Source organism: Citroniella saccharovorans (genome assembly GCF_035481615.1).
GTDB lineage: Bacteria > Bacillota > Clostridia > Tissierellales > Peptoniphilaceae > Citroniella > Citroniella saccharovorans.
The window spans coordinates 807,398-865,068 of the sequence record NZ_JAYKOT010000003.1; the positions used below are offsets into that span (position 1 = coordinate 807,398).

The 57,671-nt window shown below is 26.9% G+C and carries 55 protein-coding genes and 1 riboswitch (2 of these 56 running past the window's edge); of the genes, 5 read left to right on the top strand and 50 right to left on the bottom strand.

Annotation, left to right across the window (positions count from 1 at the left end):
• From truB to VLK81_RS06475, 32 genes are all read right to left on the bottom strand, one after another.
• Positions 1–59 carry the 5' end (the start) of a tRNA pseudouridine(55) synthase TruB gene (gene truB, locus VLK81_RS06320; RefSeq protein ID WP_324619807.1) on the bottom strand. Its footprint begins 817 nt before the window's first position, so 59 of the gene's 876 nt are visible here — the first part of the coding sequence; the start codon lies at positions 57–59; its stop codon lies beyond the left edge, outside the window.
• Entirely contained in the window at positions 46–1,023 is a 978-nt protein-coding gene (locus VLK81_RS06325; RefSeq protein ID WP_324619808.1) for a DHH family phosphoesterase, read from the bottom strand. Before VLK81_RS06325 ends, truB begins: the two co-directional genes overlap by 14 nt.
• Entirely contained in the window at positions 1,016–1,372 is a 357-nt protein-coding gene (gene rbfA, locus VLK81_RS06330; protein WP_324619809.1) for a 30S ribosome-binding factor RbfA, read from the bottom strand. The genes VLK81_RS06325 and rbfA overlap by 8 nt, the downstream gene beginning before the upstream one ends.
• Positions 1,365–3,557, bottom strand: a complete 2,193-nt coding sequence (gene infB / locus VLK81_RS06335; RefSeq protein WP_324619810.1) for a translation initiation factor IF-2 — start codon at positions 3,555–3,557, stop codon at positions 1,365–1,367. Before infB ends, rbfA begins: the two co-directional genes overlap by 8 nt.
• A 13-nt stretch (positions 3,558–3,570) precedes the next feature.
• Positions 3,571–3,843: an RNase P modulator RnpM gene (gene rnpM, locus VLK81_RS06340; protein ID WP_324619811.1), complete on the bottom strand. Its 273-nt coding sequence runs from the start codon at positions 3,841–3,843 to the stop codon at positions 3,571–3,573.
• A gap of 12 nt (positions 3,844–3,855) precedes the next feature.
• Complete coding sequence (gene nusA / locus VLK81_RS06345) at positions 3,856–5,103, bottom strand: transcription termination factor NusA (protein WP_324619812.1); 1,248 nt, start codon at positions 5,101–5,103, stop codon at positions 3,856–3,858.
• Positions 5,096–5,572, bottom strand: coding sequence for a ribosome maturation factor RimP (locus tag VLK81_RS06350; RefSeq protein WP_324619813.1), 477 nt, complete (start codon positions 5,570–5,572; stop codon positions 5,096–5,098). Before VLK81_RS06350 ends, nusA begins: the two co-directional genes overlap by 8 nt.
• Before the next feature lie 91 nt (positions 5,573–5,663).
• On the bottom strand, positions 5,664–5,957 hold the full coding sequence (locus VLK81_RS06355) for a helix-hairpin-helix domain-containing protein (RefSeq protein WP_324619814.1): 294 nt from the start codon (positions 5,955–5,957) through the stop codon (positions 5,664–5,666).
• A 184-nt stretch (positions 5,958–6,141) separates the two neighbouring features.
• A complete protein-coding gene (locus VLK81_RS06360) occupies positions 6,142–6,363 on the bottom strand; it encodes a hypothetical protein (protein ID WP_324619815.1) in 222 nt (73 codons plus the stop codon).
• 25 nt (positions 6,364–6,388) lie between these two features.
• Positions 6,389–9,901 carry a PolC-type DNA polymerase III gene (locus VLK81_RS06365; protein ID WP_324619816.1) on the bottom strand — a complete coding sequence of 1,171 codons (3,513 nt, stop codon included), beginning with the start codon at positions 9,899–9,901 and terminating at the stop codon, positions 6,389–6,391.
• A 13-nt stretch (positions 9,902–9,914) separates the two neighbouring features.
• On the bottom strand, positions 9,915–10,964 hold the full coding sequence (gene ispG / locus VLK81_RS06370) for a flavodoxin-dependent (E)-4-hydroxy-3-methylbut-2-enyl-diphosphate synthase (protein WP_378142962.1): 1,050 nt from the start codon (positions 10,962–10,964) through the stop codon (positions 9,915–9,917).
• Between the two features lie 6 nt (positions 10,965–10,970).
• On the bottom strand, positions 10,971–11,924 hold the full coding sequence (gene rseP, locus VLK81_RS06375; protein WP_324619818.1) for an RIP metalloprotease RseP: 954 nt from the start codon (positions 11,922–11,924) through the stop codon (positions 10,971–10,973).
• 29 nt (positions 11,925–11,953) lie between these two features.
• Positions 11,954–12,727, bottom strand: coding sequence for a phosphatidate cytidylyltransferase (locus tag VLK81_RS06380; protein WP_324619819.1), 774 nt, complete (start codon positions 12,725–12,727; stop codon positions 11,954–11,956).
• Positions 12,727–13,440: an isoprenyl transferase gene (locus VLK81_RS06385; RefSeq protein WP_324619820.1), complete on the bottom strand. Its 714-nt coding sequence runs from the start codon at positions 13,438–13,440 to the stop codon at positions 12,727–12,729. The genes VLK81_RS06380 and VLK81_RS06385 overlap by 1 nt, the downstream gene beginning before the upstream one ends.
• Positions 13,441–13,493: 53 nt before the next feature.
• Entirely contained in the window at positions 13,494–14,051 is a 558-nt protein-coding gene (frr, locus tag VLK81_RS06390; protein WP_324619821.1) for a ribosome recycling factor, read from the bottom strand.
• A gap of 8 nt (positions 14,052–14,059) precedes the next feature.
• A complete protein-coding gene (gene pyrH, locus VLK81_RS06395; RefSeq protein ID WP_324619822.1) occupies positions 14,060–14,767 on the bottom strand; it encodes a UMP kinase in 708 nt (235 codons plus the stop codon).
• Positions 14,768–14,814: 47 nt separating this feature from the next.
• On the bottom strand, positions 14,815–15,489 hold the full coding sequence (tsf, locus tag VLK81_RS06400; RefSeq protein WP_324619823.1) for a translation elongation factor Ts: 675 nt from the start codon (positions 15,487–15,489) through the stop codon (positions 14,815–14,817).
• Positions 15,490–15,586: 97 nt separating this feature from the next.
• Positions 15,587–16,390 (bottom strand): 30S ribosomal protein S2, encoded by an 804-nt coding sequence (gene rpsB / locus VLK81_RS06405; protein ID WP_324619824.1) that lies wholly within the window; start codon positions 16,388–16,390, stop codon positions 15,587–15,589.
• A 117-nt stretch (positions 16,391–16,507) separates the two neighbouring features.
• Complete coding sequence (gene trmD / locus VLK81_RS06410) at positions 16,508–17,176, bottom strand: tRNA (guanosine(37)-N1)-methyltransferase TrmD (protein WP_324619825.1); 669 nt, start codon at positions 17,174–17,176, stop codon at positions 16,508–16,510.
• Entirely contained in the window at positions 17,166–17,666 is a 501-nt protein-coding gene (rimM, locus tag VLK81_RS06415) for a ribosome maturation factor RimM (RefSeq protein WP_324619826.1), read from the bottom strand. Before rimM ends, trmD begins: the two co-directional genes overlap by 11 nt.
• Positions 17,666–17,896 carry a KH domain-containing protein gene (locus tag VLK81_RS06420; RefSeq protein WP_324619827.1) on the bottom strand — a complete coding sequence of 77 codons (231 nt, stop codon included), beginning with the start codon at positions 17,894–17,896 and terminating at the stop codon, positions 17,666–17,668. Before VLK81_RS06420 ends, rimM begins: the two co-directional genes overlap by 1 nt.
• Positions 17,897–17,948: 52 nt before the next feature.
• Positions 17,949–18,239: a 30S ribosomal protein S16 gene (gene rpsP / locus VLK81_RS06425; protein WP_324619828.1), complete on the bottom strand. Its 291-nt coding sequence runs from the start codon at positions 18,237–18,239 to the stop codon at positions 17,949–17,951.
• Positions 18,240–18,251: 12 nt separating this feature from the next.
• On the bottom strand, positions 18,252–19,592 hold the full coding sequence (gene ffh, locus VLK81_RS06430) for a signal recognition particle protein (RefSeq protein ID WP_324619829.1): 1,341 nt from the start codon (positions 19,590–19,592) through the stop codon (positions 18,252–18,254).
• Positions 19,593–19,603: 11 nt separating this feature from the next.
• The gene (gene ylxM, locus VLK81_RS06435; RefSeq protein ID WP_324619830.1) at positions 19,604–19,951 is read right to left on the bottom strand and encodes a YlxM family DNA-binding protein; all 348 of its coding nucleotides are present in this window, start codon (positions 19,949–19,951) and stop codon (positions 19,604–19,606) included.
• Positions 19,952–20,036: 85 nt separating this feature from the next.
• Positions 20,037–21,320 carry a signal recognition particle-docking protein FtsY gene (gene ftsY / locus VLK81_RS06440; RefSeq protein ID WP_324619831.1) on the bottom strand — a complete coding sequence of 428 codons (1,284 nt, stop codon included), beginning with the start codon at positions 21,318–21,320 and terminating at the stop codon, positions 20,037–20,039.
• Positions 21,321–24,851 carry a chromosome segregation protein SMC gene (smc, locus tag VLK81_RS06445; protein WP_324619832.1) on the bottom strand — a complete coding sequence of 1,177 codons (3,531 nt, stop codon included), beginning with the start codon at positions 24,849–24,851 and terminating at the stop codon, positions 21,321–21,323. It abuts the gene before it with no gap.
• 11 nt (positions 24,852–24,862) lie between these two features.
• Complete coding sequence (locus tag VLK81_RS06450) at positions 24,863–25,903, bottom strand: elongator complex protein 3 (protein WP_324619833.1); 1,041 nt, start codon at positions 25,901–25,903, stop codon at positions 24,863–24,865.
• Positions 25,896–26,609, bottom strand: coding sequence for a ribonuclease III (gene rnc, locus VLK81_RS06455; RefSeq protein ID WP_324619834.1), 714 nt, complete (start codon positions 26,607–26,609; stop codon positions 25,896–25,898). The genes VLK81_RS06450 and rnc overlap by 8 nt, the downstream gene beginning before the upstream one ends.
• Entirely contained in the window at positions 26,609–26,833 is a 225-nt protein-coding gene (locus VLK81_RS06460; protein WP_324619835.1) for an acyl carrier protein, read from the bottom strand. The genes rnc and VLK81_RS06460 overlap by 1 nt, the downstream gene beginning before the upstream one ends.
• On the bottom strand, positions 26,826–27,821 hold the full coding sequence (plsX, locus tag VLK81_RS06465; protein WP_324619836.1) for a phosphate acyltransferase PlsX: 996 nt from the start codon (positions 27,819–27,821) through the stop codon (positions 26,826–26,828). Before plsX ends, VLK81_RS06460 begins: the two co-directional genes overlap by 8 nt.
• 51 nt (positions 27,822–27,872) lie before the next feature.
• A complete protein-coding gene (gene rpmF / locus VLK81_RS06470) occupies positions 27,873–28,055 on the bottom strand; it encodes a 50S ribosomal protein L32 (protein WP_324619837.1) in 183 nt (60 codons plus the stop codon).
• Positions 28,056–28,147: 92 nt separating this feature from the next.
• Positions 28,148–29,344: an acetate/propionate family kinase gene (locus VLK81_RS06475; protein ID WP_324619838.1), complete on the bottom strand. Its 1,197-nt coding sequence runs from the start codon at positions 29,342–29,344 to the stop codon at positions 28,148–28,150.
• Positions 29,345–29,446: 102 nt separating this feature from the next.
• On the opposite strand from VLK81_RS06475, the gene VLK81_RS06480 reads away from it, so the two are divergent.
• Complete coding sequence (locus VLK81_RS06480) at positions 29,447–30,580, top strand: nucleotidyltransferase family protein (RefSeq protein WP_324619839.1); 1,134 nt, start codon at positions 29,447–29,449, stop codon at positions 30,578–30,580.
• 25 nt (positions 30,581–30,605) lie between these two features.
• Here VLK81_RS06480 and VLK81_RS06485 read toward each other — a convergent pair whose 3' ends face one another.
• From VLK81_RS06485 to VLK81_RS06510, 6 genes are read right to left on the bottom strand one after another with little or no spacing between them, the layout of a single operon-like run.
• Positions 30,606–31,082: an ATPase gene (locus VLK81_RS06485; protein ID WP_324619840.1), complete on the bottom strand. Its 477-nt coding sequence runs from the start codon at positions 31,080–31,082 to the stop codon at positions 30,606–30,608.
• Between the two features lie 9 nt (positions 31,083–31,091).
• Positions 31,092–31,568 carry a pantetheine-phosphate adenylyltransferase gene (gene coaD, locus VLK81_RS06490; protein WP_324619841.1) on the bottom strand — a complete coding sequence of 159 codons (477 nt, stop codon included), beginning with the start codon at positions 31,566–31,568 and terminating at the stop codon, positions 31,092–31,094.
• Positions 31,569–31,581: 13 nt separating this feature from the next.
• Positions 31,582–32,112 (bottom strand): 16S rRNA (guanine(966)-N(2))-methyltransferase RsmD, encoded by a 531-nt coding sequence (rsmD, locus tag VLK81_RS06495; protein WP_324620487.1) that lies wholly within the window; start codon positions 32,110–32,112, stop codon positions 31,582–31,584.
• Positions 32,113–32,135: 23 nt separating this feature from the next.
• Complete coding sequence (locus VLK81_RS06500; RefSeq protein ID WP_324619842.1) at positions 32,136–34,154, bottom strand: ATP-dependent DNA helicase RecG; 2,019 nt, start codon at positions 34,152–34,154, stop codon at positions 32,136–32,138.
• The gene (locus VLK81_RS06505; RefSeq protein ID WP_324619843.1) at positions 34,147–35,766 is read right to left on the bottom strand and encodes a DAK2 domain-containing protein; all 1,620 of its coding nucleotides are present in this window, start codon (positions 35,764–35,766) and stop codon (positions 34,147–34,149) included. The genes VLK81_RS06500 and VLK81_RS06505 overlap by 8 nt, the downstream gene beginning before the upstream one ends.
• A gap of 11 nt (positions 35,767–35,777) precedes the next feature.
• A complete protein-coding gene (locus VLK81_RS06510; RefSeq protein ID WP_324619844.1) occupies positions 35,778–36,128 on the bottom strand; it encodes an Asp23/Gls24 family envelope stress response protein in 351 nt (116 codons plus the stop codon).
• Positions 36,129–36,414: 286 nt separating this feature from the next.
• Between VLK81_RS06510 and VLK81_RS06515 the strand changes: the two genes are divergently transcribed.
• Entirely contained in the window at positions 36,415–36,768 is a 354-nt protein-coding gene (locus tag VLK81_RS06515; RefSeq protein ID WP_324619845.1) for a type II secretion system protein, read from the top strand.
• 133 nt (positions 36,769–36,901) lie between these two features.
• Here VLK81_RS06515 and VLK81_RS06520 read toward each other — a convergent pair whose 3' ends face one another.
• Complete coding sequence (locus VLK81_RS06520) at positions 36,902–38,113, bottom strand: DUF819 family protein (protein ID WP_324619846.1); 1,212 nt, start codon at positions 38,111–38,113, stop codon at positions 36,902–36,904.
• Positions 38,114–38,227: 114 nt separating this feature from the next.
• The gene (locus VLK81_RS06525; protein WP_324619847.1) at positions 38,228–39,220 is read right to left on the bottom strand and encodes a hypothetical protein; all 993 of its coding nucleotides are present in this window, start codon (positions 39,218–39,220) and stop codon (positions 38,228–38,230) included.
• 512 nt (positions 39,221–39,732) lie between these two features.
• Between VLK81_RS06525 and rpmB the strand changes: the two genes are divergently transcribed.
• Positions 39,733–39,924, top strand: a complete 192-nt coding sequence (gene rpmB, locus VLK81_RS06530; protein ID WP_324619848.1) for a 50S ribosomal protein L28 — start codon at positions 39,733–39,735, stop codon at positions 39,922–39,924.
• A gap of 36 nt (positions 39,925–39,960) precedes the next feature.
• Here rpmB and VLK81_RS06535 read toward each other — a convergent pair whose 3' ends face one another.
• Both VLK81_RS06535 and VLK81_RS06540 read right to left on the bottom strand, forming a co-directional pair.
• Positions 39,961–40,902: a DUF1002 domain-containing protein gene (locus tag VLK81_RS06535; RefSeq protein ID WP_324619849.1), complete on the bottom strand. Its 942-nt coding sequence runs from the start codon at positions 40,900–40,902 to the stop codon at positions 39,961–39,963.
• 111 nt (positions 40,903–41,013) lie between these two features.
• Positions 41,014–42,417 (bottom strand): cell wall-binding repeat-containing protein, encoded by a 1,404-nt coding sequence (locus tag VLK81_RS06540; RefSeq protein WP_324619850.1) that lies wholly within the window; start codon positions 42,415–42,417, stop codon positions 41,014–41,016.
• Positions 42,418–42,711: 294 nt separating this feature from the next.
• Here VLK81_RS06540 and VLK81_RS06545 point away from each other — a divergent pair, with 294 nt between their 5' ends.
• Positions 42,712–43,911 (top strand): FprA family A-type flavoprotein, encoded by a 1,200-nt coding sequence (locus VLK81_RS06545; RefSeq protein WP_324619851.1) that lies wholly within the window; start codon positions 42,712–42,714, stop codon positions 43,909–43,911.
• 94 nt (positions 43,912–44,005) lie between these two features.
• Here the strand turns inward: VLK81_RS06545 and VLK81_RS06550 are convergent, their stop codons facing one another.
• Together VLK81_RS06550 and VLK81_RS06555 are read right to left on the bottom strand one after the other, a co-directional pair.
• Positions 44,006–44,683 carry a L,D-transpeptidase family protein gene (locus VLK81_RS06550; protein ID WP_324619852.1) on the bottom strand — a complete coding sequence of 226 codons (678 nt, stop codon included), beginning with the start codon at positions 44,681–44,683 and terminating at the stop codon, positions 44,006–44,008.
• 350 nt (positions 44,684–45,033) lie between these two features.
• Entirely contained in the window at positions 45,034–45,354 is a 321-nt protein-coding gene (locus VLK81_RS06555; RefSeq protein ID WP_324619853.1) for a hypothetical protein, read from the bottom strand.
• Positions 45,355–45,475: 121 nt separating this feature from the next.
• Between VLK81_RS06555 and mnmA the strand changes: the two genes are divergently transcribed.
• Positions 45,476–46,576 (top strand): tRNA 2-thiouridine(34) synthase MnmA, encoded by a 1,101-nt coding sequence (mnmA, locus tag VLK81_RS06560; RefSeq protein WP_324619854.1) that lies wholly within the window; start codon positions 45,476–45,478, stop codon positions 46,574–46,576.
• Positions 46,577–46,702: 126 nt separating this feature from the next.
• On the opposite strand, the gene VLK81_RS06565 is transcribed toward mnmA, so the two are convergent.
• The 6 genes from VLK81_RS06565 to ptsP form a co-directional block, all read right to left on the bottom strand.
• Positions 46,703–48,124 (bottom strand): IS3 family transposase, encoded by a 1,422-nt coding sequence (locus VLK81_RS06565; protein WP_324618672.1) that lies wholly within the window; start codon positions 48,122–48,124, stop codon positions 46,703–46,705.
• Between the two features lie 166 nt (positions 48,125–48,290).
• Positions 48,291–48,764: an IS200/IS605 family transposase gene (tnpA, locus tag VLK81_RS06570; RefSeq protein WP_324618628.1), complete on the bottom strand. Its 474-nt coding sequence runs from the start codon at positions 48,762–48,764 to the stop codon at positions 48,291–48,293.
• 211 nt (positions 48,765–48,975) lie between these two features.
• Positions 48,976–49,524 (bottom strand): energy-coupled thiamine transporter ThiT, encoded by a 549-nt coding sequence (thiT, locus tag VLK81_RS06575; RefSeq protein ID WP_324619855.1) that lies wholly within the window; start codon positions 49,522–49,524, stop codon positions 48,976–48,978.
• A gap of 27 nt (positions 49,525–49,551) precedes the next feature.
• A riboswitch (TPP riboswitch) is annotated at positions 49,552–49,643 on the bottom strand.
• Between the two features lie 30 nt (positions 49,644–49,673).
• A complete protein-coding gene (locus VLK81_RS06580; RefSeq protein ID WP_324619856.1) occupies positions 49,674–53,141 on the bottom strand; it encodes a UvrD-helicase domain-containing protein in 3,468 nt (1,155 codons plus the stop codon).
• Positions 53,142–53,143: 2 nt separating this feature from the next.
• Complete coding sequence (locus tag VLK81_RS06585) at positions 53,144–56,461, bottom strand: PD-(D/E)XK nuclease family protein (protein ID WP_324619857.1); 3,318 nt, start codon at positions 56,459–56,461, stop codon at positions 53,144–53,146.
• A 7-nt stretch (positions 56,462–56,468) separates the two neighbouring features.
• On the bottom strand, positions 56,469–57,671 hold the 3' portion of the coding sequence (gene ptsP / locus VLK81_RS06590) for a phosphoenolpyruvate--protein phosphotransferase (RefSeq protein WP_324619858.1). 495 nt of this gene lie beyond the right edge of the window; 1,203 of the gene's 1,698 nt are visible here — the last part of the coding sequence; its start codon lies off the right edge, out of view; it ends in the stop codon at positions 56,469–56,471.

Genomic DNA, 57,671 nt, shown 5'->3' on the forward strand with positions numbered 1-57,671 from the left:
TTAGAAGAGCTAATACCTTTTGGTTTATCTAATATTATTAATCCACTATTTATTTTCATTTAAGATTATTTCTATTTCTTTCATAAGATCTTTTTTTAGATCTATAATTGAGGACTTATAATAAAAGCCAGAAGCTTTATTATGTCCTCCCCCACCAAATCGTCTTGCTAATTCTGAAACATTAACATACTCTTTGCTTCTTAATCCAACTTTTAATTCATCAAATCTATCTTCAACTAGTATTGCAATCTCAACGCCTTCAATATCTCTAATTAAGCTGATTTTATCATCTAAATCGTCCCTTGTAGCGCCAACTTTATTTAAATCTTCATTAGAAATATATGAAAATGCAAACTTCCCATCAAAGAAAAATTCTGTATTCTCTACTAATATTTTATTGATTAAAAATGACTGTTTACTTGTTTTTTGATAAAGATTTCTAATCAAATAATCTTTATCTAAACCTGTATCAATTAATTCTGCAGCTTTTAATAAAGTTGAAGATGATGAATTTTCATACATAAATCTATTTGTATCTGTTAATATGCCTGTTAAACAGCTAAATGCCATATCTTTACAAAAACTAACACCCATCAGTTTAACAATATCAAAAACCAATTCACATGTTGAAGATGCTTTGTTATCAACATAGTTATAATTTGCAAATAAAGGATTATTGTTATGGTGATCAATAAGAAAGCTTGTTTTGGAATTTTTTATAATTGATTTTTTCGATCCAAGCCTATCTTCATCTCCACAGTCTAATATAATAGCTAAATCAAATTTACTTTTTTCATCATATAGTATTAAATCATCAATCAAAGGTAAGAACTTTAAAAATGTAGGTATTGTATCACTTCTTAAAGCTGTTACAGCATTATTTAATTTTCTAACAGCACCATACATTGTAAGAGTTGAACCTATGGCATCACCATCTGGTAGATAATGGGATATTATAGCTATGCTTTTTGCTTTTAAAATTTCTTCCTTAAGTTTATTTGAAAAATCATTAAGATTAGTCAAGATTTTCCTCCTTGATTTGTCTTAGGATTTCATCAATTTTCATTCCATGATCTAAGGTGTCATCTAAGTGAAATCTAAGCTCAGGTACATGTCTTAAGTCTATTTTGCTTCCAATTTCTTTTTTTATATAGCCTTTAGCTTTCTTTAATCCATCGAGAGATTCTTCTTTTTCTGATTCTCTCCCTAGAACAGAAATATATATATCTGCATATGATAAATCATTTGAAACCTTTACAGAAGTAATACTTGTCATTTTAGAAATTCTAGGATCTTTAATTCCATCAATTAGTAGATTGGAAATAATTTTTTTAATTTCTTGAGAAATTCTCTGTATTCTTCTATTATTCATCTCTTTTAACTTCCTTCATAACGTATGCTTCTATAATGTCACCTTCTTTGATATCATTATAGTTTTCTATACCGAGTCCACCTTCATATCCTTGATTAAGTTCTTTTACATCATCCTTAAATCTTTTTAAAGAAGATATATCGCCTTCTGTGATTACAATATCATTTCTAAGGAGTCTTACTTTACTGCTTCTTGTAACTTTCCCGCTTGTAACGTAGACACCAGCAACATTCCCAACACCAGGAACCTTGAATACAGCTCTTACATCAATTCTTCCAATAACTTCTTCAGTATAAACTGGTTTTAGCATACCATTTATAGCGTTTTTAATATCATCAATTGCATCATAAATAACTCTATAAGTTTTAATCTCCACTCCTTGATCTTTTGCTGCTTTTTCAGCAACTACTCCAGGTCTAACATTAAATCCAATTATAATGGCATTTGAAGTGGATGCAAGTAGTACATCAGATTCAGAAATTCCACCAACACCAGAATGGATGATGTTAACCTTTACTTCTTCATTAGAAAGTTTTAGAAGGGAGTTTGCAACAGCATCTATTGTACCTTTAACATCGGTCTTAATCACTAAATTTAAATCTTTTACAGATCCATCTTTAATAGAATCAAATAGAGCATCTAAGGAAAGATTTTCTTGTTTTTTTACTTTCTCTTCTTTAGCTTTATCTTGTTCTTTTTGAGCAATGTTTCTAGCTATTTTTTCATCATCTACTACATATATCTTATCGCCAGATTCTGGAACATCTGACAGTCCTAAAATTTGAACTGGAATTGATGGCTTTGCTTTTTTTACACTTTTACCCTTATCATCAAACATAGCTCTAATCTTTCCACTAACGCATCCAGAAACAACTGCATCTCCAAATTTTAAAGTTCCTTTTTGTACTAACACTGTTGCAACAGGTCCCTTTCCCTTATCCAACTTAGCTTCAATAATAGTACCAACAGCTTTTCTGTTAGGATTTGCCTTGTATTCTTGCATTTCAGCTACCATTAATATCATTTCAAGTAATTCATCTATTCCTTCATTTTTCTTAGCTGAAATAGGGACAGTTATTGTATCTCCGCCCCAATCTTCTGGAACTAACCCATACTCTGTTAATTCTTGTTTGATGCGATCTGGATTAGCACCTTCTTTATCCATTTTATTAATAGCAACTATTATTTCTACCCCAGCGTTTTTAGAATGATTAATTGCTTCAACTGTTTGAGGCATTATTCCATCATCAGCAGCAACAACTAAAACTGTAATATCGGTAATATTAGCACCTCTTGCCCTCATTGCAGTAAAAGCTTCATGACCAGGAGTATCTAAAAATACAACTTTTTGACCATTAATATTTATAGTAGATGCACCAATATGTTGAGTAATTCCACCAGCTTCAGATTTAGTTACTCTTGTGTTTCTAATAGCATCTAGAGTAGAGGTTTTACCATGATCTACGTGTCCCATTACTGTAACAACAGGTGGTCTTGGAATTAAATCTTCTTCCTTATCTTCATAATCTAACGATTCTAAGTTATTATCTATTACATTAGTTTCTTTTAACTTTACATTAAATCCAAATTCATCTGCTATTAGTAAAGCAGTATCAAAATCAAGCTCTTGGTTTTGATTAGCCATAACTCCTAGAGTTATAAGTTTAGAAATTAACTCTGTAGTATTTATTTTCATTTTATCAGCTAAATCTCTAACCAATATTGATTTCTCAATTTCTATTGACTTAACTTCATTCTTTTTCTCGTCATTATTTATATTATTATCTTGTTTTTGTTTATCTTTATTTTTTTTCTTATGAGAATTTGAAGGTTTTTTCTTAAATTCAGAATCTATTTTTTTCTTTTTATAAAATTTTTCTTTCTTTAAATTTTCTTCATCATCTAAAAATACTTCAATTTCATCATTTTCTAGTATATCGTTTTTTACTGTCATTTGTTTTCTTATAACTTTGTCTTTCGAATTAGTACTATGTTTTTCCTTTTTTATACTATTCTTGACTTCTCTCTCCTCATTAAATAGATTTTTTACAGTCTCAAGAGTTTCGCCTGAAAGTATAGACATATGTGACTTTATACCTACATCGAGATCTTTAAGCTTTGCTACTAGCTCTTTACTAGTCATCTTTAATTCTTTTGCAAGTTCATATACTCTAATTTTTTCCATGAGTTACCTCCTTTTAGCCATCTAACACATATAATTTTATCTCCTCTAATAAAGAATTTGGTATATCAGTCTTTAAAATATTAGAGAGCTTATTTTTTTTGATTGCATCATTTATACATTTACTATCCTTGCAAATATAAGCTCCTCTACCATTCATCTTTCCTGAAAGATCAAGTGAAATACCACAATCATTTCTTACTATTCTTAATAAATTATTTTTATCCTTTTTTAAACCACATGAAATGCATTTTCTCTGTGGAATTTTTTTTAATTTCTTTTCTACCATAACTATAAATTTTTAGATTTCTCTATTATCTTTAAACTCTGAATCAAAAGCTGTTTCTTCTACAAGTTCATCAGAATTATTATCATCACTATATTTAGAATTATCTACTGAATCATCTAAATTAACAGAAATATTCTGATTTTCTTCGATTAAAGTTTTTTCATTCCCATCAATATCATCTAAGCTAGATAAAAATATAGGATCAATCTCATTATTTTCTAAAAGTTCATTATATTTTTCATGACCTTTTATATCAATTTTCCAACTTGTTAATCTTGCAGCAAGCCTAACATTCTGACCCTCTTTCCCAATTGCTAAAGATAGCTGATTGTCAGGTACTACAGCTAATGCAACATTTTCTTTTTTATTAACTAAAACAAAATTTACCTCTGAAGGAGACAGGCTATTTGCAATAAAAATTCTAGGATCATTATTCCAAACAATTATATCTATTTTTTCTTCATTTAATTCGTCAACAATTGTTTTTACTCTTGCTCCCTTGTAACCAACGCATGCCCCAACAGGATCAACATCAGGATTATTAGTAAATACAGAAATCTTTGTTCTAGATCCAGCTTCTCTAGATATAGAATAAATTTCAACAACACCTTCATTAATTTCAGGAACTTCTAGCTCAAATAGTCTTACAACTAAGCCACTTGAAGACCTTGAAAGTATTACCTGTGTGCCCTTACTAGTATTCTTTACCTCTTCTATAAAAAATTTCTTTCTATCACCAATTTTATATTCTTCTCCAGGAATTTGTTGCTGGGGTGGACACATACCTTCTATTTTCCCTAAATCAATAAATAAAAATCCATTATCAATTCTTTGAATAACTCCAGTAATTAATTCCTTTTCTCTATCAGCAAATTCATCATATATTTTGTCCTTCTCAAGATCTTTAATTTTCTGTAAAATAATATTTCTTGCAGTTTGAGCTGCAATTCTACCAAAGTTTTTAGGTGTTATTTCAACTTGAACTATATCACCTATTTGAAAATTTGGATCAATTTTTTTAGCTTCTTCTAAACTTATATTTTCTACAGTATCCAAAGCTTCATCTGACACAGTTTTTAAAGAGAATACCTTAATCTCCCCTGTTTCACTATTAATATCAACTTTTACATTGTCATTATTTTGAAAGTTCTTTTCATAGCTTTTAATAAGAGCTTTCTCTAAGGCATCTAATATACTTTCCTTTGAAATACCTTTACTTTTTACTATCTGATCAATAGCTAGAATAAATTCTTTATTCATCTAATTTACCCATCCTTACATAAGGAAGTGATTTTGAAATATCTTCCCTTTTTATTTTTATCTTTTCTCCATTTGAATTCATCATTAAAAAATCATTATCAAACGATTCAAGAATCCCAATAAAATTCTTGACTCCATTTATAGTCTTATAAGTTTTAACTTCAATTTCATTACCTATATTTCTATTTAAGTCCTTATCATTATATAGAGGTCTACTTAAGCCTGGTGAAGAAACTTCTAACATATATGGGTATTTAATAGGATCTTTTTTATCTAAAAATTTACTAATTTCTAAAGAAATTTTTTTGCAATCCTCTGCTATAATACCTCCTTTTTTATAAACTAAAACTCTTAAAACATTTGAGCCATAATCTTTAACAAACTCTGTGTCAACATATTCATAACCTAAACCAGTTACAATTTTTTCAAAATCTTTTGATAATAGTTTTGATATATTTCCTTTTTTCACCTTTACCTCCATATTAATAAATAAATTGGAGTGGGATTAGTCCCACTCCTTCTTTATTTAAATTATAACATACTTTGAATCTAAATTCAAATTAAAACATAGAAAATAAATCAAGTTGATTTTTTTCTTGCATTGAATCTAGTAAGCCATATTGTCTTATAGATTCTAGAGCATTTTTATTTACTTTTGTTAACTTTGTGAAATCTTCAACCGATATAAATTTATTATTTTTACACGCATTATAAATATCTTCTGCCATTGTTTCAGTTACAAATTCTAAAGCTGAAAATGGAGGGATAATATTTTTGTTTTCATCTAATGTAAATTTATTAGCTAGTGATTTTTCAAAATTCACTTTTGAGAATCTAAGTCCTCTGGAGTGCATTTCTTCATAAACTTCTAAAACATTTAATGTGTTCTTATCTTTTTCTTTGGCTTCTCTACCTAAATCTCTAATTCTTTTAATTTCACTTTTTACACATTCTATACCATTAAATATAATACTTCCTGGAAAATAATTTAAGTTAACTGTAAAATAAGTTGCATAAAATGCCTCGGGATTATGAACTTTATGATAAGCAATACGAAAAAGACATCATTACATAGGCTACTGCATGAGCTTTTGGAAACATATATTTAATCTTTAAACATGAATCAATATACCAATCAGGAAGATCTATTTTAGACATTTCTTCTATCATTTCAGGTTTTAAGCCTCTTCCCTTTCTAACACTCTCCATGATGGTAAATGCTAAGTTATTCTCAAGACCTTTTGAACATAAAAAAGTCATAATATCATCTCTAGTACAAATTACTTCACTTAATACTGCTCTTTTTTTCTTTGATAAGTAACTGAGCATTGTTGAGCCAAACATCTGTACCATGTGATAAACCAGAAATTCTTATCAGCTCAGAAAAAGTAGATGGTTTTGTTTCACTTAACATTCCTCTTACAAATTTAGTTCCAAATTCAGGAATTCCTAATGTACCTACATCAAGATCTGGAATTTCCTCATATAGTTTAAGGGCATCTGTATTTGAAAATATACTCATAGTTTCTTTATCAGTAAGTGGTATTTCATTTGGATCTGTTTTTGTAAAGTCTGATAACATTTTTATAATACTTGGAACATCGTGACCTAGAAGATCAAGTTTCAAAATTGTTTCATGTAGTGAATTATATGTGAAATGAGTAGTAATAACTCCAGAATTTGGATCATCAGCAGGATAATTGACTGGTGTAAAATCTTCAATTTCATATTCATCTGGAATTACTATAATTCCACCAGGATGTTGTCCAGTTGTTCTTTTAGAGCCAAAAATCCCCTCAGTAATTTCCTCCACTCTAGCTGGGCTAAATACTAAATCATTCTCTTCCATATATTTTTTTACGTAACCATAAGCTGTATTTTGAGCAAAAGCTCCGATTGTACCAGCTCTAAAAACATTTTTTTCTCCAAAAATTTCTTCAGTATATTTATGACAAGTAGGTTGATATTCTCCAGCAAAGTTTAAATCAATATCAGGTTCCTTGTTACCTTTAAATCCTAAAAAAACTTCAAATGGAATTGTGTTTCCGTCTTTTTTTAATTCTGTATTACAATTAGGACATTTTTTATCTGGTAAGTCTATTCCAACATCATATGAATTATCTGTTATAAATTCTGAATATTTACAATTTGGACATATATAATGAGGTATAAGTGGATTAACTTCAGTTATTCCAGCCATGGTAGCAACAAAAGAAGAGCCAACAGATCCTCTAGATCCAACTAGATAACCATCTTCATTTGATTTTAAAACAAGCTTTCTAGCAATCATATAAAGAACTGCATAACCATTTGATATTATTGAATTTAATTCCTTTTCTAGTCTATTTTCTACTATTTCAGGTAATTTTTCACCATATATCTCCTTAGCTTTTTTGTATGTGCTACTTCTTAAATCTACATCTGAACCTTCAATATGAGGTGGAAACTTTCCTTTAGGTATAGGGCGTAAAAAATCTATTTGATCACTAATATAATTTGTATTATCAATAACAACTCTCTCTCTTACTTCTTTATCTAAATAATCAAACTCTTTTAATATCTCATCTGTTGACTTAAAATATAGCTGATCCGATAAATTAAATTTTCTCTTGAACTGAATTTGTCTTACTATGTCTCTATATATGGAGTCTCTTTGATTAAGATAGAAAACATCTCCTGTAACTACAACAATTTTATTAGTCTTATCCCCCAATTCAATAATTTTTTTATTAATAAAATCTATATCTTCTTCTGTAGATAAAGCAAATCTAGAGTCTGATTTTTTTACTAAATAAATGTAGTTACTTCTAGGCTGAATTTCTAAAAAATCATAATAATCAGCAATTTTTATAAGGTCTTCATCTGGAAGTCCTTGCATAATAGCTTTATATAACTCTCCTTCTATATTTCCAGAACCTACTAAAAGGCCTTCCCTAAATTTATCTAAAGTTTCTCTCTTTAACCTTGGACCATTATATATAGTTTTTAAGTGATAATAGCTAAATAATTTATATAGATTTTTTAATCCAATTTGATTCTTAGCTAAAATTAACATATTATTTGAGCTAGTAAATAATTTATTCCATTCTGTTTTACCAGTGTTCAAACTAGAATCAAATTTTAAAGATTTATCTTCAAGTATTAATATGAGTTTTTTTAGTATCTCAGCTGTTGCACCAGCATCATCAACTGCTCTATGATGATTAAAATTTTTAAGACCAAGCTTTTTGTTTACAGTATGAAGTTTATGATTTGATAAATCTGATAAAATAAATCGAGATAAATAAAGTGTGTCTAAAATAGGAAAATTAAACTCAATATTTAACTTATTACAATATGTTCTTATAAAACTTATATCAAACTCTGCGTTATGTGCTGCAAGTATATATCCTCTACAAAATTCAATAAACTTAGGTATAATTTCTTTATAAGTTGGTTTATCTTTAACCATTTCATTTGTTATACCTGTAAGTTCCATTATTTTTTCAGGTATAGGAACTTCAGGATTTATTAGAGCAGAAAATTTATCAACAATAATACCATTTTCTAGTTTAACTGCTCCTATTTCAGTTATTTTGTCAAAATTATTACCAAGTCCAGTTGTTTCAATATCAAAAACTACAATTTTATTATAATTTGTATTTTCATCAGTATTTAAAAATATTGGTAGATAATCATCATAAACATTAGTATCAAGTCCATAAATTGGCTTAATATCGTTTTTCTCAGCTAAGTCCATCAAAATAGGAAAGGACTGTAATGAGTCTTGATCTGTAATTGATATAGCTTTTTGACCATAATCTTTTAATCTTTTAATTAGACTTTCTAAGTTTAAAAAGCCATTAAAGGAACTCATTTGAGTGTGGCATCTAAGCTCTACTCTTTTATTAATAGACGTATCAACTTTTTTCTTCTCAGTAGTTTTAGTTATACTAGTTATACTTAGCGTATAATTGTTTGTATATGAATCTAAACCATAATTTCCTGATACAAGAACAAAATCACCATTATCTATATTATCTTGAAACAAACGAGCTTTATCTTTTTTTAAAAAAGCCTTGCAGGTAGTAGCGTCAGTTTCATCTTTTATATTAAAACTTATTATAAAAGTATCATTTTTTATTTCTCTATATTCTAAAGAAAATACTTGTCCTTCAATATTTGCTTTATATGTTGAATCATTTAAGTCAGAAATATTAATGATATCCCCTTTTATTTTTCTACCTATATAAAAATCATTATTATTTATATTTTCAGTGTCTTTTTTAGGGATTTTATTTATTTGATCCGTAAAATTTTTTGCTATTTCGTTATTCTTTACTTTGTTTTTTTCTAAAATATCTTTTAAATCTACATTTCTATCAAGTTTATAATAAATATTGAATCTGTTTCCTAATTTAGATTTTAATTTTAATTTTAAATTATTATATAATTTTGCCTTAAAAGTTTCGTAACTATTCTCATTTTTAAAATATAAATTAAGTTTCTCTTCAGATAAATCATACGTAAGATTAGACTCAACAAATATGATATTATTTTCTTCAAAGAAATTTTTAATAAATTGCAGTATATCCTCACTATTAAAATCTTCAAATTTTTGAATAACCTCTATTTCTATAATAGTATTAACATTTGAAAACAAGTTACTAACTTCTTTTTTTATACTTTCTAGGTCATATTCTTTTCCATTATCCGAGTATGATAGATAAACATTTAAAGATTTGCTTTTCTCATTATATACTGCTTCTTTAAAATTAAGGTCTGTACTTATTTTATTTATATCTGTAAAAAAGCTCACAAAATACCCCTTTCTACAATAGATTAATTTCCTCTAATAATTGTTCAATTAATCTACTTTTATCACATCTTTTGTAAAAATGACCTTTTTTAAAAAATATAGAATCTTCCCCACTAAAAGCCACACCTATATCCGCTTCTTTAGCTTCTCCAGGACCATTTACTGGACAGCCCATAATTGCTATAGTAATATCTTTCTTGATTCCTTTGACTTTTTCCTCAACATCATTCACTATTTTTATTAAATCTACGTTAGTTCTGGCACAAGTTGGACATGAAACTATATTTACTCCAAATTTTCTTAATTTTAAACTTTTTAATATCTCTTTTCCTACTTTTACTTCTAGTAAAGGATCTCCAGTAATAGAAACCCTTATTGTATCACCAATTCCTTGAGATAATAAGCTTCCAATACCTATACTTGATTTTATGCTAGAGGAAAAAAATGGACCAGCTTCAGTTACGCCTAAATGTAATGGATAATCGACTAAACTAGAAAGCTTTTTATAGGATTCAATCATAGTCAAAACATCAGAAGATTTTATTGAAAGCTTTATATCTGTAAAATCATATTTTTCAAGCATTTTAGTCTGAAGAATTGCACTTGCTACAAGCGATTCAACATTTACACCATTATATTTTTCAATAATATCCTTGTGAATTGATCCCGAATTTACACCAATACGAATTGGTATTTTTCTTCTTTTGCAACTATTAACTATTTCCTTTATTTCACTTTCTTTTTTTAGGTTTCCAGGATTAATCCTTAAACAATCACATCCATACTCAACAGCATATAGTCCAAGCTTATAGTCAAATTGAATATCTGCAATTAATGGAACACTAATGTTATCTTTAATTTTTACTATGGCTTTAGCATCATCTAAACTATTTACTGCACATCTAATAATGTCTAATCCTTCATCTTCTAATTTTATTATTTGATTGACTGTTTCCTCTATATTTGAAGTGTTTGTATTTGTCATTGATTGTATAGTAATGGGAGAGTTCCCACCTACAGGAACGCTCCCAACCATAATTTGTTTTGTATGTTTTCTCAAAATAATCTCCTATTTAATTATTCCAATATCTTTTAATGTTACAACAATAATTAATAAAATTAAAAAAGCAAAACCTGCTAAATTAATATATCCAAGCACATTTTGATTAAATCTTTTTCCTCTTATTTTTTCTAAAATTGTAACCAATACTTTTGAACCATCAAGCGCTGGAATAGGGAGTAAGTTGAAAAAACCAACATTTATATTTATAAAAGCTGCTAACATTATTAAATATCCGAATCCAATTTTTGCAGCATCTCCAATTGTTGAGACAATACCAACTGGTCCTGATACATCTTTTAGTGAAATTCCACCAGTAAAAACCATTTTTAAAAATTTAATCATCTCATTAAATACCATTGCAAAACTAGAAAGTCCATAAGATATTGCGCTCCCTAAAGTTTTATCATTGTCTGGATAAATACCGATCTTATTATCCTTTTTTTCAACGCTATATGAAATTATCTCGCCATCTCTATCAACAGTTATATTAAATATATCATCAGCCTTAGATATTTCATTTGAAATATCTTCCCATTTCTTTATATTTACACTATTTACTTTTATAATTTTATCGCCAATTTCAAGTCCAGATAACTTTGCAGTAGATGAATCAGTAAAATCTTTAATCGTAGTATTAGGTTGACCAACAAAAAAACCAACGCCTATTAAAAGAATTAAAGCTAAAAAGAAATTCATACTTGCTCCAGCAATTAAAACAAAAATTTTATTATACCATTTTGCATTTACAAAACTTCTTGGGTCATTAGACTCCTCATCTTCCCCTTCCATAGCACAGTATCCACCAACTGGAAGAATACGAAAAGTATATAAAGTTTCCCCTTTTTGTTTTTGAAAAAGCTTTGGTCCCATACCAACTGCAAATTCATTTACCTTTATACCTACAAGTTTAGCAACAGCAAAATGTCCAAATTCATGAACTAATATAACTATTAAAAACACAAGTAAAGCTATTAATATTGTAATAATAATCACCTTCCTAATAATTTATAAAAAATAAATATTATTGGAGCAACAAATAAAATAGAATCAAATCTATCTAATATTCCTCCATGTCCTAATAAAATATGTGAAAAATCTTTTATTTTAGCTGATCTTTTTATATAAGAAGCAACTAAATCTCCTAATTGAGCAAAAATTGAACTTATTAAAAAAACAAAAAACCATATAAATAAATTATTTATTCCTAAAAAATAGGCAAGTATGGTTGTAGATAAGGATGAAAATATGGTTCCAAATATAGCTCCCTCTACAGATTTGTTGGGACTAATCCTTTCAATTAGTTTTCTTTTTCCTAGCAAACTACCAAATAAATAGGCAAAAGTATCTGTTGACCAGCTACTCATATATATTAAATAAATATATTTCTTTTCTTTAATTAAAATTAGAATAGAAAAATTAATAAACACATATATAAAACTTAATATAAAAAAAGACATATCTTTTAAATCATATTTATGTCCAAGAACAGCAATTATTATTGCTAATTGAAATACAAAAAGTAGTAACAAAAAATATTCTTTTTTAAAATATATCATAATAAAATATACTAAGCCCAATATAATTTGTAATTTTAGTGGGTAATTAACACCCATATGTTTAAATGCAAAAGATAACTCTATGCTAGATAATAAAGCAATAATAAATACAGCAACAAGATGGATATGGGTGCTTATTTTTAAGGAAAGTATAACAGCTGCTAATAAAAGAATACCAGTAATAGTTCTTTTGATAAAATTATTCATTAAATATTCCCATACCTCCTATTTCTGTTATTAAACTCAGATATAGCTAAATCTAAATCATACTCATTAAAATCAGGCCAATATTTATCTGTAAAATATAGTTCCGAATAAGATGATTGATAAGTTAAAAAATTACTAAGTCTTAACTCCCCGCCTGTCCTAATAATAAGATCAGGGTCTTTTAAATCACAAGTATACAGATACTTAGATATTGTATTAGTAGATAAATCATTAATAGATAAATTACCATCTAATATTTCTGTATGTATAGTTTTAAAAGCCCTTAATATTTCATCGCGTCCACCATAATTAATAAGTAAATTTAAAATCATACCAGTATTATTTTTAGTTGTTAAAATCGATTTTTCTACAGCATCTAAAGACCTTTTTGGTAATTTTGAAATATCTCCACTTACCATAATTTTTACATTTTCTTCATTTAGTTTATTTAGTTCATTTTCGATATATACTACGAGTAAATTCATTAAAGCTTCTACTTCTAAATTTGGCCTTTTCCAGTTTTCAGTAGAGAAGCAATATAAGCTTAAAATTTTAATACCTTTATTTGAAGCCTCTCTAACGATCTTAATAACAGTATCCATCCCTTTTTTGTGACCATAGCTTCTAGGTAAATTTCTCTTTTTAGCCCATCTTCCATTTCCATCCATAATAATTCCAATATGGAATGGAATAATTTCCTTGTTATTAATCATAGTTCCTCCAAAATAAACTAAATAAACCGGAAGTTGAGAAAATCTCAACTTCACTAAAACTCCATAAGTTCTTTTTCTTTTTCTTTAATTGTATCGTCAATTAATTCATTATACTTGTCAACAACTTCTTGGATTTCTGATTCTGCATTTTTTCTATCATCTTCAGGAAGTGATTCTTCTTTTTCCATTCTTTTTATTTCATCAATAGCATCTTTTCTTAAATTTCTAACTGCAATTTTCGAGTTTTCGCCTTCTTTTTTTGCAACTTTAATCAATTCTTTTCTTCTATCTTCAGTTAGAATTGGAAATGGTAATCTAATAATTTTTCCATCATTAGAAGGAGTAATACCTAAATCTGATTTCAAAATAGCTTTTTCAATTTCAGATAAAACTTTTGCATCCCATGGTTGTATTACTAAAAGCCTAGCCTCAGGTGCTGAAATAGATGCTACTTGTTTTAATGGAGTCATACTTCCGTAATATAAAACTTGTATATTTTCAACAAGTTGAGGATTTGCTCTTCCTGCTCTAATATTCATTAGCTCATTTTTTAATGAAGCTATAGTTTTCTTTGATCTTTCTTCCAAATCTTTAATAACTTCTTGATACATAATGCCTCCTATTTAATAACAGTTCCAATTTCTTCGCCTTCAAATATTCTTATTAAATTTAAAGGGTCATCAAGTCCAAAAACAACCAAATCAATTTCATTATCTCTACAGAGAGAAGCGGCAGTAGAGTCCATTATTTCTAGACCTTTAGTCAAAACTTCATAATGCGTTAATTTATCAAATTTAATAGCATCACTATATTTATTTGGGTCTTTATTATAAACTCCATCTACTCCACGCTTACCTATTAGAATAACATCACTGTCAATTTCACAAGCACGAAGAGCAGCCGTAGTATCTGTGGAAAAATATGGTAAACCTGTTCCAGCAGCAAATATAACAATTCTACCTTTTTCAAGATGTCTAATGGCTCTACGTCTGATATAGGGTTCTGCAATTTCTTGCATCTGTATAGCTGTTTGTACTCTAGTATCTACACCCATTTCTTCTAACGATGCCTGAAGCCTCAAAGCGTTTATTACCGTTCCAAGCATCCCCATATTATCAGATGTAGATCTATCCATTAGAGTACTAGTTTTTCCTCTCCAAAAGTTTCCACCACCAACAACAATAGCAATTTCAACTCCTGTTTTTTTTATTTCCTTAATGGCACTACATATATTATTAATAGTATCATCATCAAGTCCATGACCTTTGCCACCAGATAAAGCTTCACCACTTAACTTTAAAACTATTCTTTTATAAATAGGTTTCAAATTTTCCTCCTATTATTATAAAATTTGAAGCGCTAAAGCGCTTCAAATTACTCTCCCATTTGTTTCTTTACTTCTTCAGCAAAATCTTCTTCTCTTTTTTCTAGTCCTTCACCAACTTCATATCTAGTGAATCTTCTAATTTTAATATTTTCTCCAATTTTAGCAATAATATCAGTTAATACATCATTAACTTTCTTTGAAGGGTCTTTAATAAATGGTTGATCTACAAGACAATATTCCTCGTAGTATTTTTCCATTCTACCTTCAACTTTTTTCTCTGCAATCATTTGTGCCTTATCTTCAGGAATATTTTTTTCTTTAGATTCGTTTTTAGCTTGCTCGATTAAAACGTGCTTTTCTTGTTGAATTTTTTCTTCTGGAACTTCTTCTCTAGAAACATATAAAGGATTTGATGCAGCAACTTGCATAGCCATATCTCTTACAAATACTTTAAAGTCATCATTCTTTGCTACAAAGTCAGTTTCAGAGTTAACTTCAATAAGAACTCCAATTCTTCCTTGATGAATGTAGGAATCTACAAGTCCGCTTGAAGCTATTCTTCCTGATTTTTTTGAAGCACTAGCTATTCCCTTTTCTCTTAACCAATCAACTGCCTTATCGATATCACCTTTTGTTTCAACAAGAGCTTTCTTACAATCCATCATACCAGCTCCTGTTTTATCTCTTAATGCTTTTACTTCTTTAGCTGTAAAATCTGCCATTAAAACCCCTCCTAATTTATAATATTATAAAAGGGTATGAGTAAGAAAAATTCTTAACTCCTACCCTATTTAACTAAAATATTTGCTTAATATAAAATTAAGCCTCCTCAGTTTCTTCTGTTTCTTCTAATTCATTATTAGTTTCTTCAGCTGCAATATCTTCTATATTTTCTTCATTTTCATCATAAGCTAAATCTTCAGATGATTCTTCATATTGATGACCTTGGTTTCCTTCAATAACCGCATTTGCTATAGTAGAAGTTAATAATTTAACTGCTCTAATTGCATCATCATTGCCAGGAATAGGATAATCAACTTCATCCGGGTCACAATTTGTATCAACTATTCCAATTACAGGAATACCAAGAATATGTGCTTCATTAACTGCTATATATTTTTTTTTTGGATCAACTACAAATAGAATATCAGGCAATGAAGTCATATCTTTAATTCCACCTAAAAATCTTTCAAGTTTTTCTCTTTCATGGATTAGAGCTGTAACTTCTTTTTTAGGCAAAACTGAAAAAACGTCATCTTCTTCCATTTTTTCCAATTCTTTTAATCTAGCAATTCTCTTTTTAATAGTTTCAAAGTTAGTAAGCATTCCGCCTAACCATCTTTGAGAAACATAGAAGCCACCGCATCTTTTAGCTTCACTTTCAACAGCTTCTTGAGCTTGTTTTTTTGTACCTACAAAAAGAATTTTTCCACCGTTTTCTATAATTTCTTCACAGGCTTTATAAGCTTCTTCTGTCTTTTTAACGGTTTTTTGTAAATCAATAATATAGATTCCATTTCTTTCTGTAAAGATGAATTTCTTCATCTTTGGGTTCCATCTTCTTGTTTGGTGTCCAAAATGAACTCCAGCCTCAAGAAGGTTTTTCATACTAATAACTGACATATTATTCCTCCTAGTTTATACCTCCATCTCCAAATTATATAAACAACTAAGATATGGAAATGTGCGTATTTTTACAATACAAATTATAACATACTATTTTTTAATTAGCAAGATTATTCATCTATTAAGTCTGATCTTTTTTTCCTTTGTTACTCTTAAACTTTCTTTTTTCCTATACTCTTCAATTTTTTTATGATCACCAGATAATAATATATCTGGTACAGATAATCCTTCAAATACTCTAGGTCTAGTATAGACTGGATATTTTAATAAGCCATTATAGAATGAATCTTCTGTTACAGACTTCTCGTTTCCAACAACTCCATCTACAAGTCTTGAAATGCTATCTACCAATATCATAGCCGGAATCTCACCACCAGAGACTACAAAATCACCTATTGAAATTTCCATATCTACTTCAAGATCTATTACTCTTTGATCAATCCCCTCATAGTGTCCACAAAGAAGAATCAAATCCTCTTCTCTAGATAAATTAGTTAATAGATTATGATTCAATTTAGAGCCTTGAGGTGATAAATAAATAACTTTAGATTTATTATTTTTTACACTTCTAATCGAATCCACAATTGGCTGACATGTCATAAGCATTCCAGGTCCACCACCATATATTTCATCATCAACTTTTTTATGTGAATCTTTGGAAAAATCTCGAATATTTATTAAATTCAGACTAATTATTTTCTCTTTTATTGCTTTCCCAATTATCCCATATTCTTTAAGTGGAATAAAAAGTTCAGGAAATAAAGTTAAAATATTAAATATCATTTATTATACCATCAATTAAAGATACAAGGATTTTTTTATTATAAAGATCTACTTTTTTTATAAAAACTTTTATAAAAGGAATTAAAATTTCTTTTTTTTCAGTTTTAACAACAAGAATATCATTTGTTTCATTTTCTATTATGTCTGTTACATAACCTAAAAAATTATTCCCTTCAAATACATTTAAACCAACTAAATCAAAAATAAAATATTCATCATTTTTAAGTTCAATTAAATCCTCGCTGGAAGTATATAAAGATTTCTTTATAAATGGACTTACATCATTTAAATTGTTAAATTCATTAAATTTTATAATTAATAAATTTCCACTTGTTTTAAATCTTTCAATTGAAACTTTTTTAGATTGGTTGTCAATATAAAAAAATTGATCTTTATTAAATCTTTCAATATTTTCAGTTAATGGAAAAAGCTTAACTTCACCTTTAATACCATGAGAAGCAACTATCTCTCCAACTTTTATCAAATCCATTATTTTATTATATCTAGATGAACTCTTTTATTATCTTTTGTTGCACAAGCCTTTATAACAGTTCTTAGAGCTTTTGCAATTTTTCCATGTTTTCCAATAATTTTACCCATATCATCAGGATTAACTTTAATTTCAATTTTTGTAAAATTTCCGTCTTCTATAAGATTTACATCTACATCATTAGGATTATCAACTAATGATTGTGCTATCTTAAGTACTAAATCTTTCATAAAAACCTCCTGAATATAAAGAGTATCTGGTAAGATATTTCTTTAGATTCTTTTAATTTTCTTCTTTTTCTTCAGATACTTCTATTACATTTTCGGTTTTTTCATAAACTCCATTATTCTTAAAAAGTCTATTAACAGTATCTGTAGGTTTAGCTCCTGTGCCAATCCAATAATTAGCTCTTTCTTTATTTACCTTAACAGTAGCAGGTTTTGTAAGTGGATCATATGTGCCAATTTCTTCAATAAATCTACCATTTCTTGGTGATCTAGAATCTGCTACAACTACTCTGTAAAATGGACTCTTTTTTGCTCCAATTCTTTTTAATCTAATTTTTACTGACATTTTTTCCTCCTTTTATTTAAAAAACGGGAATTTCATTTTACCACGTTTTTTTGCAGTTTTTTCTAAATTTGTAAATTGTTTCATCATTTTCTTTGTTTCTCTAAATTGCTTTAATAGGGTGTTTACTTTTGCTTGTGATACACCAGATCCCTCGGCAATTCTTTTTTTTCTACTTACATCAATAATTTCTGGCTTTTCTCTTTCTTCATATGTCATTGACCTGATTATAGCCTCAACTCTAGCAATATCTTTTTCGTCAATATTAATACCTTTAAGCATATTCTTATTGACTCCAGGAATCATAGACAAAAGATCTTCAAGTGGTCCCATGTTTTTCATTTGCTCAAGCTGCTCTAAGTAATCATTAAATGAGTATGATTGAGATCTAATTTTTTCTTCTAATTCTTTTGCTCTCTTAGCATCAATTACATTTTCAGCTTTTTCAATTAAAGATAGAACGTCACCCATTCCTAAGATTCTTGAAGCCATTCGATCTGGATAAAATGGTTCTAAGTTTTCCATTTTTTCTCCAGTTCCAATAAATTTAATAGGTTTATTGGTGACTTTTCTAATAGATAGGGCTGCTCCGCCTCTAGTATCACCGTCTAGTTTAGTTAATACTACGCCTGTAATCTCTAAATTTTCATTAAATTTTTCTGCTACATTAACAGCATCTTGACCAGTCATAGCATCAACAACTAGAAGAATATCATCTGGATTAACTTCTTTTTTAATATTAACAAGTTCATCCATAAGAGATTCGTCTATATGAAGTCTACCAGCAGTATCTATAATTACATAATCATTACCATTTTTTCTAGCATATTCTATACCATTTTTTGCAATGTCGACAGCAGAAACTTTATCTCCCATTTCAAAAAAATCGCAACCGACAGCTTTAGAAACAACTTGAAGTTGTTTTATTGCAGCAGGTCTATATATATCGCATGCTACTAATAAAGGTTTTTTCTTCTTCTTTAATAGATGAAATGCCAGTTTCCCACAATGAGTAGTTTTACCTGCTCCTTGCAGACCACACATTAAAATAACTGTAGGGCTTTTTGAAGATATATTTAGCTTTACTTCCTTTTCACCCATAAGAGACGTTAGCTCTTCATTAACTATTTTTATAACCATCTGACCAGGGGTTAGAGATTCCATAACCTCCTGTCCGGTAGCTCTTTCTTTAATATCTTTTACAAAATCCTTAACTACCTTATAGTTAACATCTGCTTCTAGAAGAGCCATTCTGATTTCTTTCATAGCAAGTTCGACATCTTTTTCTGAAAGCTTTCCCTTACCTTTTAGTGAATCAAATATGCTTTGTAATTTATCACCTAAATTCTCAAACATAAAATGCCTCCTTACAAGCTTTTAATAATGGCTGATAATTTATCTAATATTAAACTTTTTTCTAGATCTAAATTTTCAGAACTATCTATAAATTGAATTAAATTTTCAATATTGTCTTTTATTGTCATTGTTTTTTGAAGCATTTCTAATTCAGCTTCAATATCATTTAATTTCTTTTCTGCTCTTTTAATAAGGTCACTAATAGCTTGTTTAGAAACATTAGAATTGTCAGCTATTTCTTGAATTGAAAAATCATCAAAGTAATAATTAGAAATTGCTTCATATTGTTTTTTACTTAAAAGTTTACCATAATAATCTAAAAGTATAGAAATTCTTAGTCTTTTATCGATAAATATCACCTCTTGTCAACAAAAAAACTTGACATAAGATATTTTACAAAAATAATTTCTTCTTGTCAAGTTTTTTTATTGTTTTTTTATTTTTTTATATAATTGAATCTATAAAATCATCAGTATTAAACTCTTTAAGATCATCTTCTTTTTCGCCTAATCCAATATATTTTATTGGTAAATCCATTTCACTTTGTAGTCTAATTGCAAAGCCTCCCTTAGCAGTGCCGTCCATTTTAGTAATAATTACACCTGAAATATCAGCTGCTTCAGAAAATTCTTTTGCTTGATTCATAGCATTTTGACCAGTAGTTGCATCAAGAACAATATATGTTTCTACTTTTTTAGCATAGGTATTTTTTTCTATAACTCTATGAATCTTATTTAATTCATTCATTAGATTTTTTTTATTGTGGAGTCTACCTGCTGTATCAACTATTAATATATCTATATTTCTATTTCTTGCAGCATCAATAGCATCATAAACAACAGCTGCAGGATCTGAACCCTCACTATGAGCAATCATTTCAACTCCTGCTCTTTTAGACCATTCACCGAGTTGATCTATTGCAGCTGCTCTGAAAGTATCTGCAGCAGCTAACATTACGCTTTTTCCGCTTAGTTTATACCTTTTTGCTAATTTTCCAATAGTAGTAGTCTTTCCTACTCCATTAACACCTACTATTAAAAGAATAAGTGGAGTTGAAGAAATATCCACACTATTATCTATAGAATCTTTCTTCATAACTTCCTTAAGAACTTCATTTAACTCTTTTTTTATTAGTTCTGGATTCTCAATTCTTTTCAATTTAACATTTTCTCTAAGCTTTTCAACTATTTTAATTGTTGTTTCTGCTCCAATATCAGATAGAATTAATGTATCTTCAATAGCTTCAAATAAATCTTCATCAATTTTAGTAAATGCTCCTAAAACAGAGTCTATTTTTTTTGAAATATTATCTCTTGTTTTTGTAAGTCCATCAAAAAAAGATTTAAAAAAACCTTTTTTCTCTTTATTGTTTTCTTTTTCTTTATCGACTATATTCTCTTTGATGTCTACTTCTAAATTTTCTTTACTATCTTTTATACTTTTATTATTACTTTCTAAATATTGATTATTAATATTTTCTTTATTCCCATTATTAAAATTATTAACTGTATTTTCTTCTATAGTATCTGATTTATCTTGTAAGTTTTTTTCCTCTTTTTGTTCTTTAAAGTCTGGGTTATTAGAAAATTTATCATTGATGTTTTCATCATTATTTCCGTCTATTAATTCTTCATCTTTAAGGGCATCTATTATCTCTTCTTCTTTATATACTTCTTTATTTTCGTCTTTATCTTCATTTTTAAATTTTTTAAAAAAATTTTTAAACATTTACGCCTCCAAAGTTTGATTTTCAAAATCTAGGGTTATTGTCTTACTAGTTCCATCTTGAAGCATTGTAATACCATATATTATATCTGCAATTTCCATTGTTAATTTTCTATGAGTAATAATTATAAACTGAATATCATTAAATGATTGTAAATAGTCTAAGTATCTTGATATATTTGCGTCATCTAGTGCTGCATCAACCTCATCTAAAATACAAAATGGTGATGGTCTAGTTTCAAATATTGCAAAAAGCAAAGAAACTGCAGTTAATGCTCTTTCTCCGCCAGAAAGTAAATTAAGTTTCTGCATTTTTTTTCCAGGAGCTTCAACTTCAACATCAATTCCAGTTTCAAAGTCATCTTCATCGGTCTTAACTATTCTAGCCTTTCCACCATTAAATAAAATTTTAAATATTTTATCAAAATTTCTATTAATTTCATCAAATGAATTATCAAAACTAATTCGCATTGATGTGTTAAGTTTTTTTATAATATTTTCTATATCTTTTTTTGAGTTTATTAAATCATTATATTGACTCTTATACTCATTTAAATCTGATTCAACTTTTTTAAACTCGTCTATACATTCAATAGAATAAGATCCAATATTTAAAAGGTCTTTTCTGATGGTCTTAATTTTGTTTTGATTTGTATCAATTTTATCTATTTTTTCTAGTTCAATTTCCAAAGCCTCTTCTGTTAAATTATAATCCTCTAATAGTTTGTTCTTAACATTAACTATTTTAATTAGAAATTCATCTAGTTTTGCTGATATTTTATTAGAATCAATTTCAAGTAAATTAATATCATTATTCAAATCAAATCTTTTTTCCATAACTTCATTTTTCAAAATCTTTTTTTGTCTTATATTCTCTTTTATTGAAAAAATAGTATCTTCAAATGATTTCGATTTAAACTCTAAAGATTTAATTTTTTTATTGTTTTCATTAATATCAGTGTCTAACTTTTCAATATTAACTTTTAAATTTGCTATTTCAGTAGTATTTATATCTAGTTGTTTTTTGCTATTATCAAGCTTATCTTCAGTCTCAATCTTGTTATTATTAAATAATAAAATATTTCTATTTGAAATATCTAGCTCTGAATTTAGCTTTAATATATTTGTCTCTAAATAGCCTAAATTTGTTCTTAAGTCTTCAGCTTTAGTTGATTTAGAATTTATTTCATCTTTCAGAAGTTTCAATCGATTTTCTTCTTCTATTATATTAAAATCACCATTATCGTTAACTGTTTTATCTAGATTTTCAATGCTTTTATTTAAATATGAAATTTCTTTATTAATTTCATTAAGTTTAAATTTTGAAATATTTATTTTGTTATCTAATTCTAACTTTTCACTAAGCTTAATTTTACTAAATGATAATAACTCCTTTTCTTTATCATCTAATTTTAAAGAGTTTTTCTTAAGAAAGCTTAATTCTTCGTTTATATTTCTTAAAATTGAACTATCTCTAGATATTTCATTATTTAACTTATCAATTGTCTTTTTATTAGAAAGGATAGAATTATTTGATTTAGCTTGATATCCTCCAACAATTTGACCATTTGTTGAGAAGGCATCCCCATCCAAAGTTAAAACTTTTGAAAAACTTTTATTCTTAGATAATCTAAGAGCTGACTCACTTGTATCAGTGATAAGAATTTTTGAAAAATAATAATTTATAATACCCCTTAAATTTTTATCAGATTTTATAATATCAGAGGCTTTAACCGCATTATTATACTTTTCTGCATTATAATCTTTATAATTAAATCTATTAATTGGAAGAAATGTAACTCTACCAATCTTGTTAGATTTCAAAAATTCTACTAAATATTTAGCATCCTCATCTGTATAAGTTACAATATTTTGAAGCAAAGAAAAAAAGTTAGTTTCAATTGTTTTCAAATACTTTTCATCTATGTCTATTAAATCAGCAAAAGACCCTACAATTCTTTTCTTAATTTCTTTATTAACTTCGCTAATATTTAGAAGGTTTTGGACAGGCTTAAAATATAATTCATTATTTTTTTCTATAGATTCGTAAACTTTTAGTGAAGATATATTTTTCATGTTTTTTTGATCAATAATATAAAGTCTATCTTTTAAAGAAGATATATTTTTTTGAATATCTTTCCTTTCATCAAATAAATCGTTTAAATCAATTTCTATTTGATTGCATTGTTTAAGTATCTTACTTATTTCATTATTTAGGTCCATTAAGTTTATTTCTATTATTTCTTTAGAATTTATATTATCTTTAAGATTATTTTTTAATTTTTCTATTTCTCTAGTCTTATTATCTAGAATAATTTTATTTGTATTCTCTTTTAATCTTTCGCTAATTATTCTATCTGATAATAATTCACTTTCTTTTCTTATAAAAGATAGATCTTCCTTAAGACTTTCAAATTTAAGCTTTGATTTTTTAAAGTCTTCTTCAAAAGAATTTTTTTCATGCATAAGTCTTTCCATGTTTGATTCTTCTGATATAATATTTTTATTTATTTCAGATAATTTATTTTCAATACTAGATTTGTTATAGTCGAAATTTTCTATATCTTCTTCTAGCTTTTTTAAAGACTCATTCAAATTCTTTAATCTTTCATTTAAAACGTCATTATTATACTGAGTTTTTAATAATTCTTCTTTTATTTTAGAGTAATTTTGAGAATTAAGATCTAATTCACTCTCTAAATTATTTAATTCATTATCTAAGTTATCTGAATTTTTTGTAGTCTGATCATATTTATTTCTTTTTGATTCTATATCTACGTTTGTTCTATTTAAATCTTCTTTAAGCTTTTTGATTTTTAAATCTTCTTGCTGCTTTTGATTCATATAGAATGAAAATTCATTATTTTTAAGTTCTTTAGATAGTAAAAGACCTCTTTCAGCTTTATTAGCTTCAGCTTTTAAAAATTCATATTTTTCTTCTAAGCCATACAATATATCTTTTATTCTAATAAGATTTTCATCAGTATTTTTGAGTTTCTTTAATGATTCTTCTTTTTGATATTTAAACTTCGCGATTCCAGAAGCTTCATCTATGATTTTTCTTCTTTCATTAGGCTTTGAACTTAATATTTCATCAATTTTACCTTGAGAAATAATAGAGTATCCTTCTTTTCCAACTCCAGTATCTAAAAAAAGTTCTCTAATATCTTTAAGTCTAACATTTTTATTGTTAATAAGATATTTAGATTCTCCATCTCTATAAACTTTTCTTGTAACTTCAACTTCATCTAACTCTATTGGTAACTTCCTATCTTCATTAGAAAAAATTATCGAAACTTTTGCAAAATTCATTGCTTTAGAGAGATCGCTACCAGAAAAAATTACATCTGATAGATTTTCTCCTCTAATATTTTTAAGTGAAGTTTCTCCTAAAACCCATCTAATAGCATCAGCTATATTAGATTTGCCTGAACCATTTGGACCAACTATTAGCGAAAATCTATTATTAAATTTTAATTTAGTTTTATTAGCAAATGATTTGAAACCATGAATTTCTATACTTTTTAAGTTCATTTCAATCCTTGTTATCTTTTAAAAATTTCTTCTCTACTTATATTTATCATCTGTGAATCTTTTTCGATTATCATTCCCTCGATATCCTTATACTTAAAAGAAATATTAAAAAACTTATATTCTTTTATTAATTTTTTTTTATTTTGACACCTATAACCAACTATATATGATAGATTTTTATTTGAAGCATAAATTTTAATATCTTTTACATTTGAAAAATCATCCAGATATTTTTCAATAATTTCAAGATAAATATTAGAATAAACAAGTTCTCTTAAAGAAGGATGCCTAGGTCCAATCAGATTATCATTTTCATTAATTTCATATGGAAGTCCAATTCTTGCTATAGGGATATTTCTTGACTCAAAAACCTTAACAATTTGATTCAAACTATCTATACATTCATATAAGTTCATTACTCTATATAATCCTTGATCATATAATTTTTTTAGATAGGTTTCAGGAAGAACAAGCGTAGGATATATTCTTACAAAATCAGGTTTTAACATTGCAATTGCTTCAGCTGTGTACAAATCTTTTTCTTTGTTAGAATAATACATCCCAGTCATCATTTGTAAACCTAGCTTAAAGCCATAATTTTTAATAAGAATAGATGAATTTAATACATCTTCAATTTTTTGTCCTCGCATATTTTTGTCTAAAACATCTTGTAGCATGGACTGAACGCCTAATTCGATAGTCTTTACCTTATACTTTTTTAAAGTATTTAATATTTCCCCGTCAATATAGTCTGCTCTAGTCGAAAGTCTAATGGAATTAATTAAATTTTTATTAATATATTCATTAACAAGTTCAAGATAATTTATCATATCTTTCTTATTTATTCCCGTAAAAGAACCACCATAAAAAGCTACTTCTATATTATTTTTATCCTTTAGAAAATCTAAATTTGTCCTAATATTCAAGTCTACATCCTCTAAAGTCATAGGATTTAAATTTTTAGTTATAAATCTTTGATTGCAAAATACACAATTATTTTTACATCCCATATGTGGAATAAAAATAGGTATAATATAATTTCTTTTAGTCATTTTCTAAGCCTAAATTATTTAATGCTACTCTTGCAGCATCATGCTCAGCTTCTTTTTTGCTTTTACCTTTACCCTTGCCTAAAAGTTTTGTATCACATCTAACAGAGCTATAAAATGTTTTATCATGATCTGGACCACTTTCTCCATCAATAATATACTTTACTCTTTTCCCAGTTAGCTTAAAATATTTTTCTTGTAATTGAGTTTTATAATCAAACTGAAAAGCATTATTGGTTAAATCAATAAGTACTTCTTCTCTGAAGATCTTATTTAATAAATTCTTGACTGTATTAAAATCTGAGTCTAAATAAATTGCACCCATTACAGCTTCAAATGTATCTGCGAGAAGAGATGGTCTATGTCTTCCTCCATTCTTTTCCTCACCATTTCCAAGCCTTATATACTTATCAATAGTTAACTCTCTTGCAGCTTCTGCAAATGAATTTTCACAAACCATACTGGCCCTTAGCTTTGTTAAGTCTCCTTCATTTGAATTCTTTAAGTGGTCAAAAGTTAAATCTGTTACAACCAAATTAACTACAGAATCGCCTAAAAATTCAAGTCTTTCATTGTTGTGAGGATAGTCTTTATTCTCATTTGTATATGAAGAATGTGTAAAAGCTAATTTCAATAATTCTTTATCTTTGAATTTGTAATTAATTTTTTTTTCAAATTCAGCAAGCCTTTCCTCGTTTAATTCAGGCATTAATCATCATTCCCAACAAAATAATTTACTACATCTCCAACTGTTTTAAAGTTTTGTAAACTTGAATCATCAACTTCTATATCATATGCATCTTCAAGTTCCATAACAATTTCAAGTAACCCAATTGAATCTGTGTTGAAATCATCTCTTAGATTCATATCATTTGAAATATTGTCAACTTTAAGCTTTTCCTTTAATATTTCATGAATTTGTTTTTCATTCATTTTTTTTCACCTCTATTATTTTTTCAATATTCCCAATAGTATCTTTTTCAATAAAACTTATGAGATTCAATATACCGTTTTTTACAGCTGTTGAATCGCTTCTACCATGTGCTTTAAATACAGGTTTTTTAGATCCAAGAAGTGGTGCAGAACCATATTTTTTATAATCAAGCATATTTTTGATTTCAATTAAAGAATCTTTTAATAAAAGTCCACCAATTTTAGATTTTAAATTGCTATAGGCTGCATTCTTTAACAGTCCCATAAGCGTTTTAGCAGTTCCTTCTATAGATTTGATTAAAACATTTCCTGCAAAGCCGCCAGTAATTATTACATCAGTATCTGTATTTAAAACATCTTTTGATTCAATAAAACCTCTAAAACCGTCTTCTTCTTTTTCTAGTCTTTCATATAGCCTATTTAAATAATCAGGTCCCTTACCTTTTTCTGTGCCAATATTTAATATTTGAAATGTCGGATTTTCTATACCTAATGAAATTGCATAAGCTTTTGCCATAATATAAAATTCATATAAAAGCTCCTCACCAACTTCAACATTAGCACCAATATCTAAAATAATTGTTTTGGATTTAGTACCAGGAATTATAGACGTCAAAGATGCTCTACTTATTCCATCAATTCTACCAACTATTAATGTTGCTCCTGCTAATAGTGCTCCAGTAGATCCTAGAGATATTAAGCCATCGTTTTCAGGATTTTTTAAATCTTTTAAAGCTTTAACCATAGAAGAGTCTTTTTTTCTTCTAATTGCAATTGTTGGAGAATCAGTATTAAGAATTTCATCAGTACAATCTACAATTTCATAATCTATTTTCGAGAAATTATCATTTTTCAAATATTTTTCTATTTCTTCTTCTTTCCCGTAAAAAACAGGAGTAAAACTTTTCTCTTTTAAAGCTAAAAGGCTCCCTTTGATTATTTCTTCAAATCCTAAGTCTGACCCTAAGCAATCAATTAAAATTCTCATATAATCTCCTTATTTATAAAAAAAGATAGTGCAGGAGCACTATCTTTCATTCTAGTTTTCTACAGTAATTATTTCTTTTCCATCATAATATCCACAAGCTCTACAAACTCTATGAGGAAGCTTTGGCTCATGGCAATTTGGACATTCTGTAAAGGTAACCCTAGGTAATCTATAAGAAGATGCTCTTCTTTTATCTCTTCTTGTCTTGGATGTTCTTCTCTTAGGTACTGCCATTTCTACACCTCCTTAAAAATTAAATATATACTAGAATAATAATCTTAAACTAATAACTATATAATTATACAAAAATTTTATCTAGGTGTCAATTATTTTGTAATAATTTCCATTGTATCTCTGGCAATCATTACTTCTTCATCAGTAGGGATAACATATACTTTTATTTTGGAATCATCAGAAGAAATTAAAGCTTCCTTACCTCTAACGTTATTTCTTTCTGGGTCAATTTTAATTCCAATATGTTCAAGATCCTTACAAATATCAGCTCTCATTGTTGCAGAATTTTCACCTATGCCACCAGTAAATACAACAGCGTCACAACCTTTAAGCTCTGCTATATATGCTCCTAAAAATCTTTTAACTCTAATTACAAACATATCAAGAGCTAGCCTTGCTCTATCATTACCTTCAGCAGCAGCTTCTTCTAGATCTCTAAAATCTGAAGATACACCAGATACTCCTAATGCTCCAGATTTTTTATTTAATAACGTATTAAGCTCAGCTGCACTTAGATTTTCATTTTGTTGTAAGAAAGAATCTACAGTTGGATCAATGTTACCACATCTAGTACCCATCATTAATCCTTCAAGAGGAGTAAGTCCCATTGATGTGTCAAAACACTTTCCACAAGCAATTGCAGCTAATGAAGATCCATTTCCTAAGTGGCAAGAAACTATATTAAGTTCTTCCTTTGGTTTTCCAATAACTTCAGGAGCTCTGTGAGAAATATATTTATGACTAGTTCCGTGGAATCCATATTTTCTTATTGAGTATTTTTCATAATATTCATATGGTATAGGATACATATAAACATAGTCAGGCATTGTTTGGTGGAAAGAAGTATCAAATACAGCTACGTTAGGTTTTCCAGGTGCAATTTCTTCGCAAGCTTCAATTCCCATTAAATTTCCAGGATTGTGTAAAGGTCCAAATTTAACAAATTCTTTAATAGTATCCTTAACCCTTTGATCTACTAATATTGATTCAGTCATATCAGGTCCACCATGTAGAACCCTATGTCCTATTCCACTTATTTCATCTAGTGATTTAATAACACCGTGTTTTTCATCTAAAAGTGCATCAAATACGTGTTTTATTGCGTCTTTATGATCTTTCATAGGAGTTTCTATAACATAATTTTCTTGTCCTTCAACTTTATGTATTAATCTAGAACCTTCAATACCAATTCTCTCAACAAGTCCTTTACATAAAGTGTTTTCGTTTGTCATATCTATAATTTGATATTTTAGAGATGAACTTCCACAGTTGATTATTAATATTTTCATTAAACATACCCTCCATTTATTTTAAAAGTCAATAATATAATATCTTAAATATATATTTTTTTCAAGTTAAAAAGTATATGATATAATTATTTAGGTGATAATATGAATATTGCAGTAATTATATGTGAATTAAATCCTATGCATAGAGGTCATTTTTATCTTATAGAAGAAGTAAAGAAAAAGAATATTGATATCGTTGTTGGAATTATGAGTGGGAATTTTGTTCAAAGGGGCGATTTATCCATAGTAAACAAATTCACTAAAGCAAGACTTGCCCTTAATCTTGGATTCGATCTAATACTAGAACTACCTAGTTTTTCAAGTTTAAAAAGTGCAGAATTTTTTGCAAATGATGCAGTAAAAATAGCAAGCAAAATTGGTGCGAATTATTTAGCATTTGGTTCGGAAACAGGTGAAGAATTGTTAGATTTTTTTAGGATAATTGAAAATAATAAATCTTTTATTAATAAAAAGTTAAGAGAATATTTAAAGCTAAATTATTCATATTCTAAAGCCTTTAGACTGGCTACAAGTGAATTGATATCTAATTTTAAAATATTTTCTAATGATAGCTTAGGCTTAGAGTATCTTAGAGCAATTGATAAGACATATATTAAACCTATTATAATAAAAAGAGTAGGTCAGGATTATTTAGATGAAAATAGAACTGAATTTTACCCATCAGCTAGCTCTATCAGATCAAGTTTATATGAAAAAAATTATAATATAAAATCAATCATGGATCCGTTTGTAAAAGAAGCTATTTTAAACTTAGATTTAAAATCACTTTCCAATTCAAACGAAAAAATTTATGAACTATTAAAATACAAAATATTAGTTGAAAATAATGAAGTGTCAAATATTATTTTTTATGAAAATGGACTAGAAAATTTATTTAGAAATAATTTTGATAAAATAAATTATAATCTATTTTTAGATTCAATTTCATCAAAAAGATATAAAAAATCTAGACTTAAAAGATTTATTCTAAATTATATTTTAGAAAATAATAGCTATGATATGGATTTATATATTAGACCACTTTCTTTCAATGATAAAGGTAGAGACGTTTTAAAAAATATTAATAATAAAGAAAAAATAATTAGTAAGCTTGCAGATTCACAAAAATCTAAGGAAATAGAGTTTGAGACTAGAGCAACTGCACTATATAATATCCTTACAAATAGTAATATAAATGAATATAAAATAAGTCCTTATTATAATAAAAGCCTTTAGAAAAATATCTAAAGGCTTTTAAATGTTAATTTTTTCTAAGTTCTTCCCTATTATCTTCAAGCATATTTACTACACTTTTAAGTCTTTCTTGAGTTTGAGAAAGCAAATCATCAACATATGTTATTGATTGCATTTTCATAGCTCTCGCAGATTGTTCAGCTTTAGCTTGTAATTGTTCTGCTCTAGACTTAGCTTCTACAACTACATCATGTTCATTAACGCTATTATCAAATTTAATCCTAGCTTCTTCAATGATTTTATCAGCTTCCTTATGTGCTTCAGTTATCATAGCATCTGCTTCTCTTTGGGCTTCTGATAAAATTCTATCTTTCTCATCAGTAACCCATTGTGCTTGTTTTATTTCTTCTGGTAAATTTGATCTTATCTCATGAAGAATATCATATAATTCATCAGGATCTACCATAACCTTTTTTGAAAATGGTACTGAATTAGAATCTTCAACTAAATCTTCAATCTCTTCAATTAGATGTGTAATATCCATATTTCCTCCTTATTTATTTAATTTATTAAGTAATCTCTTCTCTATCTGAGGTGGTACAAAAGAACTTATATCACCCTTATAAGAAGCTATTTCTTTAACCAGTGATGAACTTAAGTGTAAATATTTTACACTAGAAACTAAAAATAGTGTCTCAATATTTGGATTAAGAGTTTTATTTGCTAATGACATCTGAAGCTCATATTCATAATCTGAAACAGCTCTTAAGCCTCTTATAATAACATCAACACCCTCTAATTTAGCAAAATCAACCATTAAGCCGTCAAAAGATTTAACCTCTACATTTTTAAAATTAGAAGTAACCTCTTTAATCATGTCTACTCTTTCATTAATATCAAAAAGACTTTTTTTACTATTATTATTTAATACTGCAACTAAAACGCTATTAAACTTGCTTGAGCACCTTTCTATAATATCAAGATGACCATAGGTTATTGGATCAAAACTTCCAGGATAAATTGCCCTCATATAAATACCTTTCTTAAACAAATCTCTCAAATATATAAATATTTATATCTGAATATGTTTTATGGATAGTAGCTTTTAAAGAGTTAAATTCAGGCATAATCTTTAAATTTGTTTCCAATATAATTATACCACCTTTTTTTAAGATTTTATAGTCCTCAATTATTTTAATAACATTATGCTCATAGTTAAAGTCAAAAGGAGGATCGAGATAAATAATATCTAAACTTTCTTCTTTAAAAGTTTTTATTGCTTTTGGGTAGTCTTTTCTACTTATCTTAGAATTTTTTTCTTCCCCAACTAATTTAATATTTTCATAAATAGTATCTAGGTGGTCCTGACTGAGATCATTTAAATAAACAAACTTTGCTCCCCTAGAAAATAATTCTATAGCTATTTGTCCACTTCCAGAAAATAAATCTAAGCAAATACTTCCATTAATCTTATCATTTACAATGCTAAATATTGCCTCTTTAATTCTATCTTCAGTCGGTCTAATATTGTTTGACTTAGGAAAAAAAAAGTTTTCTTCCTTTATATTTTCCAGCTATAACTCTCATCTTTCTCCTTTTAATTTAATCTTTTTAAAAAATCTACATCCATTGATTTTATAATTTCACCTTTTAAAATGCTATTTTCTTCCTTTTCAAGTCTTGGATCGTCAGAAATTATTTTATCAACGTCTTGTCTAGCCTCTTCAAATAGCTTATTATTTTCCATACTGATTATATCTATCTCACTTTGAATTCCACTTTGATTTGTTCCTAAAATATCTCCTGGACCCCTTAGCTGCAAATCTTTTTCAGCTATATAAAAACCATCTGTAGAATTTTTCATAATTTCCATTCTTTTAAAAGCTGTTTTTTTATTTCTATCTAAAAGTAAAATACAAGTCGATTCAACTTTTCCCCTACCTACTCTTCCCCTTAGCTGATGAAGCTGAGCTAAACCATACATTTCTGAATTGTAAATTACAATTAAACTTGCTTCTTTGACATCAATTCCAACTTCAATTACTGTCGTTGAAATAAGAACTGAGCCATTTTTTTTCTTGAAATTTTCTATTGCATTGTTTTTTTCATCTGCTGAAAGTTTCCCATGAAGTATAAAAGCTTCAAGACCAGTATAAGAAGTAAATTTTTTATATATACTTTGAACAGAATTTAAATCGCTATCATCACTTTCATCAATTGATGGAAGAACAATGTAGGTCTTGTTGCCTTTTTTTGAATTATTAACGATAAAATCAAAAACTTTTTTTTCATAGCTATAATCAAGTACTATTGTATTTATTTTTTTTCTTCCTAATGGAAATCCTTCAATTACAGAAATGTTCTCTTCATTAAATAGAAATAAAGATAGGGTTCTGGGTATTGGAGTTGCACTCATAACTATTAAATTAAGCTCTGGATTTTTTTCAATTAACTTTGCTCTCTGCCTTACTCCAAACTTATGCTGTTCATCTATTATAGCTAATTGAAGATTATAAAAAGCTACATCTTCCTCAAAAGCAGCATGAGTAGAAAATAATATTTTTGCTTTATTAGAAAGTAAATTATTCTTAATTAATTTTTTTTCTTTTAGAGCTGTGGATCCAGTTAATAAATATGACTCAATTCCAAATTTCTTTAAAAGGTTTTTATAATTATTATAATGCTGTGTAATTAGCGTTTCTGTAGGTCCTATGAATACACAGTCAAATCCAGATTCTAAAACTAAATATGAAGCTATTATTCCTATAATAGTCTTACCACTTCCTACATCTCCTTGTATTAGCCTATTCATCGAAAAATTGCTTTCAAGATCCTTGATAATATCATTAAGTACCTTTTGTTGATACTTAGTTAAGTTAAATTCAAGGTTAGATAAAAAAACTTTTAATTTCTTTTTATCAACATTAATTAGAGAATTTTTTATTTTTTTACTGGAGAAATTAAAATATTTGTAGCTCAACAAATTATATAAATAAGCTTCATAATTAAGTCTTTTTCTAGACTTAATGATATTTTCAAAATTATCAGGAAGATGAAGATTCTTATAAGTTTCATAATTACTTTGAAAATTATATTTTTTTATTAATTTTGATGGAAGACTTTCACTAATATCTATATCATTAAGACATTCTATAATAAATTTATAAATATCTTTTTGGTTTAGGCCTTTCTTAGTCCTATATTTTGGTATAATCTTTAAATTTGCTTCTTCTATTTTCTTAGGGTTATTTAAAAAATATCTATTATTATTAAATTTTAATTTGCCATATAGATAATATTCTTCCCCTAGTACAAAAGATCTTGGAGTAAATCTGTCATTAAAGTATATAAGATCAATTTGTATATCATCACATAAGGAAACTAGTTTAGTTCTATTTTTCCCTTTGAAAAAGCTAGTTTTTCCAATGCTCATAATCTTTACTTTTAAACAAATAGTACTATCAATATTTTGAGTAGATGGTGTGTAAATTTTTCTTAAATCTAAATAGTCAAAAGGAATATATTTTATAAGATCTAACTTATTATATATTCCTATGCTATTCAATAACTTCTCTTTTTTAGGTCCAAGTCCTTTTATTTCCTGTAAATTATTCAATTGAAATCAAAAGGCTATATACTGGCTGGCCCCCAGCGACTAATTCTACCTCTAAATCTTCAAAAACATTTTCTATATTTTCTACAATTTTTTCTGCTTCTTCTTTCTTTAAATTTTCTCCATAGAAAATAGTCATCAAATAATCATCTTCATCAACTATTTTTTCTAATGTTTCTATAACGCAATTATTTAAATTTCTATCTGATCTAATAATTTCTCCCTTGTGAATACCTATAAAATCATCCTTCTTTATAAAAATTCCATTATTTTCAGAATCTCTTACAGCATAAGTGAACTCTAAGGTTTTTACTTCTTTAATTGCATCTTTCATGCTTTCTAAATTATTTTCTAAATTGTCATCTGGATTAAAAGATAGAATTGCAGATATTCCTTCAGGAATGGTTCTAGTTTCAATAACATATGCTAATTTTTTAGTCATAGAAGCTGCTTGTTTTGCACTTAAAATTATATTTTTATTGTTTGGCAATATAAAAATATTGTCAGCATCAATAGACTCAATTGCCTTCAATATATCTTCTGTTGAAGGATTCATAGTTTGTCCACCAGAAATTATTCTTTGTACACTTAAATCAGTAAAAATCTTATCAATTCCTTTGCCACTTGATACTACTATAAAAGCATTATCATAATGAACGTTCTGTTCTATTTTAGATTTTTCATTAAGCTCTTTACCACTAATATCTTTTAAGTATTTAATTTCAGAATTTTCAATTATACTTAACTTTGAGGCATCTTCTATTACTTTTGCAGGATCATCTGTTAAAATAAATACTTTACTCTTTCCATTTCCACTAGCACTTATATTCGCTTTTGATATTTTAGAAAAATTTTCATCTAGTTGTACAGATTCTATTTCTTCTGCAAGATTTAAATAGATAGAATAATTATACTTTCCTTTATTATCATCCAAAATACTATCTAAAAAATAATCAAAATTACTTATATCTATAGCAAAGTCTTCTTCTTCATTAAGAATTCCAGTGTATAATCCCTCTAATATTAGTAGATAACCCTTACCTCCAGCATCAACAACTCCCGCTTCTTCAAGCTGTTTTAACATTGTAGGAGTTAAATTTAAAGCTCTATTCCCTTCATCAATACAATCTTTTAAAAATACTATAGGATCATCATAATTATTATGATGATAATTAGAAAATTCACTAATCATCCTAGCAACAGTTAGGATTGTTCCCTCAGTTGGTTTCATAACTGCATTATATGCAACTTTTTTGGATTCTAGAAAAGCTTGATTTAATTCTCTAACACCTATAACTTTTTCATCCTTTAATCCATTATATAAACCACGTAAAAGCTGTGATAGGATTACGCCTGAATTTCCCCTGGCTCCCATAAGTGAGCCATCACTTGCAGCTTTAAACACTGAGCTAACAGTTAAATGTTCTTTTTTCTTAATATTTTCTAAAGCTGATTTTATAGTTAGAAGCATATTTGTTCCAGTATCTCCATCTGGAACTGGAAATACATTTAGACTATTTACCTCTTCTTTCTTTGATTCTAAAATTTTTTCAGCTTTTTCAAATCCTCTAACAAGCTGCTTACTGTCAATATAGTTTTTCTTAACTTTATCCATACCTACCTCAACTAATTTCTAATACCTTGAACATAAATATTTACTGAAACAACGTTTAAACCTGTTTTGTTTTCAATGTTATATTTAACAGAATCGATAATATTCTCTGTAACAACTTTTATTTTCACACCATATTCTAATATTACATCTAAATCTACAAACACATTTGAACCATCAACTTTTATTTTCACGCCTTTAGACATATATTCAGGTTTAAGTAACATTAAAAGTCCATCACCCGCATTTCTATATGCTAGGCCAACTATACCATAACTGGACATAGCTGCTTCTGAAGCTATCTGAGCAACAACTGTATCAGCTATACTTATTATTCCATATTTATTTACATATTTTGAAGTCATTTTATCCTCCATTACAAAATTTATTTATATTAGATATTATAACAATATTATTGATTTCTTGCAAAAAATAAAATATCTTAATAAATTTTATTAAAATATATAAAGTTACAATTATTATTAATTATAAAAATTATTTTAATTTACTTTAAACGTTAGTTTTAATATATTTAAATTAATATTGTAAAAAATAAATTTGCACTTACTAATCATTTATACACTATGATTTTTTTAGAATAAGAAGTATAATATATTTAAATAAAAAATTAATTAAAAGGAGACTTTATTTATGAAATCTAAAAAAAGAGCATTTACTTTGCTTGAATTAGTAGTAGTAATAGCAATTATTGGAATTTTAGCTGCAATTGCTATACCAAAATATATGGAGTCACAGAAAGCTGCAAAAATAGCTGCTCATAAATCAAATGTTAGGGTTTTAGAATCTGCAGCTGCTATGTATCTTGCAGATAACCCAGGAACAGCTGATACAACTTGGACTAAGACCGAAAAAAAAGCTGAATATGAAAAATATATTCAATCTTTTCCAGATAATCCTTATAAAAAAGATAAAGCATATTCAGTTTCTATTTCAAACGGATCAATTACAGTAAGTCCTAATGCTGATGCATACGATAACGAATAAATAAAATTATAAAATGATATTCTACTTCTTTTCTTTTACATGTTAAATAAGACTTAAAAAAATCCAAACACTAGCCCTAAGTTATTGTTTGGATTTTTTATATAATATAAATTATAAAAAATGATAAAAGCAATTAATGGAGTATAATGCCAGTTAATATTCCATAATAATTTCCAATTACATATCCTAATGTACCAACTAATAAAGCAGGAACTATAAGATCTTCCCATCCTTTAGATACTGCCATTGCAGCGGCTGTAGTTGGCCCACCAATATTTGCATTTGAAGCAATAATAATTTCTTCTATTGTAAATTTAAATATCTTGCCCCAAAGAAGTGACCAAATTAAATTAAATACAACAATAATTAGAGCAAAAACTAAAAGAAGCGGAGATTTCTTAATAATTAAAGAAATTGATGCCGGAGAACCTATAACCGCAAAGAAAATATAAATTAAAAAAGTACCTATTTCTTGTGCCCCTTGAATTTTTTCCATTTTGTCAGAAAATGTAGAAGACAATATCATAGTAAATGTAGTTATAAGAAGATACTTATTTCCAAAAAATCCTCCAATAATCTTAGAAAGTGCATTCTCTTCCGAAAAAAAACCTTGAATTAAAAAAGCTAGTTTATCTGATATAGCAACTATAACAAAAGCTATAGATACTGTAAGTGCAATATCTTTTAGCGAAATATTTTTTGCTCCCCAATATTTTGCTGCCATTGTATCATTATTAGATCTTTCGCTCTCAGATAGCTTTTCTAATTTTTCTTCATAAGGTCTTTTATAAAATTTTTTTATAAAAACCATAACAGGAAGTGAGGCAAGAACAAAAAAATATAGGGCCATCAATAAATTATCAGCCACTAAAGCAGCAGAGGTTATATCCCCTGCTACATTATACATAGTAGACATAGCTACGAAATTTACAGAACCACCTGTATAAGTGCCAACAAACATTGGCACTAAATCATTTAAATTATTTATAAATCCTTTTAAAATAATATAAGAAATAAATCCTCCTATCAAAGTGCCTAAACTTGAAATAAAATAAATTAGGAGCATTCTTCCAGAACCTTTCCATATTTTTTTTATATTTGCGTGAAATAAAAGCATAGGCACAGCTAATGGAACCACATAATCCCACACGCAATCATACACTTTTGACTGAGTCGGAATTATATTTAAATTTGATAAAATTAACATAAAAAGTAAAGCCAATATACATCCTGTAACTTTATTTGCCCACTTATACTTTTGTTCAAGCACTATTGCTAATGCAGCTGAAGATACTAAAATTGCCCATAGGATCCAAGTACTTTCTGCTGATATTAAACTATTCATTATTTCCTCCATATAATATATCATAATAAAAATTATAAAAATATTATTAAAACTGTCAATATAAAAATGTTATATTTTATAATAACTTTACTTACAAGATTCAGATAAATATATTTATTTTTTACTCCAGGTTTTACCCCCATCTTTAGATATATATTTATTTATATTCTGATTTATATCTTCAAACTTTAAATTTATATTTCCTTCTAAGTCAAAACTTCCATTTACTATAGGACTATTATCAGGAAGTTCTGAAATATAAATCATTCTATTATCTTTAAACTCAATAAAATACCATAAATTCCTAGGTCCAGCCTTATCAACCATAATTATCCCATAAGGAGAATCATTGATTTTAATAGCATCTTTTATAGATAAATTATTTAAAATATTTTGACGATTAAGACTATCTTTATCCTTTATATTGTCTTCTATATTCTCTTTATCTTGCTTTGTAACATTTATTTCATCAGATCTTGAATGTTTATAGCTTACATCTTTATTTTCTAGATTTACAGAAACTGAAATCCAATCTTTACTACCACTAGCATCATATACTGATAGTGAAAATTTATTTTCATTCCATTTAATATTATAATCATTATTATAGATTGGAGTGTATCCATCATCTGGTAAAATATAGGCATCAAGATTTTTAATAAAAAAAGGGTTCTCTCTTTCATAAAGGCTTACTTCGCCTAGAAGTAATATTGATGTCTCTTTTGCTATAATTGTATGCTTTTTATCAGGTGATTTAAAAGTATAATAAACTGAGTTTGAACGTCTTATAATATAAATAAAAGATGATAGTAAGAAAAAAATTATTAAAATTATATTAGAAAAATTTAAAACTACCTTACAAAATCCTTGATAATATTTTTTTTGCAAAACTCTAATAATTTTAAACATAAGGTAAAATGCTACTGTAATCAAAAAGTAAACCAGATCTAGTCCTCTAATATTAAAATTCATAAATGATATTAGTATAGATTTATCTATACAAAAAGATATAATTAAAAAACTTAAAATAAAAATAAACAAAAACATTATAAGTAAAGATAAAACTCTTTTCCAGCTAACTCTATCATTAATAAATTTTTTCAACATATATATATCCTTTAATATTCAAATTTTTAAAATCTAATTATCAATTTTATGAATATTTTATTAATATTTATTATTATTTACATTTTTTAAAATAACTTTTACTACTATAAAAATAATTGTAACTAATAAAAAAATGATGAAGCTACTAAGAGCACCATAACAATACCAGGGTGCAGATACTACCATATATAATTCTGGCTTTGTCTTATATTCCCAAAAATTATAAGCAGTTCTTATAATAAAATATAAAAAAGACAGAATTAGTACTGTGTTTAAAAAATAATTTAGCTTTTTCATTAATATCACCTTCCTATAATATATAATCTAGTATAACATGCAAATAATAAAAAAATATAGGGTAATAATGAGTTTTAAACTATAAATATATTTTAAATGGTACTAATAATAAGAATAATAATGTTTTTAGTGTCTTGCCAAAAAACATAATTTTATGCTATAATTAATAAGTAATTTAGGAATTATCCTATAATTTTGATAGGAGGTGTTTATAGATGTCAAAGATTTGTGAAATTTGTGGAAAATCAAAACAGTTTGGAGTTAGACAAACTTTCTCAAAAAGAAGAATAAATAGATCATGGTCTCCTAACATTAGAAAAGTTAGAGCACTTGTAGATGGTTCACCTAAGAGAATTAATGTATGCTCAAAATGTTTAAAATCAGGCAGAGTTGAAAGACCTATGTAATTAAAAAACCGGCAATTGCCGGTTTTTTATATTTAACTATTTACTTATAGCTCTTCTAATTGCATCAATAATTCCCATAAAAAATCCTAATATCTTATCTAAAACTCCAGATTCTTTTGCATCTTGCAATACTTTTCCTGCTTTTTCTCCTATTGATGCACTTAAACTTGATAGCTGTTCTAAGACTTCCTTGCTATCAACTGCTCCTGTATTTTGATAGTCTTCAAATAGTTTTTGTAAGTTTTGAATTTGATCATCAGATATAGTATTTTCTAAATCATATTTTTGAATAGAATCAGTAATAAACTTTTCAACTTCCTTTGCATCTGCAGTATCCTTATTTTCATTGTAATAGTTACTGATTTCTTGTTTAATATTTATAATAACTTGATTCCATTTAGCTGCATCAAAGCCTTCTTTATTCTTGTTTTCTTGAACAATCATATTAGAAGTTTCAAGTTCATTTTGAGCCACTTTCATTCTCTCACTGTCAAGTTTTTCTCCATTTACTTCGAAAGCCTTAAATATACCAACTAAAGCAGACTCTCCTGTTACTTTTTTTACAGAAGCTATTTTTATATTTACATTATTAACTCCAGCGGTTATAGCTGCGTTTTCATACTGATTTTCAGTAATTTGAGTTATATTTTCCTTAGTAACGATTTCGATTTTTATTCCACCCTTATCAGTTTTTTGTACAAGAGCAGATGAAATCATCTGAGAGTCATCTCCAACACCATTTACTAGATACCTTAATTCATCTTTTCCATCTACGTAAGTCGAATTAATATTCTCATCATTTTTTATTGATAATAGTTTTTTAGTGTTTTCTATCTCTGAATCTGAAAGCCCTTTACCATATACAAAAGTTGGCTTTCCCCACATTTCATTAATTCCTTTATCCTCGTTAGCTAATACACTTGAAAGAAGTATTGTAAAAGCCATCATTCCAGCAAATATTTTATTTATTCTTTTCATTATTTTACCTCCAATATATTTATCACTTATATTATATCAGAAAAATAAGCTTCTAATATTACAATTTCATAAAAATTGCCCCATACTAAAAATAGTTTGAGGCAATTAAAATTATTCAAATATATATACTGTTACATTTCTTCTTCCATAATTATAAGTTACATCAGGTGACATATAAAATACATCAATTATATCACCTATTATAGCTCCACCTGTATCTTCCGCTCTTCCATATCCGTAGTCATGCCAATCATCATCATTTGTAATATACATTTCAGTTCCAAGTGGTATAACATTTGGATCAACAGCGACAACGCCTTTACGTACTGTAGTTCCAGTTCTAGTGGTTGTTCCTACAGTAATATCATAAGATGTAGATCTTAAATTCATAACTTTTTTGTATTTTCTTACTTGTCCATCCTTAAAAGTAACTGTTTTATTATCTAAATCTATAATATCTCCATTATCTGTAGTTATTATATTTTTACCAGTTTCTTCTACTTCTTTACTATTAACTTCATTTAATTCAACTTTGTTTTCTTCATTAGAATCTTCTAAACTTGTTTCATCTAAAGGATTAGCTTCTAAATCTAATAAATTATATTTATCTTTATATGTTTCTAAAATTTCTAAAGCTTCATTTACATCTTTAAAATTATAATCATAAATATCATTAAGTTTAGAAGTATCGATACCTAAATTATCATAGCTATTACTAATAACTAAAGGTGAATTTAATTTGCTTGCTTTTAATGAAGAATGAATAGTTGATTTATCAACATCTCCATCTGATATAACAATTGATTTAATGTCTTTGTATCTTTTTGCAATTTCTATAGATGTTAAAGATCTATTATCTCCACTAAGAGTTAACTTATCTATATTTCCATTATTTTTTGTAATATCTAATATTTCTTTTTTTACATTTCTAGAAATACTATGTTCTCCACCAATAAATATTATATCTTTTCCTTCACAATATTTTTTTAAAAATGATTTTGTTATCTCAGGGATATAATCTTTTCTCACTAAAAGAATATTCCTATTTTCTTTTTTTGCAAGAGATGCAGCAGATAAAATATCGATATTATTTTCGCCGCTAACTACAATTATATTTTTCCCAGTGTCTTTAATTGCTTTAATAGCAGTTTCATATCTATCTTTACCATATATTCTACCCTTGTAATTATCTTTTTCGTAGATATTTAAATCGACAGTCTTTGGACCGCCTAAAAAAGTTAATTCCTCATAACTATCTAGATCATTTGTGTCCGATATATCATCTTGAAAAATTAAATCTTTATTTTCTATAGAAGCTAATAAAGTCGCAATCGCTGAATCAAATTTAGATTCAATAGACGTTAAAATAGCTCCATTAGAATCTTTCTTGTTATAGTAATTTTTATCATTTACATTTAGATGTAAATTAGTTGAATTACTTGCACCTGCAGTATTTAATAATATTGATGTTGCTATAAATACTCCAGATATAATTTTTTTATAATTGTTTTTCATAGTTCATCCTCCAACACATATTTTATATGGCTAAAAAATTTTAGTCAATAAAATTTATATTCTTTACATGTAATTTTAAATTTTTTAGTTCAATAATTATTAATTCATATAATTTTCAAAAAATTATTTGCCTTTTAAAAGCTTTATTTTTAGAGGTTACAAAAAGGTTACAAAATAATTTTTAAGTTAAGTATTATAAAAATGGAAAATATTACGAAAATGTAACAAGTTTGTAATTTTGAAAATAAATATAGTTTGTAGTATAATAATTAGTGTTAAGAAGGAGGTATTGTCATGAAATTATTATCAGTAAAAATGAATGATTTTCTTTATTATGTTGGTGTAAATGATAGAGACACTCATTTATTTGAAAATATTTGGCCACTTGAGAATGGTGTATCTTATAACTCTTATCTAATTGTTGCAGAAAAAACTGCTCTATTAGATACAGTCAAAATTACAAAAGTTTCAGACTTTACAACTAAATTAAGAGAAGCAATTGGTGATAGAGATTTAGATTATCTTGTTGTTCATCATATGGAACCAGATCATTCTGGATCAATAGAAACTATAAGAGAATTATATCCTAATGTAAAAATTGTTGGAAATAAAAAAACCATTGAATTTTTAAATGAGTTTTATGGTATTACTGATAATTTAGTTGAAATAAAAGATGGTGAAAGTTTAGATCTTGGATCAAGAAAGCTTACTTTCTATACAACTCCAATGGTTCATTGGCCTGAATCTATGGTATCATATGAAGAATATTCTAAGACTTTATTTTCTCAAGACGCTTTTGGTGGTTTTGGAGCATTAGATGGAACTATTTTTGATGATGAAATAAATTTAGATTTTTATCATTCAGAAACAAGAAGATATTATTCAAATATAGTAGGTAAATTCTCTAAATCAGTTCAATTTGCTCTTAAAAAACTTAGTCCTCTTGATATTAAGATGGTTTGTCCTGTTCATGGACCTATTTGGAGAGCAAATCCAGGAAAAATAATTGAACTTTATGATAAATGGTCTAGCTATCAAGTTGAAGAAGGTGTAATAATCTGCTATGGTTCTATGTATGGAAATACTCAAACTATGGCAGAAGTTATTGCAAGAGAGCTAGCTGAACAAGGTATAAAAAACATAAAAATATTTGATGTATCTAAAACTCATCACTCATATATCCTTTCAGAAATTTGGAAATATAAAGCTGTTATCCTAGGTTCATGCACATACAATAATGATATGTTCCCTGTTATGTCAAATTTAGTAAATACTTTAAGAATGAATAAAATAGAAAATCATCTTATAGGTGTATTTGGTTCATATAGTTGGAGTGGTGGAGCTGTGAAATCTTTAAAAGAATTTGCTGAAGATGGAAAATATGAACTAATTGAACCCGTTGTTGAAGCTAAGTGTACAGCAAAAGAAGCAGATATAGAAGAACTTAAAAAGCTAGCAAAAAATATTGCAGATAAGTTAAAAGCAGATAGATAAACTAAATTAATCATAAATTTATTTTTCTAAACATTAAAAAACCTAATCTCAAAAAAGAGATTAGGTTTTTTAAATTTAGCCTTCAAAATTATTATTAGTATATAACTACTGGAATATTTACTTCCATGTTTTCATAAATAGTTTTACAAGGATCATAAGGTAAATTTACGCATCCATAAGAACCATTACTTTGATAAATATTGCCACCAAATTCTTTTCTCCATCTAGAGTTGTGAATACCTACACCTTCCCAATTTATAGGCATCCAAAAATCAACTGGAGAAGAATAATCAGCTGTTCCTTGAGGGACTATACCTACTAAAGATCTATCTTTTTCAACAGACCACACCTTCCAAGTTCCCTTTGGTGTTGATACACCAAGACTAGGATTTCCTGTTACAACGTCAGTTTCTGTAATTAATTTTCCATGTTTATAAAACCATAAATGCTGTCTATCAATAGAAATTTCAATATAGGTATCCCCTATATCATTTAACCCTCTCGTATATCCCTCCATTAGATATTTAGGTACTAATTCTTTTGACTCAAATTTATTTAGAGTATCAATAAGTTCGTTAGTAGATTCTTCAACATCCATTTGCCAGCCATATATACCCCCTACTACTTTTACATCCTCTCCTGAACTAGTTTTGAAATTTCTCTCCTGTTTAGGACTGTAGGTATCATACTTTATTGCTAACTGTCTTAAATATTCATATACTTGACTATGAATTGGCGTAAAATTATCTCCATCGAATTTATAAAGATCCAAGATTTTATCTCCACTTAACTCTTCTTTTGTTTCTCCAAAATCATAGGTAATTTTTAAAGTTAATAATTTATTTACATCATCTTTTTTTCTTTAATAAATTTGGATCATCTTTAGTTATTTTAGGTTTAATATATTCTTCATCTAAAACTAATTGATCCTTTCCTTCTAAATATGCTTTTTTAACAGATTCTACAGTCTTTTTTTGATCTAAAACAGTGCCTTCTTTTTCTTCTTCAATTACATACTTATTATCTTTTTCAACTAATTTTGCATCTTGAGGCTCTTTTGCATCAGTAAAAAGGCTACTTTTAGTTAATACATCTATTAATTCCTGTTCTTTATAAGTATAGTTATATTCTGGTGTGTAGTTGTGATTTGTAAAGAAATAAATCGGCCATAAAAATTGGTTTTGATTGATTTTTTTCTCCCTCTTTAAGTGATTCTTTATAGCTAAACATATCTGGAGAAATTTTAACTTCCTTTTTATCTCTTCCTATTATAGTTAGTACCCTTCCATCATTTTCTCTTATTAGTGCATCTGATTTTAACATAAGTCCTTTTCTTTGGCCATGAACAAATGTATTTGGATAAGTTATTACAGAAAAAATCAAAGCACCTATTACATATATTATTAATAGTGAAAATCCAATTTTAGTTAGTATTTTTTTCATAATATCTCCTCTCTATCTATTTTTATACCCATTTTTATGATACCATATATAATATATTATATTAAAAAAATATTTACTTGAATAGTATTTATTATTCTTTTTTTATAAAGGTGGTGTTAATTTGAGTAAAGTTATTTTAGGTGTAAGTGGTGGAGTAGATTCCTCAGTGAGTGCTTATCTTTTAAAAAAACAAGGCTATGATGTAGTTGGGGTTTTTATGAAAAATTGGAATGAAGAAGATGATGATGGAGTTTGTACCTCTACGGATGACTCTCTTGATGCAAGACTAACTTGTAGTAAGTTAGGTATACCTTTTTATACAGTTAATTTTACAAAAGAATATTGGAATAATGTATTTACATATTTCTTAAGAGAATATAAAAAAGGCAGAACTCCTAACCCAGATGTAATGTGTAATCAAGAAATTAAATTTAATGCTTTTTTAGACCATGCTATGAAGATTGATGGTGACTATATAGCTATGGGCCATTATGCTAGAAAATCTAAGGATAATGAACTTTTAAAAGGCATAGATGAAAATAAAGACCAATCATATTTTTTAGCGCGAATTGAAAAAGAAGCTTTAAAAAAAGCAATATTTCCAGTTGGAGAGTATAAAAAAGATGAAATTAGAAAAATAGCTAATGAATTAGGCCTTAGAAATGCAAATAAAAAAGATTCTACTGGTATTTGTTTCATAGGCGAAAGAGATTTCGATAAATTCCTAGATAAATATTTATTTACTAAACCAGGAGATATAATAGATGTTGATTCTGGTAAAGTTATAGGTAAGCACAAAGGTATTATTCACTATACTAATGGACAAAGAAAGGGCCTTGGAATAGGTGGGATTGGAAATTTAGAGCCATGGTTTGTCTGTGGAAAAAATATAAATAAAAATATAATCTATGCAGCTCAAGGTGTAAATCACCCGGCTAATTACTCTATTGGACTTATTGGGGAAGATATTCATTTTATTGGAGATAAGCCGTCAGATTTTAATGGAGTTAAAGCTAAATTTAGATATAGACAAAAAGATGTTGATGTAGATGTAAAGATTAAAAACGATGAAATGATATTAGAATTTGATGATTTTAAAGGTATAACACCTGGGCAAGTTGCAGTTTTATATAAAGGTGATGTTCTTATTGGATCTTCTATTATAAAAAAACCAATACCAAAGTTTGAAAAATATTCTTATTTAAATGATTGCGTAGACTAAAAAATTTTAAATCATAACCACCGGCTAATAAGGTGACCCCAAAAAGTTGGACTTTATACCAGAGACATTTAGAAATATTTGTCTCTGGTTTTTTTGTCCTCATATTTCCCCTAGGGGAAATCGCAGCTAAGCTGCATTCAATTTCCTATATTCAACTGGACTTAAATATCCAAGTTTTTCTTTTATTCTATCTTCATTGTAATATTTTATATATTCTTCTATTGTCTTTTTTAGTTCGTTAAATGATTTAAACGTTCTACCATAGTAAATTTCTTGTTTTAATATCCCGAAGAAATTCTCCATAGGAGAATTATCTAAGCAATTTCCTTTTCTTGACATACTCTGTAAAATTCCATTAGATTCTAATTTTTCAGTATATTGTTTTAATTGATATGCCCATCCTTGATCTGAATGGAATATTCTTTTAAACTTGCAATCTGAAGTCTTTGAAATTGCTTCTTCAAGTGATGTTATTATTGCATCTAATGTAGGTGAAGTTGTTATTGAATAGCTAATGATTTCTCCATTAAACATATCCAAGAAAGGATTTAAGTAAAGTTTTTTTACTTGCATATTCCCATACTTATCTGTTTCATAGTATTTGAATTCACTTGTATCTGTTGTGATTTTTTGATGTACTACAGATGTTTTAAATCTTCTTTTTATCCTATTTGGTGCTACTTTACCTACTGTTCCCTTGTATGAGTAATATTTTCTTGATTTACGTGCAAAGTTTGTTACCTGAAGTTTCAGCTTCTGTACCAACCTTTGAACTTTTTTCTTGTTTATTAAAATTCCAAGTCTTCTAAGCATCGCATGTATTCTTCTGTATCCATAGTTTGGATTATCTTTTCTCATTTTCTTGATTTGATTCTCAAAGGCTTCATCTTTATTTTTTCTATCAAATCTTTTTTGCCAATACATGTATGTTGATTTTGGAAAATTAAATTGTTTAAGTAAATCTTTTAGTGGATATTTTTCTCTTAATGAGTGAATTATTCTAGCCATTCTCTCATTTTCTGATCTTCCTCGTCCTCTAATTCCATCTTTTTTTTTTAGAAAATCTATTTCCATTTGTGCCCAGTAAAGCTTATCTTTAAGTTCAGCAATTTCGTCTATCCCTTCCTTAGAATATTCTTTCTTTACTTGTTCTTTTTCTTTTTCATTATTTTTATCTTTAGTCATACTTGAAGGTCTTCCTCTCTTTTTAGGTCTAAGTCCATCAAGTCCTTGATTTCTAAAATCAATTACCCATCTAGCAATGATCGCTGGATTATTAATCTTAAATTGATTAGAAAGTTCTTGATAGGACATTTCTCCTGTTAAGTACAAGTTTACTATATTCTTCTTAAATTCGAAAGAGTAACTATTATTTTTTCTAGAAATTTTTAAGCCTTCATATCCTTGTGTTTTGTATGAATTTACCCATCTTCTGACTACTGAATGATCACTGAGTCCATATTTATCAGTTAAATATTTATATCCTCCTTCTTTATTTAAGTATTCTTGTACTATTTTCATCTTAAATTCTGTACTATATTTTGTCATGAAAAAACTGACCTCCTCAAAGTTGGTTTTTTTAGGTCCAACTTTTTGGGGTCAGTTCATAAGCCGGTGGTTTGTTTTGCCCCTATAAGGGGCTGTTACCGGCAGCATTTCATGCTTCGAACTTTCTTTCTCGTGCACCAATTTTCACAGCTGGTGCTAAAGCACCTTACTTTTTGCTTTTGTTTACTTGCTCTCCCGTAAACGGGTCTACAAATTCTTTAATGCTTATTTGGTCTGCCATGTAATCTTCTTTTAATTGATTTTTTATATATTCTTGTATTTTTTTCGCATTTTTTCCTGCTGTATCTACATAATATCCTCTGCACCAAAAATGTCTATTTCCGTATTTGTATTTTAAGTTTGCATGTCTATCAAATATTATCAAACTACTTTTTCCTTTTAAATAGCCCATTGTTTGAGATATGCTGTATTTCGGTGGAATTTCTAACAACATATGAATATGGTCTGGACAACATTCTGCTTCTATTATGCTTATTCCTTTTCTATCACATAAGTCCCTTAATATTTTTCCTATATCTTGTTTTAACCTTCCATATATTACTTGTCTTCTATATTTTGGAGCAAATACTATATGATACTTACAATTCCATGATGTATGTGATAAACTATTATTATCCATTTAGGATACCTCCCTTTTCTGTCTATGCTACTGCCAGTAACATAAATAGTTTATCATGGGAGGTTTTTTGCTTGAAGCTAAAGCTTATTTTTCTACCACCAGCATAGCTGGTGGTTTATTCATGCTAAAGCGCACAAATAAAAGACGGTCATACTTGACCGTCTTTTAAGTTAGATTAATCTTTCTAACAATCTACTAGGGTGTTTTTTATCTACATACTTTTAGCTACTTGATTAATTTTGTCCCAAGTTAAATATATTATAATACTTGTAATTATTAGTTCTACAAGCATATAAGTACCATTATATGAAATAGAATATAATAAAGGATTTTGATCTCCAGCATATTCTTTAAAATATACAACGCCTGAAATAACATGGCAAATCATTCTTCCAAACATTCCTAAAAAGCATCCAGTTAAAACTGTTGTGATTTTTTTATTTTCTTTAATTTTATCTGAATATAGTCCAGCTAAACCTAATGCTCCAAAAGCTAATGGATAGTCTAATAAAAATTGAACTGGACTAACCATAAATGGTTCAATAATAAATTGAATAATTCCATATAAAACTCCAACAGTTAATCCTTTACCAAGTCCATGTCTTAGTGCAAATAATAAAATTGGAAACATAGAAGCGAGTGTAACTGATCCTTCTTGAGGCATCTTAAACATTTTTACAAAACTTAAAACTGTCGCAAGTGCGAGCATAATTCCAGCTTCTACTATCACCTTTGTAGAAAATTTCTTTTCATTGTTCATTGTTTTTCCTCCTATTTAATAATAAATAAGAAGATTAAACCACTTCCCTACGCCAGTATTATCTGGATCAGGTAAGAGGGTATATCTTCTCAGCCAAATTGGCACCCCTAGCAATAAAATAATAGCACTAATTTATCAGTAAATCAAATTTATATGTTGGTTTCCAAATCAAAATTAATCCAATAGATTATTTTTTCTTTAACTTTAATACCTTTTGCCAAGAAAAGAGCTTTTGAATATAGATCTAGTTGCAATTTATATTTACTTATATTTATTTTACTATCGCTTTTAAAATCATATATTACATACTCTCCACCCTCTATAAAATAACCATCAATTTGACCGTTTACATAATATTTATCATATTTCATAGTAAATTGTTTTTCTCTTTCTAAAGTATTTAAATTATCTGTAATTCTTTTAAATAAATTAGAATTATAAAAATTAATAATTTTATCAATGTCAATAACTTTTTTTTCAAATTCAAGTAATTTTTTATCAAGTACCATTTTGTTTAGTTGATCCTCAATATCTTCCTTTTTAGTCATCCTAAAATCTAAGTCACTTAAAATATAATGATAAATAGTACCAATTTCTGACGGATTTAGAGTTTTTGATTCATGAATTGATTTTGGCATTTTAATTAAATTGGATTTTGTTCTAAGAAAATTTTCTTCTACAAAATCTCTAGTACCATCTGTTTTATAAATATTTTTTTCTGATAATTGAGAAACAGTTTTTATATAAGGTAATTTAGATTTAGAATAGTCATATTTCGGCTCATATACTGAATCAAGCTCACTCAAAAAATCAGTATTTTTTACTCTATCAAATAAATTTTTATAATTGACCTCTGTATCATTTGCTAGGTAAGACCTATATGGATAAAAACTTAATAAAAATTTAAATGAACTTTTTTCAAATAGGTTTATTTCAACTTTTTCAGGTAATTTTTCATGATTTTGCATATCAGAATTAAAAATATTTTCTAAATCAAGAAAAATATCTAGATTATTGTTTCTTGAAATAGAATATAAAATCCAATCAAGCATACTATTAGTTATATCTTTGTAAAATAAAGGATCAAGTTTAGTTTTAGATTTTATAAAGTAGTTTAAATCGACTTTTCCAACCAAATATAATTTTTCTTCTGCTCTAGTCATGGCAACATATAAAAGTCTCATCTCTTCAGACTTATTATCACTATCCAATTTTTTTTCATCTATTAACTTTTCATAGGACTTATATTTTATACTTTTATCCAAGTCTATAATTTTAATAGAAAAATTATTTTCAGAAATTAAAAAATTATCTATTATATCTTGATTAGAGAATTTTCTTTCTAAATCACCGATAAATACAACTTTAGATTCAAGTCCTTTGCTTTTATGGATTGACATTATTCTAACTACATTTGAATTTTCTTTTATTAGAGAAGTTGGTTCTAGTGAAGAAGAGGATTCTTTAAGTAGCTTTTCCGAGTATTTTAAAAATCCCTCAAGATTTGAATCAGCAAAGCCCTCATACTCTTCAATTATTTCAAAAAGAGAATATAAATTCTCAACCTTTAAATCTCCTTGAAAACTAGACTCTATATATTGAATATAGTAAGAGTCTTCAGCTATAAAATTTGAGAAATCTATCAAACTCATTTCTTTTAGTTTTTCTCTGTAATAATTTATTTTATGAAAAAACAAATTAATTTTATCCTTGATTTCATCATTATTAGAATATTCTTTCATATATTCATACATATATCCAGATTCTGAATTTTTTATTTTTGAAAGATCATCCTCAGTAAAATTTCCTATTGGAGTTAATAAAACAGATATAAGCTCTAAATCATTATAGTAATTACTGATAATTTTTAATAAATTTAAGAATATTTTTACTTCTGGATCATTAAAAGTTATTTCAATATTATCGGTAAAAGATGGAATATCATATAAGTCTAGTGCCTTTTTATAATCTATTACCCTTCCCCTTATATTCCTCAAAAGAATTATTATGTCCTTATTATCATATCCGTCTTTTTTAAGTTCTTTTATTTTTCTTGCAATAGAAAGTGCATTTGGATTTATAATATCAGTCTCATTTGATTTAATATTTTCATTTAATATTATTTGGCAACTTAAATTATCTTGGATTTTCTTTTCTCTTCCATAAACTAATTGATTTTCTATTTTTGTATAGTCGATCCCGCCTAAATCTTCCGACATAATTTGATGAAATATTTGATTTATAAAATAAATAACACCTTCATCAGACCTAAAATTTTCTTTAAGATCTATTTTTTCATTGTCACTAGAATTTTTACTGTAAGACCTATATCTCTTAATAAAAAGTTTAGGTTCGGAGTTCCTAAACCTATAAATAGACTGTTTTACATCTCCTACAAAGAATTTTTCTGCCTTAGAAAATGAATTAATTATTTTTTCTTGCAGAGGGTTAATGTCTTGATACTCATCAAAAAATATATATTTTATTTCATTATTAATTTCATTTCTAGCTTCTTCAATTTTTAATATTTCAAGAGTTAAGTGTTCAAGATCGCTAAAATTTAAAAGATTCTTTTCTATTTTGAGTTTGTTTAATTCTTTATGGTATTCTTCTAATAGATATATTAAAACATCTGAGACTTCTTTAGTTTTTTCTACTTCTTCATAAAGTTTATCTTTAGTAAAATTAGAAAATGTTCTTTTCAAAATATCTATTTTCTCTTTATAGCTATCTCTTAAATCTTTTAATAAATCTTTAATCTCTTCCCCATATATTTTTTTTGCATTTTGAGAAGGAAATCTTTCAAATTTAAAATCATTAATTGAAAATATTTTATCTTCGAGGCTTAAATCTAATATTTCTTTAAAAAACTTATTTTCTTTATTAATTAATTCATCTATAGAATTATTTTCATCTTTATTAGTATTATTTTGAATATACTTTAATGCCATGTCAGATAATTCACTGGCTTTTTTCAATTCCTCTACTAAGTATGAGTCGATATTTTTATAAATTTGATAAAAATAATCACCCTGCACTTTATCTCTTAAAATTTTAAATCTATCTTCAAATATTGAAAATTTCCTATATAAATTATCAATAATTGATCCAATATCATCCTGTCTTTTATTTCCATAAGCTAAGAAAAAATTATTTATTTTATCTGAATCTTCCTTATAAGCTTTCTCAAAAACTTTTTCCATTGCATTTGATTTAATAACCTCTTCCATTGAAGGATTTGCTATAGAAAAATATGGATCAATGTCTAAAAACCTATTAAATCTTCTAATTATTTTTATACAGAAAGAATGAAGTGTAGATATGTTAGCAGAATTAATTTTATTGTATTCTGAAATGAGTTTATAGTTTGAATTCTTTGATAATGTTATCTCTTCTGATAATCTTTCTTTAATCTTTTTTTTCATATCATTTGCGGAAGCATTTGTAAAAGTTACAATAAGCATATTATCAAAAGAAGCATCTTCTTCTTTTATTAATCTAATAATCCTACTAACCAAAACAGCTGTTTTCCCTGATCCTGCACCAGCAGAAACTAATATATTTTTTTTGCTATCATATACTGCCCTATATTGAGAATCTGTTAATTTAAAACTCATATTTACCTCTCTTTATCCTTAGGCTCATATTTATTGAGTAATCTATATGGCTTAGATTTTAATAAATTATATTTACATATACCATCATATTCGCAGTAAGTACATGCTCTTTGATTAGAATTATCTAAATATGGATATATTGATATATTTCCAGAAAATAAATTCCCGGATAGACTTTCTATCCTCTTATAGACATCAGCTAGAAAATTATTTAAATCTAGCTCGTCTAAAACATTATCTTTCTCAAGGATATCTTTTTTTCTGCCTTTTAATCTTATTAACCTATTTGAACTATCTATATCCTTATCAATAAGTTTCAATATATCTAAATTTTTTATTACAACACCATCAAGTTGTAAGCTTTTTATTAGTTCCTTTTCAATTTCATCTTGATTAAAATTATCAGTATCTAATATCTCATCTCTTACTGGAAAATAAAAAAATCCAACAGGTTTATAGCCTTTGTTTTGTAATTGTAAAATATATACAGGAAGCTGAAGATCAATGCCATTAATAGACATTGAAAAATCAAAAGATTTATTACCAGTCTTATAATCAATTACATAAGTTAATTTATCATCAGCTAAGTTTAATAAATCAATCCTATCAATTATCCCTTCTAAATATATAAGTTTATTATTTATTTTTATTATAATGCCCTTAATATCCATATTGGGTCCAAATTTTTCTTCACATTTAAAAGGTTTAAAACTAGAATTAAGAAGCTGATTAATTACCATCTTAGCTCCTTTAAAAGAAGATCTTTTAGAAGCTTTTAGTAATAAAACATTTTTTTTGCTCTCAAATCTTTTTTTATCATAATAATCATTAATTTCTTCATTATAGAAAGTCTCAATTTCATTTTTCAATTTATCGTCATCAAATGACTTAATATCAATTTCATCATTTTTAATTTTTTCAATAAATGTAGACATAAATTTATGTGATAAAATACCAAATTCGTTATATTGCAAATAGAAGTCTTCTTCAATAACTGGCTTTAAATTGTATGTTATAAAATGCTTATAGGGACACTTAGAAAAGGTTTCTAATCTTGAAATGGAAATTTTATATTTATCATCTTTATAATAATCAATTGATTTTTTATAATTATTTACATTAAAGGCATCTTCCATTACTTTTGGTAAAATATTTCCTCTGTAGTCTAAGTATTTTAAATTTTGTAAATAGCTACTATCAATTTCTTTTTCCTCAAAGAAATATTCTCTAAATGCTTTAATAAGATTTTTTTCTCTTATTGTTAAACAATGATCTTCAGATAAAATTAAGTATGGATTTTCAATTATTTGATTTTTGAATATCTTTGTATAGATTATATTAAAATAAATTGATTCATACATCTTACTATTTTTTTTATCTGATAAAGAAGAAAAAATAAATATTTCGTCTTCAGTTTTATTTAGTCTAGAAAATAGGTTTATAGATTCTTCTTTTGAGATAAATGAGGATGAAGAACGTAGTGCAATATCTTTTTCCTGTAAAAATTGCTGCTCTTTTTCTGTGAAAAAATCATTATCATTAGTAATTTTAGGAATATATTTATCATTAAATCCTAAAAATATACTTATTTTACTTGTATTTATTCTAGATCTTGTAATATCAAAAATTGTAACAGTATCTTGATTTGGAGGAATAACAGCGATCCTACCATCTCTTAGCTGTTCACTAATTAGTTCAATATAATTTGAAAATAAAATTATCTTACCTTCGAGCAAATAATTAGTTTCATCGATAAGATTTACAAAATAATCCCAAACTTCATTATTTTGAAGATCCAATTCTATATTGTTTTCTTTTTCTTTAATAAAATTGTTAATACTTGCAATTGATTGTAAGCTTAAATTCTTAAATAAAATATCTGTAATTTCCTCAGGACTAATTTGCTCTTTTTTTAAGTCATATAAAAAAGCAAATCTTTCTCTTATACTATTAGCAATTTTTTTTGACGTTAATAATTCATAAATATATCTATCTTTTTTATCATCAGATAATTTTTCAATAAAACTATCATTTATTGAATAATATTTCTCATTAATTATCATTTTATCTTTTAAATTTTTCTTTTTGATATATTTTTCGAATATTTCAATATCTTCATAATTAAAACTTTTTTCAAACTTTAAAACAAAAATAAGATCAACTTGGTTAATTCCCTTTGAAAGAATATTTAAATAAGAAATAAGATATTTAGAAATATAATTATCTTTTAAACTTATCTTTGAATCTAGAAAAAAAGGAATATTTTCTTTTTTAAAATATCTCTTTATATACGATTTGTACTCATCATTTGTTATAAAAAGTGAAATATCACTAAAATTATATTTTTTATCATTAAATACAAATTTTTTAATCAAGGATATTGAAGCTAAAACCTCATCTTCCGTGGATGTGAATTTTGAAAGATGCAGATCTTTTTCTTCTTTTTGAAAGGATTTAGGATCGTAAGAGAAAAGATTATCTAGAAGTTCTTTAAATTTAATTATTTTTTTTTCATCAAAAATCCTATGAGTAAAATTTTTATCAGATATCTTATTTAATTTATTATACAAATTTAAGCTGGTTTCAAAAATTTCATAATCTTTAATATTTTCTTTTCTATCAGATTCTAAAATTTTAGGATCTAATTGTAGAAAAAAGTGAATATAGGCGCCTTGAAGATCAAGATTTCTTATAACATTTAGTTCCTCTTTAGAAAGAGAATAAAATTCACTAAAAATAAATATTTTTTCTTTATAATAATCACTACAAGATAATTTTTCGTTTAATAATTTAATTCTATCAACAGAATCTATATATTTATTTTTAAGTCTATTATCATACTCTTTATATATGATTTTTAAGTCGTGAACTTTATCCAAAAAAATTTGATTTTTATCTTTTGATAAAGTAAAATCTAGATCTTCTATTTTTACCTGATCTTCTTTTAAATTTTCAATACTTTTTATAATCTGTTTAATAATTCCTGATTGATTTTTTGAATTTTTTAAATATCTTAAATCTTTATTATAATCCTGAATTATATTTTTTATTGTAATTTTTTTACCGTATTCTGAAATAATATTATTTTTTATACCACCATAAGTTTGAAGAACTTCCCTAGAAAAACTTGAGAAACTTTTTACTTTAATATTTATCATTGATTCAAGATTCAGCTTTTTCATTAAATCAATTCCAGTAAATAAAGTAAATTGATCAGGAACAATTATATATATTTCTTGATCCTTCTTATAATTATCAATTATATTAATTTCCTCATTTATTAGACTTTGATTATATCTTGAAATATAAATATCTATCATTTATAAACTATAACTCCTTTAATTTATCTAAAAGTTCTTTATTTGTTGACTCATTAATTACAGAAATAGATTTCTCTTTAATAAGATTTATATCAGTTTCTTCAATGATTTTTTTTACTTCTAATATTTTAGAAGGTACAACAGAGAAATTATCTAAGCCTAAACCAAGAAGTAGTTTTGTAACTTTTAAATTTCCAGCTAAGGCACCGCACATTGAGATCTGTTTGTTAAATCTATGAGACTCATCAATTAAAATTTTTATACATCTCAATATACTTGGGTTTATATCTGAATAAAAATCAATAATTGTATCATTTCCACGATCAAGAGCAAGCGTGTATTGATTAAGATCATTTGTGCCAATTGATATAAAATCAACAATTTTTAATAAATCTTTTGCTAAAAAGACACTTGAGGGGGTTTCGCTCATTATACCAATCTCGATATTTGGAGAATAAGAGATCTTCTGTTTATCAAGTTCATTCATACACTCTTTTAAAATATTCTTAACTAAATAGACCTCTTCAACCTGACTTATAAGAGGTAGCATTATCTTTATATCTCCATAAATAGAAGCTCGTAATATAGCTCTTAATTGTATTTTGAAAATATCTTTTTCAAGTAGAGAAAATCTAATTGCTCTTAATCCCAAAAATGGATTATCCTCTTTCTTAAATTTATAGTATGAGAGCGGCTTATCTCCACCAATATCTAATGTTCTTATTGTTAGTGGCTTTTCTCCTAGCTTTTTAGCTGTCCTCCTATAAGTATTAAATTGAAACTCTTCAGAAGGAAAAGAAGACATATTCATATATAAAAATTCTGTCCTAAATAAACCAACACCATTTGCTCCGTTGTAAATTGCATTTTTTAAATCTAAATCATTTCCAATATTAGCTAAAACTCCTATCTTTTTACCATCAACAGTTTTAGGATTAACTTGAATTAGTTTTTTTAATTTTGTAATTTTTAGATTGTGCCTAGCAATTTTATTTTTATAATCTTCAAGTATTTCATCAGTTGGATCTATTATTATAGATCTTTCATTAGCATCTATAATAGCTAAGTGATTTTCATCAATTAATTCCCTAGCTTTTTCAAACCTAACTATTAGAGGAATATTTAAAGCATCTGCAATAAGTGCTGTGTGTGATTTAGCTCCACCTTTTTCTAAAATAATTCCCTTAATATATTTGGTGTCGATAGAGCT

Coding starts and splice junctions, on each gene's coding strand:
- rbfA (WP_324619809.1), bottom strand. CDS start 1,372: ATGAATAATAGAAGAATACAGAGAATTTCTCAAGAAATTAAAAAAATT.
- infB (WP_324619810.1), bottom strand. CDS start 3,557: ATGGAAAAAATTAGAGTATATGAACTTGCAAAAGAATTAAAGATGACT.
- rnpM (WP_324619811.1), bottom strand. CDS start 3,843: ATGGTAGAAAAGAAATTAAAAAAAATTCCACAGAGAAAATGCATTTCA.
- nusA (WP_324619812.1), bottom strand. CDS start 5,103: ATGAATAAAGAATTTATTCTAGCTATTGATCAGATAGTAAAAAGTAAA.
- VLK81_RS06355 (WP_324619814.1), bottom strand. CDS start 5,957: ATGCACTCCAGAGGACTTAGATTCTCAAAAGTGAATTTTGAAAAATCA.
- VLK81_RS06360 (WP_324619815.1), bottom strand. CDS start 6,363: ATGACTTTTTTATGTTCAAAAGGTCTTGAGAATAACTTAGCATTTACC.
- VLK81_RS06380 (WP_324619819.1), bottom strand. CDS start 12,727: ATGAATAATTTTATCAAAAGAACTATTACTGGTATTCTTTTATTAGCA.
- VLK81_RS06385 (WP_324619820.1), bottom strand. CDS start 13,440: ATGATTAATAACAAGGAAATTATTCCATTCCATATTGGAATTATTATG.
- frr (WP_324619821.1), bottom strand. CDS start 14,051: ATGTATCAAGAAGTTATTAAAGATTTGGAAGAAAGATCAAAGAAAACT.
- tsf (WP_324619823.1), bottom strand. CDS start 15,489: ATGGCAGATTTTACAGCTAAAGAAGTAAAAGCATTAAGAGATAAAACA.
- rpsB (WP_324619824.1), bottom strand. CDS start 16,390: ATGTCAGTTATTAGTATGAAAAACCTTCTTGAGGCTGGAGTTCATTTT.
- trmD (WP_324619825.1), bottom strand. CDS start 17,176: ATGATATTTAATATTTTAACTTTATTTCCTGAACTTTTTATTCCACTT.
- rimM (WP_324619826.1), bottom strand. CDS start 17,666: ATGGATTTGATAAAAGTTGGAGAGATAGTTGCTTCTCATGGTATTAAA.
- VLK81_RS06420 (WP_324619827.1), bottom strand. CDS start 17,896: ATGAAAGATTTAGTACTTAAGATAGCACAATCATTAGTTGATAATCCT.
- rpsP (WP_324619828.1), bottom strand. CDS start 18,239: ATGTCAGTAAAAATTAGATTAAAAAGAATTGGAGCAAAAAAGAGTCCA.
- ffh (WP_324619829.1), bottom strand. CDS start 19,592: ATGTTTGAGAATTTAGGTGATAAATTACAAAGCATATTTGATTCACTA.
- ftsY (WP_324619831.1), bottom strand. CDS start 21,320: ATGTTTAAAAATTTTTTTAAAAAATTTAAAAATGAAGATAAAGACGAA.
- smc (WP_324619832.1), bottom strand. CDS start 24,851: ATGAACTTAAAAAGTATAGAAATTCATGGTTTCAAATCATTTGCTAAT.
- VLK81_RS06450 (WP_324619833.1), bottom strand. CDS start 25,903: ATGACTAAAAGAAATTATATTATACCTATTTTTATTCCACATATGGGA.
- rnc (WP_324619834.1), bottom strand. CDS start 26,609: ATGCCTGAATTAAACGAGGAAAGGCTTGCTGAATTTGAAAAAAAAATT.
- VLK81_RS06460 (WP_324619835.1), bottom strand. CDS start 26,833: ATGAATGAAAAACAAATTCATGAAATATTAAAGGAAAAGCTTAAAGTT.
- plsX (WP_324619836.1), bottom strand. CDS start 27,821: ATGAGAATTTTAATTGATTGCTTAGGGTCAGACTTAGGATTTGAAGAA.
- rpmF (WP_324619837.1), bottom strand. CDS start 28,055: ATGGCAGTACCTAAGAGAAGAACATCCAAGACAAGAAGAGATAAAAGA.
- VLK81_RS06475 (WP_324619838.1), bottom strand. CDS start 29,344: ATGAAAATATTAATAATCAACTGTGGAAGTTCATCTCTAAAATATCAA.
- VLK81_RS06480 (WP_324619839.1), top strand. CDS start 29,447: ATGAATATTGCAGTAATTATATGTGAATTAAATCCTATGCATAGAGGT.
- VLK81_RS06485 (WP_324619840.1), bottom strand. CDS start 31,082: ATGGATATTACACATCTAATTGAAGAGATTGAAGATTTAGTTGAAGAT.
- coaD (WP_324619841.1), bottom strand. CDS start 31,568: ATGAGGGCAATTTATCCTGGAAGTTTTGATCCAATAACCTATGGTCAT.
- VLK81_RS06505 (WP_324619843.1), bottom strand. CDS start 35,766: ATGGATAAAGTTAAGAAAAACTATATTGACAGTAAGCAGCTTGTTAGA.
- VLK81_RS06510 (WP_324619844.1), bottom strand. CDS start 36,128: ATGACTTCAAAATATGTAAATAAATATGGAATAATAAGTATAGCTGAT.
- VLK81_RS06515 (WP_324619845.1), top strand. CDS start 36,415: ATGAAATCTAAAAAAAGAGCATTTACTTTGCTTGAATTAGTAGTAGTA.
- VLK81_RS06520 (WP_324619846.1), bottom strand. CDS start 38,113: ATGAATAGTTTAATATCAGCAGAAAGTACTTGGATCCTATGGGCAATT.
- VLK81_RS06525 (WP_324619847.1), bottom strand. CDS start 39,220: ATGTTGAAAAAATTTATTAATGATAGAGTTAGCTGGAAAAGAGTTTTA.
- rpmB (WP_324619848.1), top strand. CDS start 39,733: ATGTCAAAGATTTGTGAAATTTGTGGAAAATCAAAACAGTTTGGAGTT.
- VLK81_RS06535 (WP_324619849.1), bottom strand. CDS start 40,902: ATGAAAAGAATAAATAAAATATTTGCTGGAATGATGGCTTTTACAATA.
- VLK81_RS06540 (WP_324619850.1), bottom strand. CDS start 42,417: ATGAAAAACAATTATAAAAAAATTATATCTGGAGTATTTATAGCAACA.
- VLK81_RS06545 (WP_324619851.1), top strand. CDS start 42,712: ATGAAATTATTATCAGTAAAAATGAATGATTTTCTTTATTATGTTGGT.
- VLK81_RS06555 (WP_324619853.1), bottom strand. CDS start 45,354: ATGAAAAAAATACTAACTAAAATTGGATTTTCACTATTAATAATATAT.
- VLK81_RS06565 (WP_324618672.1), bottom strand. CDS start 48,124: ATGACAAAATATAGTACAGAATTTAAGATGAAAATAGTACAAGAATAC.
- tnpA (WP_324618628.1), bottom strand. CDS start 48,764: ATGGATAATAATAGTTTATCACATACATCATGGAATTGTAAGTATCAT.
- thiT (WP_324619855.1), bottom strand. CDS start 49,524: ATGAACAATGAAAAGAAATTTTCTACAAAGGTGATAGTAGAAGCTGGA.
- VLK81_RS06580 (WP_324619856.1), bottom strand. CDS start 53,141: ATGAGTTTTAAATTAACAGATTCTCAATATAGGGCAGTATATGATAGC.
- VLK81_RS06585 (WP_324619857.1), bottom strand. CDS start 56,461: ATGATAGATATTTATATTTCAAGATATAATCAAAGTCTAATAAATGAG.